Source organism: Oceaniferula marina, from assembly GCF_013391475.1.
GTDB classification, from domain to species: domain Bacteria; phylum Verrucomicrobiota; class Verrucomicrobiia; order Verrucomicrobiales; family Akkermansiaceae; genus Oceaniferula; species Oceaniferula marina.
Genome location: NZ_JACBAZ010000005.1, coordinates 1 through 57,671, shown reverse-complemented (window position 1 = coordinate 57,671; position 57,671 = coordinate 1). Strand labels below are relative to the sequence as shown.

The following is a 57,671-nucleotide window of genomic DNA, read 5'->3' as shown; positions in this document are numbered from 1 at the left end:
GATTCCGTGATCATCACAGGCCTTCACCAGGTCCCCAAAACTGGTGAATTCACCGTAAATGAGCACCCGTTCTTCCTGCACGTCCATTTCCTCCAAGCCAAAATCAATGAGCTCGAGCTCAAGTTCTTCGAGGTCGACACCGCCGGTGTTTTCAAACTCAATCACCGTCTTGCGGGTGAACATAAAATCGAGTGAGCCACTATTGACGACCTGGCCTCCGTTCTTATTAAAAACTGCTTTGACGTTGGCCACAGTGCGGGTGCTGTTATCCGTGGCGCATTCCACCCAGAGCAGGGCTCCATGTGGTCCCTTACCTTCGTAACTGATCTCATCGTAATTCGCTGCATCAGAAGCCGTGGCCCGTTTGATCGCTTTTTCGATGTTATCCTTGGGCATGTTCTGTGCCTTGGCATTACTAATCGCCGTTTTCAGCGCCGTATTGCTGTTCGGATCAGATCCCCCGGCTTTGGCAGCCATGGTAATGATTTTCCCCAATTTGGGGTACAAGCGGGACATTTCACCCCAGCGTTTTTCTTTTCCGGCACGTCGCGCTTCAAAGGCTCTTCCCATAATATCGTTCAGTTCATCGGCGCGGGCTCATCCACGCGCCGTGGTGAAACTAATCACTTCCATCACAGGCTCAAGTATTTTCCCCTTAAGCCCCCTATTTTTCCACCGCATCTGCAGCAGTGATTAGCGCTGCATCATAACCACCATCACCGAATAGACAAGAGCGATCGTCACCATCACGGCCCCTTCCCTGCGCCCAAGCCGCATATTGGTCCACATAAAAGGCATGATCAGCAAGGTCACCCCCATCATGACACCGAGATCGAGCCAAGCGATATGTTTTCCTTCGAGCTTTTCCACCCCCGCCGTCACACCCATCACCGCCATCAGGTTAAAAATGCAGGAACCGATCGCATTGCCTGTGATGATGTCGCCCTGTTTTTTAAGCGATGCCACCACGGTTGTCGCCAACTCAGGAAGTGAGGTCCCCAAGGCAAAAAGCGTGAGTGAAATGATCACTTCGGGCACCCCGAAGATCCTTGCCAGAGCCTCCCCGTGATCGACCAGCAAATGAGCTCCCAGAACCAGGGCCAGGATGCCGACCAAACACAGCGCCAGATTACACCACATTTTGGCCTTCCAGCCTACCAGATCACTCTCATCATACTCGGTTTCAAACTCCTTGGTGTTTTTCGCCCGCTTCGCCAGCAACACACTCGACACCACATAAAACAAAATCCCGGCAATCAGCACCCACCCTTCCCATTGTTGGATCACCATATCGGCCATCATCATGAGAAAAACAGCCGAACAAAGGATCAAAATCGGCATCTCCCGCCGAATCAATTGCGAGTGAATCACCACCGGACGAATCAAAGCCGCCACCCCGAGAATCAAAGCCACATTAAAAATGTTCGACCCCACAATATTGCCCAAGGCAATGTCCGAACTTCCTCCCTTCGTCACAAACTTCACTCCGAGCCACTCTGCCGGTTTCACCAACAATTCCGGTGAGTTTGCCTTCAAACAGACGAGAAGCTCCGGCATGCTGGTGCCAAAAGCCACCACAGTTAATCCCACCACCAGAGGGGAAATCCCCAATTTCAAGGCAATGCGCGACGCCCCGTCGACTAACCAATCTGCTCCATAGTAGAGCAAGGCAAGCCCACCGATCAACCAGAGAAAATGTATCACAACGTCCACGGCCAACACCATAGGCAGGCATTCCAGTGAAGGAAAGCAAAGATCACCCGCTATCCTTGTCAGTAAGCCTACCGTAATTAATCTTGCATGTTCTCCGATCCGGTTGAATGCTCCGCGGCATGTCAAAGACCCACCGCATCACCGTTCTCGCCGGCGACGGCATTGGCCCTGAAGTCATGGACGCCTCCATGCTCGTGCTTGACGCTGCCAGCAAAGCATTTTCCATCACCCTGGACAAAGACGTCCAACTCGTAGGCGGAGCCGCCATCGACGCCAAAGGCTGCCCACTCCCACAAGAAACCATCGATTCCTGTGAACAATCCGACGCCATTCTGTTTGGCTCTGTCGGCGGCCCCAAATGGGAAAACCTTCCCCCGGATGAACAACCTGAACGCGGTGCTCTGCTTCCCCTGCGTTCCCACTTCGGGCTTTTTGCCAACCTTCGCCCCGGTGTCTGCCTTCCCTCACTCACCCACGCATCTCCGGTAAAAAATGAACTCATCCCTAATGGATTCGATGTCCTCTGCGTGCGGGAACTCACGGGCGGCATCTATTTTGGCCAACCCAAAGGCCGCCACACCGGCGAAGACGGCGACATCACGGCCATCGACACCATGGTTTACAAAAAGAGCGAGATCGAGCGCATCGCACGTATTGCCTTTACCGCCGCCATGACCCGCGACAAACGCCTGACATCCGTGGACAAGGCCAATGTGCTGCAAAACTCCATCCTCTGGCGCGAAACCGTAATCGAAGTCGCCAAAGATTTCCCCGAGGTCGAACTCTCTCACCTCTACGTCGACAATGCCGCCATGCAGCTGGTCAAACAACCCGACGCATTTGATGTTCTGGTGACCGGCAACCTCTTCGGCGATATTCTTTCCGATGAAATGGCCATGATTTCAGGCTCCCTCGGCATGCTGCCCAGCGCCTCTCTCGGCAGCCAGAATGACAACGGCCTCTACTTCGGCATGTATGAACCCTCGGGCGGCTCCGCTCCTGACATCGCCGGCCAGGGCATCGCCAACCCAATTGCCCAGATCCTCTCTGCCGCCATGATGCTGCGCTACTCACTCGGAGAGAACGATGCCGCCAGTGCCATCGAAGCTGCCGTCAACCATGCGATTGACTCCGGCCTGCGCACAGGTGACCTGTTCACAGGAAAAGACGGCGAGAAAAAAGTCGGCACGGTGGAAATGGCCGAAGCCATTGCCGCGGCGATCTCGTGATAGCGCGAGCTCAGAAGCCAGGCGTATTAAAAAGCAAAGGTCAAAGCGGCATCAAGCTGCCGCACTCCAAATCAAAGCTCCGGCTAAAACGAGCAAGACCACTCCAAACGCCAGATCAAACCAATGCGCTACCTTCAGGTAGCGCATTTTTATTTGAGACCACTGCAAAGCGCTCGACCACAGGCACCACAAAACCACACCTTCGAGGACAACCGTCAACCATAAGATCAACGGCCAACCATGCGGAGCATGTGCAATCGATAAAAAAGGAGCCGTTACCCCCGCTAAAAACACCGCCACTTTCGGATTCAGTATATTACACAAAAATCCGCGTTTCCAACAACGCCAGCCATGCCCCTCCAAGGTCCGACCTCTCAGTTGCGCATCAACGTCCAAGGCCGAAGACCTCATTCCAGAGCGTATCAGCAACGTTCCCAAATAGATCAAATAGACGGCGGCCAAACCCAGCAAGCAGCGCATCAACCAACCACCCCGCTCCAACACCATCGCCACCCCGGTCACGGCCACCAAGGCATGCACCCCCAGACCACAGGCAATCCCTGAAGCCGTTGCCCAGCCGGCTTTTGCTCCGGAGGCCAAGGCCGTCCTCGTCAAAAGCACCATATCCGGCCCGGGGCTGAATTGACCAAGCGCAATCACCCCCACAAAAAACATCCACTGGTGAATCCACTCAGGCATCTCGCATCTTAATAATCCTTCCTGACAAAAAGAAAACAGGCCAAGCCCAATACACAGGCTTCAAAGACAAGCGATGACCCGATCACATAGGCATCCGAATGGCGGTTGGCATAATCTTCCTGAGCCCGGGCTTCACGTTTTTCGCGTTCCGATGCCCCGGCTTCTAAAAAGCGAGTCATCTCAGTTAAATTTCCACCATCAACGGTAATCTTCTTTTTCAGCATGTAGGTCGCCTCCCTCGTTTTCGGCAACGGCCAACCCATCGTTTTAACCGCCTGATAGAATTGCACCATTCCATCATCGGGATCATGCGCTTCAGGAGCCAAATCAGAGGTTCCCTTTTCCATGTCAATCGAAACCCCGACCGAGGGCAAGACATAGGTAAATTTATACAACATGCTCTCCCCCCACTGAACCCCCAAGGTCACCCCCCAAACAAGCAAAGCCATGAGTAAAGAAAACATCGTCGACCTAGTCCACACAGCGGTCAGCACCGCAATACAATAGATCAAACTAAAGACAAAAGTCAGCAAAGGAACCGCCCAGAAAATGCCATAGTTCCAAGAACCCATTCTCGTGCCATGCGCGAAAAAGACAATCACACAGAAAATCAACACTTGGATCGCGACAAACAACAAACAGCCAAGGTATTTAACCAAAAATAAAGTCACCCGACTGACAGGCTTGGAAACAGCTACATCCACAGACCCGCCTTTCAGAAAATCGGGAAACACCGACGACACCGAAATCAACGCCAGAACCAAAGCAAACAAACCTAACCAGAACGGAACCAACATATCCGTAAACACGGTCAAATACACATATTCCGCCACTGGACTATCCGCATTCAACAGCTCACTCTCAATAACATGCGCGCCAAACAGCACAGAAATGCCTTCGGGCACAAAGCCCACAGAAGCATAGGTTCCTGCGATCAACACAGAAATGGCCAAAACCACCCAAAACATCTTTTTTGCTACCAGAAGCCGGTACGACTCCCAGAGTATGGTCATCATTTGTCTCATTGAGGCATCGTCCTTCCTGGTTGAGCCGGGATAGTTGGCGGCAATTGCGCCCCTGCTCCGGTGTTGGTCACTGATTCCATAAATAACTCTTCGAGTGATTGACGGGCTTCCCGCATTTCAATGATCACCACCCCCTCAGCACGCAAAACATCAATCACCGGTTGCATCGCCGCAGGATCATTCTGATAAACCTCGATCGTTCCCGCATCAATCCGCGCCCCCTCCGATTTTAGCTTTGCCTGCAAGTCCAATGAGAGCTGACCATCAAAACGAATCTCATACCGGCAACTCTTTGCAGTCAATTCCTCGATCGTCCCGTGCCGGACAATCTGCCCGTTGTCCAGGATCGCAACCCGGTCACAAATCATCTCAAGCTCCCCCAACAAATGGCTGTTCACAAATACGGTCCTTCCCTCGTCCCGCATGGATTTAAGCATGTTGCGCATTTCCAACCTGCCAGTAGGGTCCACCCCATCGGTCGGCTCATCCAAAAAGACAATCTCCGGATCGTTCACCAGTGCTTGGGCCAGACCAATACGTTGTTTCATTCCCTTGGAATAGGTTCCCATCTTTCGCTCCCCCCACTCCTTCATCCCCACCATCTCCAGCAATCCTTCGGCCCGTTGCTTGGCAAGACCATGTGGCACGCCACAAAGCCCGGCCACATATCGAATAACCTCCCCACCTTTCAAGTACTCAGGAAAACGGGCGTGCTCCGGCAAGTAACCCACTTTTCCAAGTGTCGCCTTATGCCCGATCCTCTGCCCCAGCATCGTCCCCGAACACTGACTGGCACGTACGATACTCATCAAGATTTTCACCAAGGTGCTCTTGCCTGCACCATTGGGACCTAACAAACCAAAAATGCACCCCCTAGGGACCTGAAGGGACACTCCCCGCAAAGCCTCAACGCCTCCCCGGTAACGTTTTTTCGTTTCCTGAATATCAATCACCATCTCAGACACGCAAGCGATACAACACCAAGCCATCCAAAGAGCAAGCATGGATCATAGCCACCCACGCTGTTTTGCCTCACCCTTGCAGCCTAACGAGCTCGCTTCATTCGCCCAGAACTCTGCTCTCTTCTGGTCGGATGAGATTTATGGGCGCTAAAACGCTCCCCACAATAGGGGCAGCGGTAATGCCCTCTGAACGCGACCGATGTGGCAATCCCCAAGCGGTAGCTAACACCCAAGGCCGGCTTGACCCGGGAGTGCTTCTGACATTTTCTCGATGCCCACACCGGGTTCATGCATAAGGGGCACTTCAAACTCCCTCCTTTAACCATAAACAAACTCACCGAAATCAACCACAATGCACCAACACCCACACCACAGTAAACCAATTTTTGGTCGTAGGTATACGCGCCATACGCCAAGACGCCTATCGCGCTCATGGCAATAAGAATATTCATAAGGAAATGGCAAGCGCCAAACCTCAGGGCACGCTGCGCCCTCGGCGATCGTTGATGATGCATATTGTGTGTGTGTTGTGAACCAAAACAGACATGTATGCGTCACGCAGACAATATGCTTTAATTCCCTTCCCGGGAAAAGGGTGCCATCGCCTAGCTCCGATTGCACGTGGAAAATACATCTTTATCGACCACCTATATTACAGAAAACCCTTCATAATCATCACCTTAACTCGCAATTTATAAAAACAACCCCGCCTAAAAAAGGCCTTGAACCGAATCCTGTTTTGACTAGGTTTTCAATTCGAACTTTTCCATACACCCTCGTGCCTGTCATCACATGCATTCCCTCCTTTTATCTCTAACTCTGGTAAGTATTGCGGCCTCAAGCAATGTGCATGCCAATTCCTTTTTGAGTTTTAACGATCAGGGCCAAATCGTCACGCATCTAGAAGCCTCGGGAGATCTGACCGTCAATGACTATCCAAGCTTCGAACTGGATGCACAGCAGCAGAACCTGACGAACGGCTTTAATATCATCATCGATTACGGGACCTCCAATCCGACGCCTGAGGAACTCGCGGCCTTCAGTGCAGCAGAAGCGGCCTGGGAATCACGAATTATAGGCTATAAAGACACCATTCGAGGCAAAGACGCAAACGCAGTCACGATCTCCGTCACTTTGGAGCCCAACGACGGGCCCGGGGGAGTTCTTGGGTCTGCAGGCCCCACAACAGCAAAAACCGGGCAGGAAGAAAATTTTCTATACGCCGCATCTGGTAGTATGACCTTTGACACAGCGGACACGGCCAACCTCGTTGCCGCAGGAACATTCGACAAAGTCATCGAACATGAAATGGGCCACGTGCTCGGACTTGGAACCCTTTGGAGTAGCTCCGGTGCCGGCATTGCAGGATATCAGGAACTCTACGTCAACGGCAGCGGCGAATACACCGGAGCCTCGGCACTCGCCCAATGGCAAACCGAGTTTGGCCAGGGCGGAGCCAGCTTTATCCCCGTCGAACTAGGGGGAGGTTCTGGCACAGCCAACGGCCACTGGAACGAAGTTGACGGTGGTGCCGGCCCCACCGGTATCACTCAAGCCGGAACGGGAAGGGACATGAGGGACGAACTCATGACCGGGTGGCTAAACCCTGACTCCTTTATCAGCAACATGACCATCGCCCAATTCGAAGACTTGGGCTACACCGTCGTGCTCAACCCGGTTCCTGAACCGGCATCCGCTCTGTTTTCCCTTCTTGGATTTGGGGCTCTGGCCTCTTTGAGAAGACGCCGCTAGCCTCTCCCCACACACAAACATGGCTGGGAAGTTATCATCCGAAAAAGCATTCCGGCTGATCAACCCCGCGGGACAAAGCGAAGAGGCCGAACAACCGCATGCCGAACCAGGATTCGACGATCCGAGCCAACAAACTCCGACTCTGCCGTCGGCCCGCTGGAAACGCTACCTCCTGTTTTCAGTCGTTACACTCGTCGCCATCTCGTTTGCTGGAACCATCCTCTACGGCATCAGCCTGATCCTCAACAAAGAACCTCCCAGCCTGATCCTCACCCCAACCGAAGAAAAAATCAACCCGCTGAGTCAGGAAAAGGCGAGCAGCTTGGCCCGGCAGACCATGACCGGCTTCCTCAACAGCACCACGACCGAAGAACGCCTGCAGTATGTCATGCACCCGGACGAGTGCCGCGATGCATTAAACGATTACTATAAGACCCGCCACCACTTCGACTCCCCACTCTGGAAAATCGACCGGATCGAAGCAGCCCAATACGATGGCCAACCAATCTGGATGCTGGCTTACGTGTCACTGAACAAACAAAGGTCCCACGCCGTTCTCCAACAAGAAGGAGACGCATTGAAAATCCACTGGCAGGCCTCTTACGCTTACGGCGAAATATCATGGGAACAATTTGCTCTGACCCAACCAGAAAAGCCGGTTCAAATGAGAGCTTACGTCACCCCCCATCTCGGCCCCCTGCCTCCGGGAACAACGGAGAAGTCCCATATTGCACTGACCATTGAAAACAAACAAGGAGCCTTTACCGGACTGGCCATCATGGAAAAAGGTGCCGAGGGAGCCTCACTGATGAGCAAGATCCCGCCCGATGCACGGGTGCCCGTCAATCTGCGACTCTATTACCAGCATCAAGCGAATGGAATAAAACAACTCAGCATCCACTCATTACTTCATTTCCAGTGGATCCGCCCGCCACTCGGAGAAATGGGCACCCCCTTTCAGCTCCAGCGCTGATCGTACTCAGCGCCGCTGGACTTCACTCAGCACCGACCCCTGTGCAAGGCGGGTTTGCAACACATCACCAGCTTCAACGTCCTCCACCTTGCGGATCACATTGCCCTCCGCATCCATCGTGATCGAAAACCCACGGGCAAAGGTCGCATCCGGCCCCAGAGTTTTTACCAGAGATGACAAACGACGAAGTCGTTGCTCCATCTGCTGCACACCTGATTTCCCGGCCATTTCAAAAAGCACCTTGGCGTGATCCAAGCGCTCGCTCCGCCGCTGCATCACCTTCTCCGGATGATGCGCTGCATGGAGCAAGGTCAACTCCTTGACCCTTCCGCTCATCGACTGCATTTCTAATCCCGCGGCAGAGGCCAACTCCTGCCGCATCCGGTCAAGCTCCATTATGGGTTCACGCAATGCCCGCTCGGCATCGCGAGGCATCAGCGCTCTCTTCGCCGAACGCACAATCATCTCATCGTGCTTAAGCCGAGCATCTACCACCCTCTTCAACCCTTGAGACAATCGTTCTACCCTCGCACGTAAATCGACCGCATCCGGAACCACCAACTCGGCAGCCGCACTCGGCGTGGGAGCCCGCATGTCCGCAACAAAGTCCGCGATGGAAAAATCAATTTCATGACCAACGGCAGAAACAACAGGAACCGGACAAGCATAAATAGCTCTCGCCACCACCTCTTCGTTAAAATTCCACAAATCTTCGAGAGAACCCCCACCACGACCGACAATAAGAACATCGACCTCCGGCAGGCCATGCTTTTCCGGCTCACCCCACTGCTCCAAAGCACGGGCAATCCCATGTTCCGCACCCGCCCCCTGAACCTGCACAGGATACAGAACCGGCTGAACCCATGGAGCCCTGCGCGACAAAATATTGAGCATATCCTGGAGCGCCGCACTCGTCGGGGAGGTAATCAAGCCGACAGCTACTGGAAATTCCGGCAATGCCTTCTTGATCGAAGGATCAAATAAACCCTCCGCATCCAGCTTACGCTTCAGGGCCTCGAAACGAGCCTGCAAATCACCCAACCCGGCATCCTCCACCTGCTTGACAATCAATTGCATCTGTCCTCTGGCTTCATAAACCGACACCTCGCCAAAGACCCTCACCTGCATCCCATTCTCAGGTTGCGTCTTGGCCCGAGCCGCATGCCCGCGGAATAACACGCAAGACACCTGGGCCCCCTCGTCCTTGAGGGTAAAATAACAATGCCCGCTTGCTTGGCGGCGGAGGTTACTGACTTCACCCTCGACCCAGACCTCGCCAATCTCGATCTCGAGGAGGTTTTTCATCCGACGCACCAGGCGCGTTACGCTTAAACTTGCAGACACACAGACAAGCTGCCCAATCAAGTCACCACTGGCAACTCTGATCTTATACCATTTGATCCGTTAAATTGGCTGAATGGCACTGAAGGTTTTCGATTTTAACTAGGCGCAAGGAAGGCGCATAGCGGGCTATGCAACCGACGCGCAACAACGGTAAAATCTATAAGATTCAGTGCCCCCTTGCCATTCAGCTTGCTGACTGATTCATCATCTTAAACTCAAACCATTCTGCCAATTTAACTGGGAGAATGATATTACTTACTTCGCTCACTTTTCATGCCCCGATTTGTAAGACTACGACCCAATCGCTGCTTGACTCCTGACGATGGATTCCTAGTCTCCCTCCCGCTATGGCCGAACGTACACATACCGACCCCGAGAAAATGGAAAAAATCGTCTCCCTTTGCAAAGGCAAGGGGTTCATCTTCCAATCTGGTGAACTCTACGGTGGCCTGAACGGCTGCTGGGACTACGGCCCGCTCGGAGCCGAACTCAAACGCAACCTGAAAGAATACTGGTGGCGCAAAAATGTCCAAGAACGAGACGACATCGTCGGTATGGATGGCTCGATCCTCACCCACCAGGCGGTGCTTACCGCCTCCGGCCACGTCGGCGGGTTTTCCGACCCCATGTGTGACTGCAAAGTCTGCAAAAAACGTTACCGCGCAGATCAACTCGAAGAGGTTCCTCTTTGCGAAGCAAAAAAACAGCTCCCCAAAGGCGAAGACAAACGTTGTGAACTCACCGAACCCAAAGAGTTCAACCTGATGTTCGAAACCAAGATGGGTGCCTCCGCAGACGATGACGACCCTAACGCCGTCGCCTACCTCCGTCCGGAAACCGCTCAAACGATTTTTGTGCAGTACAAAAACGTGCTCGACTCCTCACGCTTGAAAATTCCATTCGGCATCGCTCAGATCGGTAAGGCATTCCGCAACGAAATCAACCCGCGCAACTTCACTTTCCGCTCACGCGAGTTCGAACAAATGGAAATCGAATACTTCTGCCACCCCGATGATGGCATGAAGCTCACCGACGAATGGCTCGAGAAACGCCTCAACTTCTACGAGGAAATCGGCGTACCTCGCGAAAAACTTCATATCCTCGATGTGCCGGACGGAGAACGCGCCCACTACTCGAAAAAAACCTACGACATCGAATACGAATTCCCCTTCGGAATCCAGGAACTCGAAGGCGTGGCTTACCGCACCGACTACGATCTCGGCAAACACCAGGAATGCTCCGGCAAAAGCCTCGAATACTTCAACCCCGAAACCAAGGAGCGCTTCATCCCTCATGTCGTTGAACCCTCCGCTGGTTGTGACCGCACCGTGCTCGCTGTAATCTGTGAAGCCTACGACGAAGAAGATCTCACCAAGGAAGGTGGCAAACCTGATATCCGAAAAGTGATGCGACTCAAACCCTGCATCGCCCCCATCAAGGCCGCCGTCCTACCACTGCTCAAAAACAAGCCGGAACTCGTCGCCAAAGCCAAGGAAGTCAAAGCTCTGCTGCAGCCTCATATGAACATCTTCTACGATGAAACCGCAGCCATCGGCCGCCGCTACCGCCGCCAGGACGAAGTCGGCACTCCATTCTGTATTGCCATCGACTTCGAAACCCTCGGCGAGGAAGGACCGAACGGCGAAGACCTATCCGACACCGTTACCGTGCGTCACCGCGACAGCATGGAGCAGGAGCGCATCGCCATCAGCGAGCTCCTACCATGGCTGCTGGCCAGAATGGTCTAAGTCCTATAATAAACGATAGGGCTCATGAAACATACGATTTTAGCCCCTGGAAAACCAGCTCTCGGCTACGCTAAAGACGGCACCACTGAATACCTCAAGCGTCTACGCCGCTACGGGAGCTACGAGCTCATCCACCCGAAAGACGGCAATAGCGAGGATGTATCCAAACGGCTGCACGATGCCAGCTCCGGCACTCTGCGCATCGTCATGGACGAACGCGGAGAACAACTCACCACTGCCCAGCTCACCAAAAAAATCAATCAATGGGAAATGCGTGGTGTCAAACGCGCCAGTTACCTGATCGGCGCCTCTGACGGCCACACCCAACAGCTGCGTGACGACGCCGACCTCATTTGGGCACTCTCCCCGCTCACCTTGCAGCACGAACTCGCACTGCTGGTCCTGCTGGAACAGCTCTACCGGGTGGCAACCATTCAACGAGGCGAACCTTACCACCGTTAAGTAAGGGGCGAGATTTCCATCTTACCTTTCAAACCGAGCTCAGCCCAGCAAACAGGTCGAATACACCAGCCCCTAACAGCCTGCGGCGCTGACAGGATTCACATGTTGGAGGGTGATGTACAGGATATTTTAGAAGTAATTGATAGGTTTTGGGCAAACCTTGATCTTTGAGAATTAAAAATCCTGTAAAACCTTAAAAAAATCCTGACAATCCTGTCAGCGCCGCAGGCACCACCGAGGTAATCTCCCTATTGTAGGGGCCCTGACAGCAAACCTGCTAATCTCATTGAGCTTCGAGGAATCCATTGATACAGTGGTCGGTATGAACCCGCTTTCCACCCTCCACCTTCACATGCCGATCTCCAAGTGGCTACGACTTCTAACGTGGGCATTTTTTCTTTTGCTCACCCCCGGCCATGCGGCACCTGACCAGACCAATGACCCAGCAAAGGAAAAAGCCACGCCTCCCACCCCTCTGATCGCCTTTGACACCCCGGTTGAACAATTCAATTCCCGCCTGCGCCCACTCAGTAAAAACGACCTCTCAAACGAACTCAAAGCCTGGATGCGGCACGCCCAGGAGGAAATCTCCCGGACCAGTGAGATCAATGTGCAAATGCAGGCCGAAGGCCTCGAACAACAAGCACTCGAGGAGCTCAAACAAAAGCGCACTGCGCAACACGATCGGGAGTATCATCTCTACAAAAAGGTCAAACGTATCATCGAGGCCTATGAGGCCAAAGGTGGGGATGCCAGTGCCGAAAAACAATATCTTGCCGCCGTGAGTCACTCCCGCTCAGGTGCCAATAATCAAGGGTTGCTCTCCACCATCCTCGAAGGGTTATCCTCATGGATCAACGACCCCGAGGGAGGCATCGCCTTTGTCAAAAAATTGATCCAAGCCGCAGCAATCCTCGTGCTCTTCTGGCTCATTGCCAAGCTGGCCAACCGCTTCATCAAAAAAATCCTGGAGCGACAGCGAGGCCTTTCCATGATGCTCAAACAGTTCATTGAGCGATCCGTCAAAAGCGTGGTTCTCGCCATCGGAGGCCTCTTTGCCATCGCCTCACTCGGAGCCAACATCGGTCCCATCATTGCCGCCATGGGAGCGGGGGGATTCATCATCGGCTTCGCGCTCAAAGAGACGCTCGGCAATTTTGCCAGCGGACTCATGGTCATGTTCTACCAACCCTTTGATGTCGACCACTTTGTCGAGGTGAACGGCAAATCCGGAACCGTTCAAAAAATGAGCCTGGTCTCCACCACCCTGCTCACCCCGGATAACAAGGAACTTATCATCCCCAACAACAGCGTCTGGGGAAACACGATCATCAATTACAGCAGTCAGGATCTGCGCCGAGTCGATCTGGTTTTCGGCATCAGCTACTCCGATGATATCCAAAAAGCCGTCTCCCTGCTGAATGAAACCACTCAATCCCACTCAAAAATCCTGCAAAACCCGGAACCGGAAATCGCCGTGGATGCTCTGGCGGATTCATCCGTCAACCTGATCTGCCGACCATGGGTTAAATCCAAGGATTACTGGGCAGTCTACCGCGAGCTTATGTGGAAGGTCAAAGATCGCTTCGATCAGGAAAACATCAGCATCCCATTCCCTCAACGGGATATACACATTCAGCCAAATGAGCCGGAATCAACCCAGGAATAAATGAGTGACCGGGGTTGATCAAAACCAGGGAACAAAGGAACCTCTTGGGATGCCAGCTCTCGCAGCTTACTGCTGACCCGCCATCACACCGAGTGCTCCAGCCCCCTCAGGTCCCATCGGACGGTTGTGAGGCATGCTGTTGGAATCAGATTGAGGACCCGCTGGAGAAAACTCCGAAGTCGACTGGTCAGCACAGGACACAAACAACAGCGAAACAAAAGCAAGCAAAGAGAAAAAAATCTTGGACATGGGCTGAATCTAGCGGCCAAGCCATCGCAAATCAAGTGCTATTTTTCCAGCTTTCTCGCCCAGAGCCACAAAATATCGGAGAGGCGGTTGAGGAAGCGGCAGGCCTCCTTGGATGCGCCATCACCCAGAGCCCAGGCACTCAATTCGGCACGACGGCAAACGGTTCTAGCCATATCCAACCAGGCGGCACCTGGATGTCCACTGGCGCCGGGCAAGACCCAACCTTCGAACTTGGTTGGCATTTCCACGGCAATACTCTCGAGCCAGTCGAGTTCTTCCTGGGTCAGGGACGGGTATCCGTCCGCCAAGTATTTTTCCCTTTTTTCCTCAGGCACGGAAAGCAAGCCCATCAAGGAGATCAAATGCTTCTGAATCGTGGCAATATGTTCGACCATTTCATCCGGCACTCCGGCCACGCGGACCATACCTAAAGCTGAGGTCAATTCGTCAACGCAGCCACAGGCGACAACGTTCGGAGAGTTTTTGGGCATCCGCCCACCATACATGGTATCGGTATGTCCGTCATCGCCACGGCGTGTAATGATGCTCATGACGAAAGAGGTAGCACAGCCTCCGTGAATTGGCTTGTGAAAAATGCGTCTGCTTATAACATTTCAATTATGCCTGTCACACGTCGAACCTTTCTCCGCACTGCCACGGCAACGGGAGCCGCCATCGCGGGAAGCTCCCTACCATCCACCGCAGTCCCCACCTCTCCAATGAAAGCGCGCTTTGATATTTCTCTCGCCCAGTGGTCCCTTCACCGAATGCTGGGTAAAAAGGAGCTCGACCACCTCGATTTCCCCAAGTTCAGCAAAGAAACCTTCGGCATCCATGCCGTCGAATACGTCAATTCGTTTTTCAAATCTCACGACGGGACCTACCTCAAGGAGCTGAAGACCCGCACGGGCAACGAAGGGATCCGCAACGTCCTGATCATGTGTGACGGAGAAGGCGCTCTCGGTGCAAAAACCAAAGAAGGCCGGGCCAAAACCGTCGCCAACCACCAAAAATGGCTCGAAGCGGCGGCCTTCCTCGGATGTCACTCGATCCGTGTCAATGCAGGAGGCCCTGGGTCGCGTGAAGAGTTGGCAAAACAAGTCACCGAAGGTCTGCATGCTTTGAGCACCGCCGCCAAGCCCTACAAGCTCAACGTCATCGTCGAAAACCACGGAGGGCTGTCATCGGACGGTGCATGGCTCGCCGGAGTTCTCAAATCCGTCAACCTGCCAAACTGCGGGGCCCTGCCCGACTTTGGTAATTTTGGCAGCTACGACCGCTACCAAGGCATCACCGACCTGATGCCCTATGCCAAAGGCGTCAGCGCGAAAAGCCATGGCTTTGATGACAAAGGAAACGAAACTTCGACCGATTTCCTCAAAGCCATGAAACTGGTCGCTGAATCCAAATACCAAGGCTACATCGGAGTGGAATACGAAGGCAATCAACTCTCCGAAGTCGATGGCATTCTGGCCACCAAAAAGCTCCTCCAGCGCTGTTTTGCCAGCCTGTAACCAGCGCGAGCATGAGCGAGACCACCCTCCAACTTGCCCGGCTCAACTCCGGACCGGAAATTTTTCATAGCATTCAAGGCGAAGGCGTCAGCCAAGGAGTCCCCTCTGTCTTTGTCAGGGCCTCCCTCTGCAACCTTCACTGCCATTGGTGTGACACCGACTACACCTGGAATTGGGAAGGAACACCCTGGCCTCATGAACGGGACAGCGATCCGGACTATCAAAAATTCAAACGGGACGATTACATCGTTCGCCTCCCGGTCAGCCAGGTCGCGGCACAGATTGCCAGCTACCGATGCCCGAATATCATTTTCACTGGAGGCGAACCCCTGCTGCAAGAACCCGCGTGGTGTGAGGTGATGCAGTTGCTCTCCTCCCAAAACCAAACGTATCGCTTCGAAGTCGAAACCAACGGAACCATTTGCCCAAGCGAGGGTTTCAACCGTATGGTCTCCCAGTATAATGTTTCCCCCAAACTGGAAAATTCCGGTAATAAACCATCTCTCAGAATTGTCGACGAGGCTCTGACGTTTTTTGCCACATCAGACAAAGCCTGGTTTAAATTTGTCGTGAGCCGAAGCCAGGACCTCGAAGAAATCGAACAGCTCATCGCCCGCTTCACCCTTCCGAAATCGCGTATCCTCCTGATGCCTGAAGGCCGTGATGAAACCAGTCTACAACAACGGCGACTCTGGCTCGTCGACCTCTGCCGAGACCGAGGGTTCCGCTACAGCGACCGACTCCACATTCAGCTCTGGGGCAGCAAACGGGGCGTCTGATCTTTTTCTTTTCTTTTTAAGCAAAATAACACAACTTTCCCCTGCCCTCGGGGTTAAATGGCCGCCATGAAACGCAATTCCTCCAATCAGAACCTGAACGACCGCTTGGCAGACCCATCTGCAACGCGCTCTCGAAAGGGCTCGGCAGCTCCGGATTCTTCCCATGATTGGGCATCCGGTGATCCCCTGTGGGATCTGCTCTCGGAGGCATCGGACCCAGAACCCGATCCCTTTTTCGCACGGAATGTCGTGCGCCATATCCGCTTGGAAAAACCCGAGCCCCTCAGGTCCAGACTGCTTCGACTGGTCCGCTCCCGCAACTTCGCTCTGGGAGCCTCAAGCGCCTGCCTCTGCGCCGCCATGGCCTACCAGTTCTGGCCCGCCACCCAATCTCCCCCCTCGTTGCCGACCGACAATACAATGGTCGAGGCTCCCATCGATAAAACTCAGGACCTCACCGAAAACCTGTCCGAAATCGTCCTCGAGGAGACACTACTCGCAGCTGCGGAAGACCCCAGCATGTTCACCCGCCATGAGGTGGTCAGCATGCTCGGACTTTAAGCCGTATCATACCTTCTGTTGCTTCTTGACTCTCCCCGGCAGCTTCCTACCCTGTCATTCATGTGGGTCTGGTCCAAATTATCGGGAGTTCAATGGGAAGATGCTTGGGAAGATCGCTTCCACGGCAATCCCAATGCCGTCATTTCCCGCCTGAAAACCAATAAAACCGTCCGCGTCGAAGTTTACACCGAGACCGAGGATGAGGCACAAGCGATCAAAAAGCAATTTGGGGGGAGCATTCGCAAACTTGTCCACAAAAACTGGGCCGCCGTCAGCGAACCGGTTCGCCCACCAATCAAAATCCGAAGCTCGGTTATCATCACCGGAGCGAGAGAGGATGATGCCCGGCAAAAGCTCGCCCAAGCCTTCCCCGGTCGCCACATCATTCAAATCCCGGCAGATATGGCCTTCGGAACCGGTGACCATGCCACCACCTCCACCTGCCTGCGCCTGCTCGTTGATGTCGCAAAAGAACGAAGCAAAAGCTCCTGGGACTTTCTCGACCTTGGCACTGGCAGCGGTGTGATCAGCATCGCCGCCCGCATGCTCGGCGCCGAACACGCCCACGGAATGGATTTTGACCCTCAAGCGGTTAAAGTTGCCCGAAGAAATGTCAAACGCAACGAGGTCAGCAAGGTCAAGATGAGTGAGCAGGATGTCCTCAAATGGTCACCAGACCGCCAATGGCCGGTGGTTGTTGCCAATATGTTCTCCACGATTCTCCAACAGGCATTCCCCACCATTGTCTCCTGCATGGAGCCCCATGCAGACCTCATCATCTCCGGCATCCTCCGTGAACAATGGCAGGAGACCAGCCTGGCGGGCAAGCAGCAGGGGCTCGAGTTTTTCCAAGTCATCCGCAAAGGCAAGTGGGTCACCGCCCGGGGTCGCCTGAGAGGCTGATGACAAAATTCTAAGCTGCAATCAGGCATTTGACTTGCATCAACTGCCGCATGGAGTAACTAATCGTCACCGCTCTGCTCTGAGGGGCTCATGGACACCGCCATTGCCCCGATCAAGGCAGCTGTGCGACCAACTTCAATTTGAACTCATTAGCTCCATGGACTCCATCTCATCACGAATCAACAAGGTATCCCCGTCACTCACCCTCTCTGTCACGAATCAGGCCAAGGCCTTGAAGGCCCAAGGTGAGGAAGTTTACGGCTTGGCCGGCGGAGAACCCGATCAGGACACTCCCGATTTCATCAAGGCCGCAGCCATTGAGGCCCTGAACCAAGGCAAAACCAAATACACCCCGGCAGCAGGCATCCCTGAACTGCGCGAAGGTATCGCCAAAAAGCTGAAAGAAGACAACGGTATCGACTACGACCCCCGTCAGGTCGTCGTCAATAGCGGGGCAAAACAATCCTGCTTCAACGCCATCCTCGCGGTGTGTGAGGAAGGAGACGAAGTCATCATCCCGTCACCCTACTGGGTGAGCTATCCGGAAATGGTGCGCCTCGCCGGAGCCGAGCCCGTCTTTGTCGAAACCACCGCTGAAAACGGCTGGAAAATCACCCCGGAGCAATTCGAGGAGAACATGACCGGCCGGACCAAGATGATCATCCTCAACACCCCGGGCAACCCGACCGGTTCGGTCTACTCCGCTGACGAACTCCGAGCTCTCGGTGAAGTCGCCCTCTACGAAGACATCATCATCCTGGCCGACGAAATCTACGAGCACCTGGTCTACGGCGATACCCGCCACACCAGCATCGCATCCCTGGGCAAAGACCTCTACGACCTGACCATCACCGTCAACGGCTTCTCCAAAGCCTACTCGATGACCGGTTGGAGGGTCGGCTACACCGCGGCACCGAAGCCACTTGCCGAGGCCATTTCAAAAATTCAAGGCCACACCACATCCAATGCCACCACCTTTGCCCAGTACGGAGCACTGGCAGCACTGGAAGGAGGCAAGGACTTTATCACCGACCTCAATGCTGAATACGACGTCCGTCGCCAGTTTGTTTACGGTCGCCTCAGCGCCATCCCAAACATCAAGGTGACTGAACCTCAGGGCGCATTCTACATGTTTCTCGACACCGAGCAACTCGGCCTCAAATCCGTCAACCTCTGTGACAAGCTTCTCACGCGCTACCGTGTCGCAGCCGTTCCCGGCATCGCCTTCGGCAACGACAACAGCATCCGGATCAGCTACTGCACCACTCTGGACGTGCTCAACGAAGGACTGACTCGCTTCGAGGAGTTCTGCCGGGCCCACTAGAGGGTTCCCAACGTTCTGTCCCAGAACTAAGAGCTCACGTATCAATCACCCAACGACCTGTCCACTCCGGGCAGGTCGTTTTTTGTTTCCCTCTCAATACGCTACATGATCCAAGGTCAACCCACCCGACGGTGCACAATACGGAGGTTTTCCATGGCTCAAGTCCTCAGGGGATTCAAACATCTCAGCCAAATCGCTGAGACGCAATCGCCCTTGCGAAACATTCACGGCCGAGCCTGTCAACAATCGGGCCATCTTGTATAAAAAGCCATTCCCCGTGTATGTGATCCGATACCCCAACTCGGTGGCCTCCAAACTCGCCCGGCTCAGACAGCGTACGTAATCGGTTTCAGAAGTTTCATTGCCACGACGTGCAGAGAACCTGCGAAAGTCATGCTCTCCACGCATCAGCTCCAATGCCTGACTCAAACTTTCCGGATCAAGCTGGCGCGGTAAATGCCAGGCCAAGCCCGCCATCAATGGAGGAAGAACCGGAGCCAAACACAAATCATAGGTATAGGTCTTTGATTTCGCTGAAAAGCGGGCATGAAAGTCCTCTGTGACCTCCTCACAATCCATGACCCGGATCGTGGCTGGGAGCTTGGTATTCACTGCGGGCATCCAGTTGAAGGGATTCATCGTCAGCCCCTCCGGGGCATCAAAATGCACCACTTGACCAATCGCGTGCACGCCTGTGTCCGTTCTCCCGGAGGCATAAATTCTGAGCTGTTTCTTTGCCACCTCAGCAATCGCGGCTTCCAGAATATCCTGAACCGTATTCCCACTGACTTGAGTCGCCCAACCCTTGTAAGGGCGGCCGTCATACGCCACTTTTAATTTCAATCGCACAAGCGAATTGATAACGAAACCGCCATAAATTGCACGGTATCTTTTTAATATCTTTTCTCTACCCGGCTGCCGATTGTCATGTCTTCACGATCTATCCTTGCCTATTTCACTCCGTCAGACCATCTTGAATGTCCGGGCGATCCTAGCCATGATTACCCGGATACCCAAATTTACCCAAATTCAAAATGGCAAAACATCACCACCGGATCTTGAATACCAAGTGGCTATTCTTGATCTCCCTATTCACGATTTTACGCTTGGTCGCGTTTGTCGCAGGCGTTTTATTTTTCGCTGTTGGCGCCTACCTCTACTACATTCCTTACCTCATCATTGCCGCGGTCAGCTTTGGCTTGCTGCTACTCTTACAAATGGTTCAAGCCATCGAAGGAAGCAAGGTCGTTTGCCCCAACTGTCGATCCATGATCGTCAAAAGCACACGCTGTGCAAAAGCACGCCGGGCCAAAAAACTATTCTGCAGTTACTCGTTGCGTGTTGCCTTTCAAGTTGTCTTCACCAACAGCTTCACTTGCCAATACTGCAACCACCGACAAATCTGGAGGGGAAAGGACAAACATGCCTCACGCAGACAGCATAAGCCGTAAACTCAGGCGCGCCTGAGCACCCGGCGACGCTCCCCGTCAATTTCGAACTCCAGACAAATGGAACCTTGCGGGATCAAGTCAGGAAATTTGTTCGGCCATTCGATGACCACCACCCCCTCCGAGTCAAGATACTCGTCCCAACCAATCCGGAGAACCTCCTCCACACTCTCCATCCGGTAGAAATCAAAATGGAAAATCGGCAGTCGCCCACCGGTGTATTCATGTGCAAGCGTAAAGGTAGGGCTGGTCACTGACTGATGGCATCCCAAGCCCAAGGCCAAACCTTTGGTGAAATGTGTCTTCCCTGCTCCAAGCCCTCCGGTTAACGCCAAGACGTTTCCGTCCGATAGCTCGGCAGCCACACGTTTCCCCAGATCAATCATCATTTCGGGCGTGTCCACCCACTCCGTCATCCCGGGCTCCATCATCAATTCAGATTACAATACTTCGACTACGCTGCTGGCTCCGGCTTTCCTCCAAATCCATAAAGAGCAAAATCAATCGACTCTTCCATCAAACGCTCACGGTCAACATTCTCGATGTCCACCGGAGAGCCTTTCAGCAAGTTGATCACAATCTGACCAACTCCGCTGCAGTAGAAGGCGGCCCCTTCGGCAAACACAATCTGCTGAACAATCTGACCATCCGTCAGATCGGGGAAGTGAATTTTAAAAGCTTGGATATACACCCGGTAAACTTCAGATAGAAGCCCCTTGGTCACCAAGGGCACGGTATAACTATGCTCAATCAGATAACGGGCAATCAGACGCAAAATCAAATCCGAGCGAACCCCACACTCTTCGGGCATAAACAAGGGCCGCAGCCAACACGCCATCAAATGGCGTAAGGGAATTTTTTCCATTCCACCATATTCTACGATGGCCTCATCCAAAAGCTTGATCCCATAGTCATACAACGGATTCAAACAACGCTTCACCGTTTCCTGAATCAGGCCATCCTTCCCTCCAAAATGATAACTCACGCTAGCCAGGTTCACCCCTGCAGCATTCGTCACATCACGCACGGAAACATCCTCAAATCCCTTATCGGCAAAGAGCTCCCAAGCTGCTTCCAGTATCTGTTCTCTCGTATCAGCCACGTGCCCCAATATGCCCGACATCACACTGCGGTCAACTCAAAAACAAACGTGTGTTAGAGCATGGCTGGAAATGATACCCGGTTTCCGAAGGCGAAACGAGCCCCCACCTTACCCACTCTGACGGTCGTACAGGTCACGATACAAGGCACTCGTCGGATAGATTTCTTCATGCGATCCATCAGCCACCAGACGTCCATGATTAAGCACCAGAATGCGGTCGGCAATCTTGATTGTACTGAATCGATGGGCGATGATGAAGGTCGTTCGACCTTCCACTAACTCTTCAAGTGCTTGTTGGATGGCCGCTTCACTTTCGCTATCCAATGCGGATGTTGCCTCATCGAGAATCAAGACCGGAGCATCCTTAAGGAACGCCCGGGCAATCGCAATCCGTTGACGCTGTCCGCCAGAGAGCAGGGTCCCGCGTTCGCCGACAGGGGTTTCATAGCCGAGCCCACCATCCAGCGTCTCAATGAATTCATGGGCATGGGCTTTTTGGGCAGCTTCAATCACATCCTCATCGGAGGCTTCCGGCTTCCCGATTCGTATATTTTCCATCACCGTTTCGTTAAACAGAACCGGGGATTGGGTCACAATGGCAATGGCCTCACGCAAATCATGTTTTTCAACCTCGCGGACATCGACGCCATCCACGGTAATCCTACCCTGAGTCACATCGTAAAAACGCGGGATCAACGAAGCAAAGGAACTCTTTCCAGCACCGCTCGGGCCAACAATGGCAACAACCTGACCAGCCGGAATCGACAAATTCAAATCCCGCAACACGCACTCTTTGTCATAGGCAAAGGATACCTGCTCGAGCTGAACCGCCCCCTTGACATCAGCAAATGGCTGTGGCTTATCCGGCTCCTGCAAATCATTTTCGTGATGTAACACATACTCAACACGATCCAAGGACGCCGTAGCACGCTGAATTTTGGTGTGAATTTTTCCAAGCCGCTTCAGCGGATCGTAACTCAGATACAGTGCCGTCAGTAAAGGAACCACATCCTTCTTAAACTCCATCCCTGAGTGTCCGGCATAAACGATGGCGGCCGCCGCACCACACACGGTGATAAAATCAATCACCGGGGTCATCGATTTATCGTATTTAACGACTTTCATTCGCGCCACCAACAAACGGTTCACCTGCTGCCTGAACCGGGAAACCACCGAATCCTGCATGTTATATGCCCGAATTTCCATCGGAGCTTGCAAGCCATCGGTCACGGACGCGGTCAAATCACCCGTCTGCGCTTGCACCACTTTGGCCTTACGGAACAATTTTTTACCTATCGCCCGAATCGGAAACACACAGGCCGGCACCGTAGCCAAACATACCAACAACACAAAAAACTCACTCTTCTGCATCGACATATACACCAAGGCTCCTACGGCCCCGATCAATTTCATCGGCTGCACGACTATGTCATTGGAAACGTCGACAATGGCCATGCGCATTTGCTGGGTATCCACAGTCAAACGACTCAGCAGGTCACCACTTTTATTTTTGTGGAAAAACGACAAGGGCAACTTCTGAACCCGGGAGAACACCTTGACCTGAATGCTCTCAACCACCCGGAAACCACAGTAGTTAATCAGGTAAGTATTGGTAAATTGGGCAACTCCCTGGACCAAATAAATCGCAGGAAGCAACAAAGCGGCAAAAATCAAATCGGCGAGCGGCCTCTGGTCGTGACTAAAGACCCCGGGCAGCACCTCCCTCATCACCAGCGGCAACCCAGCTCCAGCAACCGCGCCGTAGGCAATCCCCGCAGCAACAGCAATAGCAAACAGCCATTTGACCTCGAGAAGATACTTATAATATGGGAAAAAGCGTTTCATGAATGGTGAAGTCCCCGGCTGGGCAAACAGGCAGTATGCCCAACTGGGAAAGACCTACTTAGATGAGATACCCCCACGGTGCAAGCCCTTGATTCTAGTCACCAGCTCGGGCGGGGTAGGCTTCTACCAAATCATCAAGCAGGGAACTGGCCCCAAAGCGGAACCATTCCGGGGTCATCCAGCCTTCCCCAAGGATCTGCTCAAGCATTGAGAGGTATTGCATGGCCTGAGCGGCGGATCGAATCCCTCCGGCAGGTTTCATCCCCACCATCCGTCCCGTTTTCTGATGATAATCCAAAATAGCATTCAACATCACCAGCGTTGCAGGAAGGGTGGCTGCAGGAGATATTTTACCAGTCGAAGTTTTAATAAAATCAGCCCCTGCCGCCATCGCCAACTCACTGGCAATACGGATATGGTCATAGCTTTGCAGCTCCCCGGTTTCCAGAATCACTTTCAAATGTGCAGCTCCACAGGCTTCCTTGGATTGCGCAATTTCATCGAACACCTCTCGGTAATGACCATCAAGGAATTTGCCTCGCGAAATGACGATATCAATCTCATCCGCCCCCTCACTCACCGCATATCGTATTTCAGAAAGCTTCAGGTCGAGAGGCGCTTGACCACTCGGGAAGGCCCCGGCCACGCTGGCAACGCGCACCGGCGTGCCCTGAAGCGCTTTTGCAGCCACCCCAACCAAGGTAGGATACACGCAAACCGCGGCAACATGAGGAATGGATGCCCGCGACGGCGACGGACGCAGCGCCTTCTCACACATGGCCCTCACCTTATCCGGGGTATCCGCCCCCTCCAGAGTGGTGAGATCAACCATACTCACCGCAAGCTGAAGCCGCTCACGATGACTGACGGCCACATCACCCGCTTCAAACGAAGCGGCGCAGGCATCAATTCCAGCTTTATCCTGAACTGGAACGCTATCCAAATCAGGAAACTTCAACGTATCTTCCCTCTGCTCTTGCATCGCAGCGAACCCTAGCGAAGAGAGCCACCTCCACCAAGCACGAAGATTGACCAATCCTGCCAGGCAGGGTTATCCGCCCTATCCCCCTACTGCTGCTTTTGAAGAAGCTCCTGAAACTTAGCTTCCGGCAGGGTTGTCACTGATCCGTCGATACGCAGCATCGTTCGCTTGCCATCCACAGGCCCAGGGGTATGGAGCAAAATCAAATCCGAACGACTAGCCGTACTCAATCCGGAGACGTAAACCAACTTCCTGTTTTTGTTGTCAGACGGAGCCCCAATCAGAGCTTCAAATTCGGCCTGCTCGATGTACTCCTCTTTGACAAGAGCCTCCAGCTTGTCGGGAAATTGCCCGTGATCCATATCGTGTTCGAACAATAATAAGTGCAACTGCTTCATATGGTGAACTCCCGTCACCACCTTGGCCTTTTTCTGCTGTTTCAAAACGAGAGGAGTGGCGAACCCGGCCATGGCGGCAACAGAGGCCACGCTGCTCGTCAGGCTCCCCCCTTTGGCCGGCATGGGAGAGTTCCCTGAAATGAGCACCCCATCCTCCGTATTCGAAAGCGCCCAGGCATACCCACAAGACGAAGGCAACCAGGAGTCCCCCAATAATGAGCTCACTAAAGACAGAGCCATTTGCTCTTCAGACTCCTCAGGAGCCGACTGCTCCAACCCTTTAACCGCGGTCATCACTTCCTGACAAAATTCATTGGAAACATAAAACAGCGCATTTCCTTCGTCGGGAATACCAGCCATCGCCTTTTTAAAATCTGCCGATCCCCCCAATGCGCCAGTTCCTGTCCGGCAGCGCTCCACATACGACTCCCTCATCCCGAACCAAACCTGGTCCTTGTCCGGGTCAATGATAAACAAGGGGCGGATTTCACCAAGCGGGGTATCCATCGATTCCGGAACCCGAACATACTTCAAGCCATTCTGCTCGCTGACTTCCAAGTCTGCTTCAACCATTTCACCAAACTGCCCCCAAAACCAAAGCCCACGATCAATACATAAGGCAAGATCCACTCCTGGCAATTCCACATCAATTCCGGGATCCCATCGTTTTTTACCATCAAGAGTCATGATCAAAGTAGCATGCACATTGGTTTTCCCCAGAAGATCCGCCAGACTCAAGGCCCCGGCCCCCACCTTCTGAGCCATCAGCTCCGCCACCCCTCGCTCGGGTTCTTCACCGAAGGCTGCGGCTACAGGCTCCACCGTTTGCTGCAAGGTTGACAAATTCAATTCAAACTCAAGCACCAGATCCGCATCCTCAGGGGCAAGAGTGGCTGCACGCCACGGCTTAGCATCCCGCCCCAGCAACGACAACACCCCCTTCCGGCTCCCCCCGGTATGCAAAAACATGCGGTTATGCCAGCCATCATCCGTCTGGCGAGAACTCCTACCGATCGCCGAGACCTTGCTCAAACCCAAATCTTCCACCACATCCCGGATATCAAGCCCCGCGGGCACCGCCTCCCCGCTATCCCGCATCACATCCAGAAACTGATTCAGACCTTCCGCGATTTTTACCAAATCCTGATCATACTGCGTGACGGAAAAATGCACGCCATTCGTTTCCAAGCGGGAAACCACAGGTTGCAACTCCTCGACAAAACCACCAACGGCGGTACCAGACGTTGAAGCCGAACCACCGTTGGGCGTATCCAACTCTTCTTTTTTACCACAAGAAACAAAAACAAGGCAAACAGCCTGCAACACTCCGATCCATTTCAATGATTTCATGCCAGAAAAATGGCAGAGCAATCAACCGATGTTAAGCATAAAAAAAGAGGACCATGGCTCGAAAGCCATCGTCCTCTACGAAATGAATCTTTGTTTTACCCCACTGCTTCCAATCGGAAACAAAGTGGCGTAAAAGCGAAAAAAGGGACCTTAGATCAGGCCAGCTTTCTTCAAAGTCACATAGGCGCCATTTTTGTTGATCGTTTTGATCGCCTTGGCACTGAGCTTCACCTTCACGTGACGGCCCAACTCAGGAACATAAATGCGCTTCGTGTGAAGGTTGGGAGAAACAGAACGTTTCACCACCTTGGTCACGTGACGACCAATACCTCCTTTTTTCTTCGCTAATCCGGAACGGTGAATCTTACCACCCATACGGACTCGGGAACCTCTGATACTACATACTCTGGCCATGAATTTGAAAATTTGATTGCTTGCGGGCGGCGAGAGATACACCCTGCCAGCTGTCAGTCAAGTGAATTTGCAACAATTTGCGATTTTCGAGGCTTATCCGAGTCGCGCTTGCGCCGTTCCAGCCCGGGCAAAAGAACCATCACCATCACCGAGGCACCAAATAAACCGCCAAGGCTATCCGCAATCCAGTCCCCCGTATCATTGCCACTTCTCCCCGGCGTAAACGTCTGATGATACTCGTCCAAGCGCCCAATCACGGAGGACAGTAAAAAAACAACCATCACCATGCGGAGACGGAAACGCCGCCATAAGGGCCAACGATAATAGGCGTAGGCCATCATCAGCCCCCCTCCGATCGCAAAATAAACAAAATGAGCCACCTTATCCACATGGGGGATCTCTGGACCATTCTTTGGCGCAGGGTTTCCGGCAGACAAAAACCACAACGTCACCAACCAGGAGACAAAGAAAAACAAATAAACCACGGGCCTCCTGGGAAGCCACGTGGTTATCAAATCGACGATTCCAGATCCGCTGATCATCGCTCCAGAATCCTAGTCTTGATTTTGCCGACAAGGCAAAACCACCGCTTTAGGCGAGGCCTTCGAGGGTCGACTTCAATTGATCCAAGGTCACATTCGCACCTGTGATGGTCTCGACCACTTCTCCATTTTTGAAGAAAAGAAGACATGGGATCGAGCGCACACCATACTTGGCAGCGAGCGACTGATTGGTATCAACCTCCACCTTACCAACATCCGCCGTGTCCGCCACAGCATCCGCCAGTTGATCAATGAGAGGTGAAATCATCTTACACGGACCACACCATTCGGCCCAAAAATCTACCAATACCGGCTTATCCGAGCTCAATACCTCGGCATCAAAGTTGCTTTCGTTATACGTCTTAGCCATGGACGAAATATGCCTGTTCCAGTCGGTACGTCAAGAGCCGCCCATGAATAATTCCATGAACGGCTCGTTTAATCTGTCATCAGCCGGAACGGTCAATTCCATCCGACCAATCGATCTGTAATAGATCTTGTAAAGGGCTCTCCGAGAGAGCTCGTCTTGGGCTCGTTAAACTGGCAAAGGCAGGGCGCTCGTCGCAAATGCGAGATAAGCCACCAAACCTCCAAGAACCAGTAGAATAATTTGCATTACCATGGTGATAGAATAGTGATTGATTACTAAAATGATTTTCCTCGTAGCCCCCCTTATTCAAAAAGGCGACCCCACTCTCCGTCAACCCAGATGCTGGCTGTAGCCAATTGCACCCCGAGCACAATCAAGGCTGCCACCAGAGAGACAACCGAAAGAGCTGCAGCCGCGCCTTCACCTTCCTCGGAAGAAGCGTCATCATCATCCGCAGTTCGGATGGTGGCCGCTTGGGACGGAGTGGCAGGAGCATCCATCGGCTGGGTTTGAGTCAACTGAACGGTCGCCTTAGGCAATTGCTGGCTGGCAGCCCCCGTAGCAGGACCACCGGTCAAAGGAACGGTTCCCGGACCAGATCCTCCCGGAGTGTTCAATCTCACCGTCGGTGCAGGCGTGGCAAGTTTGGTTGCCGGACCGGTAGCTCCGCCGGTTTGCAATTTGACTGTCGGTGCAGGTGCGGGAGGCACGGCTGTCGCCGGGCCGGAAGTCTTCAAAGGAATCGTGGGCGCGGGCGCCGGAGGCTTGGGGCTGGTAGGCACCGCACCTGTCGGAGGGGTCAGAGGAGCCGGAGGGGCGGTCGGTCCTTTTGCTCCCTGAGGTGGAGCTTTCAAGGTCACGCGCACGGTTTCCTTACGGATAGGCACCGCAGAGGTCTTGGTCATTGGCGCGGAATCGCCGGTTATTGTCTTCGGCTTGTTATCTTCGTTCTCACTCATAAATCTGATCGTTGGTGTCGTTGATGGTAGGTGTTTGAGGTTGCTCCAAAGGTATTTCCGGCAAATACGGCAATCCTTTCAGCAGTCCCGCAACCGAAAACCTCCGAGCATCCATAGATAAAAAGAGGTATTCTTTTCTTTAGTAAAGACGTTTTCACCCCCCCATGTCAAACCCGCAGGTCACTTTTTTTGACTCCCGTCCAACAGACCCGACCCAACGCAGACCGCCGCCTACCCCCTGTATTCACAAGCAGGCATCAAGTTTAACCCTTGATCGTCATATTTCCCAATTCTTACGAATCTTGAATAATCCTTTGCACGACCTGCGTTTAAGGGCTAATTCACTCATATGCCTATGGACACACAAAGCAATTCAAGACGTCATTTTCTTAAAAAAATCGGAGGCGCTGGTGCCGGCCTCGCCGCAGCCAGCGTTGTAGCCAAAGCTGCAGACTCCACACCATCCCGCCCAAGCGGTGCGAAGTACATGGGGGATTTTATCGCACCCAAACTCGACACAATCAAAGTAGCCATCATCGGTTGTGGTGCCCGTGGAGGAACCCACTTCAACCACGTGTCCGCCTTCGAAGGGACTGAATTTGTCGGCATCTGCGACCTCCACCAGGACCTTTGCGAACGCGCCAAGAAAAAAGTTCTGGCCAATGGCAAAGGCAAACGCCACCAAAATGTCAAACTCTACCACGGAGACAAGCACGCCTACAAAAAGATGCTCAAGGAAACCAAGCCCGACCTCGTCTACGTGGTCACTCCTTGGGAATGGCACGCCCCCATGGCCATCGACGCCATGAATGCAGGTGCCCACGTCGCCGTCGAGGTCCCACTGACCACCACCATCAAAGAAACCTGGGAACTGATCGACACCTCGGAAAAAACCCAAAAACACTGCATGATGCTCGAAAACGTCAACTACGGACGCGACGAGTTGATGTATCTCAACATGTGCAGACTGGGAATCTTTGGCGATATCCTCCACGGTGAAGCCGCCTACATCCACGAACTTCGCGGACAAATGAGACATGTCGAAAACGGACGTGGCACCGGTAGCTGGCGCACATACCACTGGGCCAAAAAGAGTGGCAACCTCTACCCGACCCACGGACTCGGCCCCGTCGCCCAGTATATGAACCTCGCACGTGGCGACGACAACTTCCGCAGGATTGTCTCCTTCTCATCTCCGGCAAAAAACCACGCGCTCTACGCCAAGAAACACTTCAAACCTGACAGCGAGCTCAACAAAATCACCTACGAAGGTGGTGACATGAGTACCTCCATCATCAAGACCACCCTCGGTCGCACCGTGATGGTCCAGTGGGATGAAAGCAGTCCGCGCCCTTACTCCCGCCACAACCTGATCCAAGGAACCAAGGGAACCGGAGCCGGCTTCCCAACCCGCATCGCCCTCGACTACGGCAAGGACGAAGGTCTGCCAGAAAAGCTTTTCAAGGCACTGGCGGGCGACAGAAAGCACACCAACTACCACGGATGGGCCCAGGGAGACAAAATCAAGGCCTTCTACGAAGCCTTCGACCACCCGCTCTACAAGCGTATGGCCGACGTCGCCAAGAAGATGGGCGGCCACGGTGGCATGGATGCCATCATGAACTTCCGGGTGATCGAATGTCTGCGTAAAGGTCAACCGCTTGACCAAAACGTCTACGAAGGAGCCTTCTGGTCCGCGGTTACCCCTCTGTCCATGAAGTCCGTCGCCGAAGACGGCATGCCTCAGGACTTCCCCGACTTCACTCGAGGTCAGTGGAAAAACACCAAGCCCCTGCCCATCGTCCAGTAAGGTGGACGGTTCAGGAAATTGAGATTTCCAACACTGAAGTTTCCAACACTGAAACCTCCCATACGTAATTTAATCATGGCGGCCTCATCCGAGGTCGCCATTTTTTTGTAGGGTCTATCGGCCCGAATAGACCAATAATACCATTTGAGTGGTTAGTTTGTCGGAATGGCGGTGTTCATTTGGCCTTGAGTTCAAGGCGTGACAAAGGAATGTAGCGAGCTACATGACTGAGGAAAAACGCCGAAATCAAGCCAAAGAAATACCGCTTTTCATTCCATCAGCTCCGCTGGCTAGCTTCCATATCAAGCTCTTAACTATTTGTCCATTCCGTTAAAATAACCGGGAGAATGGTATAAACCGAATGCCACCCTGCTAAACAAGAAGGCCGCCCATCGGAGTGCGGCGGCTTGACGCCGCTTTTTATCCAGAACATCTCCACCAACGATCCAGCATAGCACCCTTACCACCCAAGGGTGAGTTCATCTTTTATTACATAGGGGCACCTCTAAGTTGAGAAAACAAAAAAACGAACCGAGGGAGCGATCTGAGCCCACGCAGCCCACACAGCCTACGCTTAAGTTAAGGCAAAGCGGCGTCAAGCCGCCGCACTCCAACAGCCCCGCCATCTCCAATCCTTCACCGGGAGCCACTCAGCTTAGCGTTGCCCACACTCACCCGCGGGTCACCTTGGTCACCTTACCGGCCACAACCGTAAAATTGAGACGTTCCGGCAAATAATCCATCGTTACCATACGCTGCTTACCATCAACGCTCACCACGCGATACTTTCGCTTTTCTTTGACAGCTAACGCTTTGGCATCCGCCAAATCCATACCGATGTAGCGATCGTCACCTTCGGTTTTCTTTGCATCCTTCTTCATTGGTTCTTTCTTTGAGGCATCTTCCACCTTCTCAGCAGGCAATTCAGTCCGGTCAGGAGCCTTGGCTTGCTCCGTCCCCTTCGCAACTTCTTCTTGTGCTCCTGGCTCCGCAAGCTCAACCTGGTCTGCTGGTTTGCAAGCATAGAGGCTCGCTCCCAGAGCAATCATCATTGTCATCTTTGTCATAGCGACACCCTATCCCACATTGAAAAAAAGACAAAAGAAAAGCCGACCCCCATCGGAAGGCCGGCTAATCATTAAATGGGTTCGCTGTGGCGAATGATCGCTAATCGATCTACCACTATCTATCCAGATTAGGGTGCAAGCACCTTCATGGTTGGAATCAAGCCAATCTGTGGCTCTCCTGTTCCACCTTGGGCAGTGGCACGGGCAAGCACACCCTCTCCAACAATACCGCAGCAGGACTTAGGGCAAAAGCTCGATCCGCACTTGCGGCAGGACTGCTTCACCGTCTCCTTGTGTGTCGTTGGAACACGGTCAGTCACAACATAGGAAGTCTTGCCACTGTATACAGTGCGCTGCACCTCTTGATAGGTTGTCACTTCTTTTTCAGCCGTCAACTTGCCCGGGCAAAGCGATAAAATGCCACAGCAGGATGACAGCGTTAGGGAAAGAACAGCAAGGGCGAGAAGTTGGAACGTAGTTTTCATGATGTGCCCACGATTCTAGGAAACTATCGCCACAGCGCAATAAAAAAGCACGGTTAATTTAGGAATCTTCTCCACGAGCTTACGCACTCCACTCTGATGGGTCTCGCAGACGTAGCTCTGATCCCAGTCCAAAGGAAATAAACATTCCCGCTTCATCGAGCCAAGCCCTGCTCCTCCAACCGAGTGATCAGGGTATTTTTGATGCCGCTTCTTGCCCATTGGAATCGGGTATCGAAGAAATGGGCCAACAATAATGAAAGATTCATATTGCAAACTTCGTTTTATGTTTTAAATAGAAAACGTCGTTTCAATTTAATCAAGTCTCTCGAGACGATATCAACCACCACACGTATCATCATGTTTGAATTTGACTGGATCTGGCTTGTCATGGCCTTCTGCGGCGGCGTCTTTGGTGCGGCGGTGGGAGCCCTTCCCTCTTTTGTTCTCTGCGGAGTCGGAGCCTTACTGGGAGGGCTCTACAGCATGTCCACCGGATCTGATGTCAACCTGGTAGACACCTGGGTGACCTGGGGGCCACTGGTCGGTCCCCAAACAGCCTTTGGGGGTGGAGCGGTTGCCGCCATTTACGCCAAACGCCGGGGAGTGCTGGAAAACGGGAGGGATATCTGCACGCCTCTGATGGGATGCAATGCTCCCGATGTCCTGTTGGTCGGGGGTGTGTTTGGTGCCATCGGGGCCTTACTCACTCTGGCCTGCGCCAACATTCCAACGATCGGGGGGCACGCCTCCAACAATGCGATCGCCACGGCGATTGTCCTGACCATGATGCTCGGCCGGCTTATCTTCGGAGAAAGCGGACTATTCGGCAAAGTCGCTCAGGGAACCAACCGCTGGGAGGGCTCGGACGCCGGCTGCTGGCTCACTTGGCAACACGACTGGCCTCAAATTCTAATCATCTCCTGTGCCGTAGGAATTCCGGCGTCACATCTCGCCCTGACGGTCCCCGCCAGCGGCCTGATCCTTTTTGGGCTCGGGTGCATCATTTTCACCTTCATGATTTTTGGAGCCAAAGTCCCAGTGTTTCATAACATTGCACTGGCATCGCTGTTAGCCGTAGGAGCCACGCAAAACCTGTGGTGGGGCCTGGCCATGGCCATCCTGGTCGCCTTTCTCTGCGAACTGGCTGCGATGCTGTTCTGTGCACATGGCGATTCCCACATCGATCCGCCCACGGTCAGCCTGATGCTCACGGGCATCTTACAGCCGATCTTTCTTGCCACCGGACTCATGAAGCCTGCAGGAGCATCCTGGGATGCCACCCCCGTCATCATGGTCTGTCTGTTTGCCATTGGTTTCCCCATTCTGCTCACAGCCCTTCGATCGATCAAACCCAAGAGGGCGAGTGTTTCCAGCGAACTCGACGAAGCTTTTTAAACCAATCTAACACAATCCATTCAATACACCAATCTCATGAATTCATTTGAATACTATAATCCTGTCCGCGTGGTCTTTGGCCCGGGAACACTGCAACGAGTCGGCGAGGAAGCTGCCAAACTCGGCACATCTGCCATGATCGTTTCCTACGCCGATCACAAACTACTCAAGCCCGTACTGACTCAAGCAGAATCTTTGATGAAAGCAGCGGGGGTCTCATCCATCACCTTTCTTGAAGTCGAGCCCAACCCGGAAATTGGAACAGTCGAACGCGGAGTTCAAATTGCCAAGGAGAGTGGCGTCGACATGGTGGTCGGCATCGGAGGAGGCAGTGCGATGGACGCAGCCAAAGCTATCGCTGCTGGATTTTACTACTCGGGAGACCTCTGGAATATGGTTTACAGCCGACACGACAACGTCGACGCCATTCCACCGGAAAAAGCCCTCCCCATGCTGATGGTATCCACCCTGCCAGCCACGGCATCCGAGATGAACCAGTGTGCAGTGGTCAGCAATCCGGCACTAAAGGAGAAATCCTACATCTGGGGCGAGTGTCTGTTTCCCAAGACGGCCATCCTCGATCCCGAACTGACCACCACCCTACCGACCTTCCAAACCGCATGTGGAGCTGCCGACACCATTTCACACGTGCTCGAAATCTACTTCAACGGCCAGGACAAGTCGGATCTCCTGCACCGATGGCAGGAAGGCGTCATGCGCAATGTCATCGAAAACCTTCCCAAGGTGCTCGCTAACGAGGCGGACATCGACGCCCGCACCGAACTGCAATGGACTGCCACCTGTGCCCTCAACGGATGGGCATCTCCCGGTGACGCCTGGACTCCGATGCACCAGGTAGGCCACGTCCTGACATCCCGTCATGGCATCAACCATGGATCCACCTTGTCCATCATCATGCCCGCATGGATGGAATACTACAAATCGACCAAACCCGAGCGTTGCTTCACCTTTGCGACCAGAGTCATGGGCATCGATCCCGAAGGCAAGTCACAAAGCGAAGTCATCGACGAAGGACTCTGCGCCTTCCGCAGGTTTCTAAAAACATCCGGAGTCCCGATCACAATGAGTGAAAAAGGAGTCACCAAAGCCGACATTCCAGCCATCGTGGAAGGAGTCAAAACCGTCAGCTTCGGATCCGACGGCATGCTGTCCTGCAACCCCCCCGTCTCCGCCGAGGACATTTCCAATATTCTGCTCAAGGCACTCTAACAAACAACCATAATCCGATGAAATACTCCGCCGAGGAAGTTGCCCGAATGATCGATCTGAGTTGTGTCCGAGCGGACAGCACTCTCGATGAGATCCGCGAAATGGCAGAAACAGCCAAACAATACGGCTGCATTTGCACCTTCGCCCTACCGGCACACACCCCGATGCTGATCGATCTGGTCGTGGACTGCGAGGATGTCCTCGTGGGTGGCACGGTTGGATTTCCGGACGGTGGAGCGACTACGGCAAGCAAGGTATCCGAAGCCACCGAGCTCCGCGAGATGGGCTGCGACGAACTCGACATGGTGATGAACATCGCCTGGCTCAAGGCCGGTCAAGACGAACGGGTGAAACGAGACATCCAGGCCGTGATCACGGCCGCCTGTGGGCTGCCTGTGAAAGTCATTCTGGAGTGCCACCACCTCAGCGATGAAGAAATCGTGCGGGCCTGTGAGATTGCCTCCGAAGCGGGGGTTCAATTTGTCAAAACCGGAACGGGCTGGGCTCCGAGTGGAGCCACCCTTGCCAACACCTCACTGATGAAACAAACCGTCGGAGATCGTTGCGAAGTCAAGGCCGCCGGGGGAGTGCGCGATTTGGAGACCTTGCTCGCCATGGTCGATGTCGGCGTCACCCGCTTCGGTATCGGTGTCCGCACCGCGGTCGCCATCCTCGAAGAAATCAACAAGGGGCAAAAGCCGGCCGGCCCTGTTGAGTCGGCATATTAACATTTACACCCCCGTATCAACCACAGCCACCATGGAAGCAACGATCCTCGCCTACGACTTCGGAACCGGAGGAACCAAGGCCTCCCTCTATGATGCTGCAGGCCAGTGCCTCGCCAGTGATTTTGCGTCGTATGAAACCTACTATCCACAAGATGGTTGGCATGAACAACGACCTGAAGACTGGTGGCAATCGGTGATCGACAGTACCCGTAGGTTATTTGAACAATCCTCGGAGGACCCAGGCAAGGTTCGGGCTATCGGCATTTCCGGCCATAGCCTGGGATTGGTTCCGATGGACGAGGATGGCCAATTGTTACGCGATCAGGTGCCTATCTGGTCGGACTCCCGACCGGACACCCAGATGGATTCCTTTTTTAAGCACATCAGCGAAGAGGATTGGTATCAACTGACAGGCAACGGATTCCCCCCCGCTCTCTACACGGTCTTTAAAATGATGTGGCTGCGCGATCACGAGCCGGAAACCTTCGAGCACATCCACCAGGTGATCGGAACCAAGGACTATGTGAATTACAAAATGACCGGAGTCATGGCCACCGACTACTCCTATGCCTCGGGTAGCGGAGTTTATGATCTTAAGGCCTGGAACTATTCCGACACCCTGATCAATGCCAGTGGCCTGCCTGCCGGGATTTTTCCGAAAATTGTTCCCTCCACTGAAATTCTGGGGACATTGACTGCGGAAGCAGCCGAAGCACTCGGATTGCCTGAGTCCGTGCAAGTCGTAGCCGGAGGAGTCGACAACTCCTGCATGGCTCTGGGGGCTCTTGCCTACAAAGAAGGTGCCTGCTACAACTCGATGGGATCCTCGAGCTGGATCGCCGTTTCGTCCAGCAAGCCGCTCGTCGACCTCTCCACCCGCCCCTACGTCTTCACCCATGTCGTGCCCGGCATGTTCAACTCCGCCACTGCCATCTTTTCGGCAGGCTCCTCGTTCCGCTGGATGCGGGAACAAGTCTGCACCAACCTTGATCAGGAAGGAAAAAACACCTACGAGGCAATGATCGAGCTTGCCGAATCCTCGGCACCCGGAGCCAACGGAGTCAGCTTTGTCCCCCACCTCGCCGGAGGATCTTCACTGGATGAAACCCCGGACGTCCGTGGAGCGTTCCTCAATATCAATCTGGGCACCACCCAGGCCGATTTGATCAGAGCCACGATGGAAGGTATCTGTTTCGGGCTTAAACAGGCTCTCGATGCCTTACAGTCCATTACCCCGATCAGCGACTCCATTCTTGCCGTTGGAGGAGGCAGTCGCAGTGATTTCTGGGTGCAGATGTATGCCGACATCTACGGCAAAACCATCACCCGGACCAATGTCGACCAGCAGGCGGCGGCACTGGGGGCAGCCGCACTCGCCGCCGTCGGATGTGGCATCTGGGAAGATTTTTCCACTCTGGACTCGGTTCATCAGGTAACCGATCAGCAACAACCCTCTGAGAAACAAAACTTTATCGGTGCTTACAGTCGCTTTTTACAAGCTAGTCATGTATGTTGCGCGTTCGCAAACCATGAAAACGACTAACGAAAGATATCACGTTCCGGCACTCGTCCGGTCACTCGAAGTTATCGACTGCCTCACCAAGCAAGGTCGGGAGGGAGCCACATTGACTGAAATTATGAACACCCTCGGGTATCCGAAAAACTCGATTTTCCGGATCACCACCACCCTGCTCGACCTTGGTTACCTGTCCCGCCACCCGGAATCCCAAAAATTCACCCTGACCAAAAAGTTCCTAGCCTTCGGACTGCACGCCATTTCAGACGAGAACATCATCGAACAATCGATGGATATCATGCGCAAACTGCGCGACAGCACTCGGGCAGCGGCCTTCATCGGTGTGATGAACGAGGGCAAGGGCGTCATGCTGGAGCAAGCCCCCGGCGGCTACCCGTTCAAACTTTCGATCGAACCCGGCTCCCAATTCCGTATGCACTGCAGTGCTCCGGGCAAAGCCATGCTCGCCTTCATGCGTGATGATGAAGCCGAACCCATCCTGAAAAAAATGCAATTCCCGGGATTTACCGACACCACCATCACCACACTGCGGGCCTACCGGAAGGAACTCGCGGAGGTCAAAGAGTTGGGATACGCCCTAGATCGAGCCGAAGAGTTCGAAGGTATCCACTGTGTTGGGGCCCCGATTTTCGACCACACCCAACGCGTCATCGCCACTCTCTGGATCAGCGGATCCAGCAGTAACCTACCGAGCGACACCTTCCCCGAACTGGGAGAAAAAGTCAAAGATGCCGCAGCCCGCATCTCGGTCCGGCTCGGCTATGAAACCTCACCTTGATACGTATCGTATTGATCAACACTCATAACCCACATCAAACCATCCATGAAGACACCGTTATTCATCTGCGCTGCTGCCACTCTGGGCTTACTCCTGACCAGTCCTGTTCACGCCAAAGGGAAAAACTCCCCAACAAGCCTGCGTGCTGCCATCGAGGATCTGCAGATGAAATACGGTGATCGCTACCCACAGGCCAAGGCCTACCTCAAAGAGCTGGATCAAAAAGCAAACCAAAGCGGAGAAAACTTCCAGAAGCTCCAGCAACGCGCACTCCGCGCCCACCCCCTGCTGACCAACACTCCCGTGCTGTTTGTTGAACGGGCCCAGTACCTGAGCGACCACCACAACACGGAAACCATCTTCCAAACCGACGAAGTCTGCACCCACAAATACCGCCCGAGCGGACCGATGAAGCTGCTCGATGTGGCAACGGGTAAAACCAAGGTGCTACTCGACCCCGGCAAGGATGGCTCGATCCGAGACCCCGAAGTCCACCCTGATGGCACACGAGTCATTTTCTCAATGCGTAAAAACATTCAGGACGACTACCACATCTACGAAATCAGCTCCAAGGGCTCGGGCTTGAAGCAGCTGACATCCGCCAAAGGCGTGGCCGATTTCGACCCATGCTACCTTCCCGACGGCTCGATTGTTTTTTCCTCCACCCGGGAGCCGAAGTTCTGCGGATGCAACCGCCACATCATGGCCAACCTGTTTCGCATGGAAGCCGATGGGGCCAATATCCACCAAATCGGTAAAAGCACCCTGTTCGAGGGGCAAAGCTCGGTCATGCCCGATGGCCGCATCCTCTACAACCGCTGGGAGTATGTCGACCGTAACTTCGGTGACGCCCAAGGACTCTGGACCGTCAACCCAGACGGCACGAACCACGCCGTCTACTGGGGTAATAACACTGCCAGCCCGGGAGGCGTGCTTGATGCCCGCATGATCCCCGGCACCAACCTCACCCTCTGCACCTTTTCCTCCTGCCACGACGTCCCATGGGGCGCCATGGCCATCATCGACCGCAACCTCGGCGTGGACGGCCGTAAGTCCGTCGTCCGCACCTGGCCGGCCGATGCCATCAATCTGGTAGACAAAGGAAACTTCGACACCTTCAAACGGGTCAACCCGAAATATGAAGACCCGTTCCCACTCAGTGAAACCACGTTTCTCGTGTCACGCATGACCCAAACAAAAGGGAAAAAGGGACGCCCGATGGGGATCTTTCTGGTCGACACCTTCGGCAACGAAATCCTGCTGCACAGCGAAGGACGCGGATGTTACGAGCCGATGCCCGTCACCACCAGCAAGCCCGCCCCGGTCAAACCCATCACCCGTGACTACAAACCCAACGGCACCGGCACGTTTTACGTGCAAAACGTCTACATTGGCACCCACATGCAAGGGGTGGCTCCGGGAGAAATCAAATACCTGCGTGTTGTCGAAGCTCCTGAGAAACGCACCTGGATCAACAACCCATGGAGTGGTCAAGGGACCCAGTGGCCCGCCATGAACTGGCACAACTTCCAGAATAAACGCATCCTCGGCACCGTCCCTGTCGAGGAAGACGGCTCGGTTCATTTCGAATGCCCGGCCGATACCTTTGTCTTTTTCCAGCTACTCGATAAAGACAAAATGATGATCCACTCGATGCGCAGTGGCACCAGCATCCAGTCCGGAGAAACCCAGGGCTGCGTCGGCTGCCACGAAGACCGCAACAGTGCGGTTCCCCTCAACACCCAGAAACAACCACTCGCCATGAAGCGGGCAGCTTCCAAGCTGAGCGGTTGGAAAGGAAAGCCAAGGGAGTTCAGCTACCAAGGTGAGGTGCAACCGGTATTCGACCAGCATTGCGTTTCCTGCCACGATTATGGCAAACCCGCCGGACAAAAACTCAACCTCGCCAGCGACCGAACGCTGGTCTTCAATGCCTCCTACATTGACCTTTGGAGCAAAGGATACGTCAATGCGATTGGAGCCGGCCCCGCCGCCATCCAGCAGGCACGCAGCTGGGGCGCTGCCAACAGCCGCTTGGTCAAAGCCCTCACGGTGGACCACCAAAACATCCCGGAGCACAAGGACGTCCGCCTCAAGCGTGATGAGCTTGAAAAGATTACCACCTGGCTCGATCTCAATGCTCCCTACTACCCAACATTCCAATCCGCCCACCCCGAAGGTTTGGCCGGACGCTCACCACTCACCCCTGCGGAAGTGGGCAAACTAGGGAAACTGACCAAGACCCGTTTTGTCACCGGGCACAATCACCGCCAAGGAGCCCAGATCAGTTTCGAGCGCCCTGAACTCAGCCCCTGCCTGAGTAAACTCGATCCGAAGTCCAAGGAATATCGCGTAGCCCTCGCTCTGATCAACGAAGGTAAAAAGCGCCTCACCCAAACCCCACGAGGTGACATGCCTGGCTTCAAACCCAGTGACCGGGACCTGAAGCGTTTGAAGAAATACACCGACCGGAAAAAAATCGAGGAGGCCAACCGCAAGGCCATCCAGGAAGGAAACAAACGATACGACCGGGACTTCCAGTAAGTGCTAAGCAAGCACCACATCCTCATCATTCCACATGCGCAATGCCCCTCGGTATTGCGCATTTTTTTGTTCAAGCCGGGCACCATATTATACCATTTGATCAGTTAAATTGGCTGAATGGCACTGAAGGTTTTCGATTTTAACTAGGCGCAAGGAAGGCGCATAGCGGGCTATGCAACCGACGCGCAACAACGGTAAAATCTAAAAGATTCAGTGCCCCCTTGCCATTCAGCTTGCTGACTGACTCATCATCTTAAACTCAAACCATTCTGCCAATTTAACTGGGAGAATGGTATTAACCGTGACAAATCTTCGGAGCTTCTCCACGTTCCCCGCCGTTCACATCGAGCCATCCGATCATGCCTACCATCACCCGACACCTCCTCCTCTTCAGCCTCCTCCTGCCCCTCACCAGTTCCGCCCACGACGAAAAGTCATCGCCTCCTGCGGATGGGCAATGGCACAGCAACCTTGACCTCGGCCTCACCATCGCCAAAGGCAACACCGACTCCCTGATGGTAGCCGCCGGTATTCAAACACAGAAAAAACAAGGGCCCAACGCCCTGTTTGGTAGCCTCAGTTATAGTTACGGAGAGGAAGACGAAAACAAAACCACCGACGAAACACTCGCAAAGGCCACATGGAAACACCAGTACGCTGGAGAAAATTTCTACGGACTCCGCTTTGACGGCCGCAGAGACACCTTCGCCAAAATCGATTACCGGATGTCTCTCACCGGCAGCCTGGGTCATTACCTTCTCAACAGCGACACCCACCTCCTGTCACTGGAATTCGGTCTCGGAGGAACCTTCGAAGAAAAAGACAGCACCGAAGACAACTACGCCCACGCCTTGGTCGCCCAGCACTTCGAATACCTGATCAGTCAGGACACCAAATTCTACCAAAACTTTTCCTGGTTCCCACGACTGGATGATGGGCAGGATTATAAAATCATCTTTGAAGCCGGCCTCGAAACCGACCTTACCGATACGATCGCCCTCAAAGTTTTTCTCTCGGACCAATACGAAAATGCTCCTGCCGAAGACAAAGAGAAAAATGACATCAAACTCATCACCGGTATCGCCTACAAGTTTTAGGCCAAAGAAAGGCCTACAAAAAGTGAAGGAGCCGCTACGGCCAAATACACAACCCGTAGCGACTCCATGCAGATGGATGCAGCTTCACATCTACAAACGAATCATCTGCCCCAACCCACACGAACCCATAAGCATCGTGTAGAAAACATGGCACATGAAACCATACGGGATTTTATATAGGCCTAGACCCACTGATGCGCCAGAGGAATCAGGTCCCAGTTTTCGCCACCAACTCAGCCTCAAGATGACGGATGCTTAAACATCAGCAACCGTTTTTTAATCGCAGCGTATAGCTCGTCTTCCCAATCGATTCCTACAATCGACGGACTGTCGACACCCGCCCGGTAGTCCACTGGAGAAATCAGCACCCCGGTCTTGCTGGCTCCGACACGAACCACCCAGACAAACAATTCTTCAATCGCTTCGTCACCCACGGGAATACATCCGATCGTCGCCGACCTCCCGTGAATCATGATATCATCACCGAGACGACGTCGTCCGTCCGACTCTCCCTTCTCCCGATCGAAATCATTGGGATAGCTCACCTTCATGGAGAGATGAAATGAGCTGTTAGGATTCAGATATTCAATCCCATACTCACCTTCGGGAATCTGCCCATCCCCTTGCTCTAACTTCGGGCCCAACTCCCCCGAGTAACCGGTAAACGGATACTCTTTGATGAGAACATACGAGTCTTCGTATTGCCCCCACATCTCCAGGATTTGTTTCTCCTTGATCGCGATCAGCATCAAACGGTCGGGGTAAGCGTCACGACCGATCCGTGAGAGTGCCGGAGCCATCCGATCACGCACTGGTTCCTCATACCGAGCCATGATGTCCTCGACGCTATCTTTCCCGGCTAACTTCAAATAATATGGCCCCCACAGCGGGCGGCCATAATGATAGAATGCGATTATCGCCAGAACCGAGCCCAACAATAGAAACAAGAACGTCCTGCGCTTCATTGTCGGCAGTCTATCGGCAAGCCTCATCCGTTGTCGAGTGGATTCAGTCTATTGGGAAATCGACCGCCAGGTCAGGGCTTCGGCAAATGCTTGTTCATCAAGATCGGATTCCACATCCATAACGACCGACTCACCGGGAAGCAAATCAAAGTAATTGTCCGGGAACTTCGCATCTCCCGGGCTCAATGACAGATACAGATTTTTGATCAGCATATCTGCCTCCAATTCCAGTCGCATCACACCATCACCAGGGCTCATTTTCCAACCCAGATCCGGACGCGGTAATGCGAGCTCCTTGACCTTCGCAAAGTAGAACACGCACTTCGCCTGTTCGGATCCCGCAACATTCAATCTTGCGACAAGCGCCGATTGTTTAACCGGGTAGTTTTCCACGACATCGGGAACATCACTTTCAAAATACACACCACTCGAGTTGGCCGGCACCGTTACCAGCATATTCCGCTCTGCCAGAACCTGACCATGAAAGTCGATCAGCTCCAGCGACAACTCCCCATCAAGCTCATGTAAATGATCATTGATTACATGCAGGGTGAAACGATCCCCCTCGACGAAACTCGACAACAAAACCGGCTGGTAAGCTTTTTTTACAAAAAATTGTTGGGCCTTCCAGCGCAATGAGGAATCCATGGAGCTCCAGGAAGCCACCGGCCAGCAATCGTTCAACTGCCAATACAAGGTCCCCATGCAATAGGGCATCGCCCGGCGGTGCGCCTCAATCGCATATTTAATCAATTCAGCCTGCAATACCTGACCGACATAGAGAAACTCCTCGAAGTCCTTCGGTTCGTTATAGCTTTGCAACATGTAATGCCGGATCGCCTCATTCCCGACCGGGGAACGTTGATGCGCTTTCATGACATCCGTCAGCAGGCCATAGTCTTCGGGCAGGGCATATTCATTGACCGTCTTCAGCTCGGGAAACGATTGGAAACCATACTCGCTCATGAACCGGCCGACATGGGTCGAATACGTTTCGTATGGCAATTTCTTATGCCACACACCCCAGTAATGTTCGTCGCCATGGGTGAGTTCGGAAGGAACGCCAGGCTCCACGGATGGGCTCGACGACCAGTAATCCGTTCCCGGGTCATACTCATCAACAACCTCGGCCAAGAGTTCATGGAAAAGCACTTCATAATGCCGCCACAAGCGATCAACATGCTCTTGGCCCAACTCCATCTCTCGCTCTTTCCACCCCCAGCGTTCCCATGCGACGACAATTTCGTTATTCCCGCACCACAACGCCAGACAGGCGTGGTTACGCAATCGCTTGATGTTATCGATGGCCTCCTGGCGAACACTCTCAAGAAAAGCATCGTGCCCGGGGAACATCGCACAGGCAAACATGAAGTCCTGCCAGACGAGAATCCCCGCCTCGTCACAGAGGTCGTAAAAAAGATCTTCCTCGTAATAGCCACCACCCCATACACGCAGCATGTTGAAGTTCGATGCCTTTGCCGTGTCGATCACCTCACGGTATTTGTCCTCATCAACCCTCGTCGGATAGATATCATTCGGGATATAGTTCGCCCCTTTCATAAACACCGGCACGCCATTGAGCCGGAAGAAAAACGAACGCCCAACCTGATCATCCTCCTGGACCAGTTCAATGGTACGAATCCCCACACGCTCGCGGACCACTTGTTCGCTCTGGCCACAAACGAGTATGCAATCCAAGTCATACAAATGAGCCTCACCCAGACCGTTACACCACCAGAGCTTCGGGTTCTCGATGGAAAACTCCAACCGATGACAGCTTTCACCGGGCGAAAGCTCAAGCTGCTCACTGGCCAGAACATCACCCGCACACCTGAGTTCAAGACGGGCCGAACAAGCGACTCCAACCTCCAATTCATAAACCGCGGCCAAACTGGCACACTCGTCGTTCACTTGTTGCTGCAGTACCTGAACGTCGGCGATACGGGCATCATCCCAGGCTTTCAGCACGATCGGCCGCCATATGCCGCTGGATACCAAGCGAGGCCCCCAATCCCATCCATAGTGATACCCGGGTTTTCGCGTATGGACCGACACCCGCTTTCCTCCTTCGACCTGCCCATGTTCTGCCTGATCGGTAAACTGAGCCGGAACCACATAGTCCAGATCATCATACAGTTTGACCCCTTCGTTAATCGGCGACTTAAAATAAATGCGCAGGGAGTTTTTTCCTACCTTCAGAACCTCTTTAACATCCACCCACCATTCGCGAAACATGTTATCCGCGGAAAGAACCTCCACACCATTCACCTGTACCGAGGCATAGGTATCCAATCCATAAAAGTGCAGGGCAACCTTCTGCTTGCTCAGAGTGGCTTCATCGACATCAAATGACATCCTGTATTCCCAGTCTTCTTTATCGATCCACTGCAAGTCTGCCTCATTCAATCGCCAAAATGGATCCTCGATCATTCCATGGGACAACAAATCCGTATGGTTACAGCCCGGCACTTCGGCCGGCAACCAGCCATCGTCTCCCACTTTACGAAACTCCCAGTCGCGATCCAACATTTGTTCAGTCATCATCTTCATCATCAGCTCCTCCCTTTTAACCTCCCACTCCAATTTTCCAACTGCATTTCCCTCCCCCACCGGGCTTTAGACCAAGAAACCCGCAGTCTGTGCCGATTCGTGCGCCTTCACTCTTCATCGAGCAAAGCCCTGAATACTCAGCCACCCATCCAACAATCTTGATTCATCGAATTTCTCCTTCATTCCTCTGGAATAAAATGTAATCTGCGGCGCGCATGAGCAACAGTCACCCGCGATCATCCCGACAGCTCCTTCCCGGAGCGGTTCCGCTGCGGGTCGCTGTTATCATGCTCCTTATCCTCCTGAGCGTTCTCGCCTTGTGGACCCACCACAACACGCGGAACGGACCGACAAGCGATGGCAGAACCGAGATCGTGTTCTGGGGCAACCCGATGCTCACCGACCAAATCACACCGGTGCTCAAAGCCTTCGAAAAAAAGCACCCCGAATACAAGGTCATTTACAGCGTGCCCGTCACCAAAGACCTGACAGGTGATGCCCAGCGACTACTCTGTGCCATCGCCGGAGGAGTCCCCCCTGATGTCGTCTATTTCGATCGCTTCGCCATCGGTGAATGGGCATCCAAAGGTGCTTTCGAAAACCTCAGCCCGTGGATCGAACAACAAAAAGGTGATGATCCACTGCGCATCGAACTCGACGATTTCTACGCATTCTCCCTCTCAGAAGCCAGCTACGCTCGCCCCGGAAGCGAGGAAAGCGAACAACTCTACGGCCTGCCCACCAGCGTCGATTTCCGCATGCTCTATCTCAACTGCGACCTCCTACGCCAGCAAGGTTACCAGGACGACAACGGCCAAATCGTCCCGCCACGCAACTGGACAGAACTACGCAATTACGCCAAAACACTGAGCCGCTACCAGAATCCACAAAACCCCGGGGAAGGCCTGCGCCGGATCGGCTTCGCTCCCAATATCGGCAACTCATGGCTCTACCTCTACGCATGGCAAGCCGGCGGTGAATTTCTCGACCCCACACGCACCCGCGTCACCATGGACAGCCCGGAAGTCACCCGGGCACTCAAGTTCATGACCGATGTCTACGACGACCTCGGAGGATTCAAACAAGTCGAAGCCTACCGGTCGAGTTTTCAATACCAGGGCGCAATGGACCCCTTCCTCACCGGACAGGTGGCGATGAAAATCGATGGCAACTGGTCACTCGATTTGATCGCAGCCCACCAGAGCGATATGGACTTTATGCTGGTTGCCCCGCCGATGCCCCAAGACCAGCTGGACATGGGTAAACAGCCACTGACCTGGTCCGGAGGCTATGCCTACGTCATGCCCACCTCATCACGGCAAAAAGAAGGAGCCTTCAAACTCATCCAATTTCTCAATAGTGATAAAAGCCTGCGTTTCATGGAGCAGGAGTTCAAAGACATCCAGGAAAGCGCTGGCAAACTGTACCTGCCGCGTGGCTCTGCTAAGCGCCGCTTGTTTGAGCAAATCATCCAAGAGGAAGTCTACGACAACCCGGACATGCCCCGGACGTTCAAACAAGCCTATCGGGCAATCGAAACCATTGCTCCTAACACCTACATCCGCCCCGTCACCCCGGTCGGACAATTACTCTGGAACAAACACATCGAAGGCTACGAACACGCAGTGCAACACAACCCTGAGCGGGTTGCCCAACCAGCCAGAGCACAACTCGAAAGAGAGTTCCCCAAGCTCACAGGTGAAGAACAAAAAAACAAACTTGGCGAACTCGAAGCCCGCATCGCCATGCAGGATGTTCAGCAAGAAGTCCAAACCCGACTTGACGCCGTGCTCCAACCACCCCGTGGTGAGAAAGTTGATTGGACACCCTACCTGATCGCTTACGGCCTCATCTGCCTGATTCCCTTTCTGGCCATCTATCTGAGGTTCCGACAACAAAAGCAACACAACAGCTACCGGCCGGGTGAAGTTGGCTGGGCGATGTTTTTTGCCAGCCCCTGGTTCATTGCCATGATTCTCTTCATCGCCGGCCCCATCCTCTTCTCGATCATCATCAGCTTCACCCACTACGATGTCATCGGGGAGGCTCACTACGCCGGACTCGAAAACTACCGCAGTCTGCCTGACGACCCCCTGTTCTCCAAAAGCCTAGGCAACACACTCTACATGCTGCTGCGCGTGCCGCTGTCCATGGCATTGGGCTTGGGCATCGCCATGCTGCTGAAAAACAGCTTCCGTGGCGTCGGTAGTTTCCGTACGATCTTTTACCTACCCGCCATCATGCCCGTGGTCGCCAGTTCCTTCCTCTGGCTCTGGTTCCTCAACCCGCAAAACGGAATCGTCAACCAAAGCCTCGACTGGTGTTTTGACACCCGGCCGTTCTCTTGGATCGAACAACATCTTATCGGCTCGGAAGTCGTGGCTCCCCATTGGTTCCAAGAAACCAGTTGGGCCAAACCCGCCATGATCATCATGCACCTCTGGACAGCCGGTGGAGCCATGATCATCTGGCTCGCAGGCCTACAGGCAATTCCGAACCATCTCTATGAGGCAGCACGCATCGACGGCGCCGGGCCATGGAAACAGTTCAGGCACATCACCCTGCCCATGCTCACACCCTACATTCTATTCAACCTGATCATGGGCACCATCGGCACCCTTCAAATTTTCAGTGAAGCCTTTATCATGACCCAAGGGGGGCCTGAAAATGCCACACTGTTCTACGCCTACTATCTATTCAAACAATCCTTCCAGTACTTCCGTATGGGCTACGCAAGCGCCATGGCCTGGGTGCTTTTTGTGATCGTCCTGCTTCTCACCCTGCTCAAGCTCTGGTCCTCCAAAAAGTGGGTTCACTACCAAAGCCAATAACCTTCTCTCAGCATCTCCAATGCCAAAGCTCCGACATCCCGCATGGTCACGCCTCGCCCAAAAAGCCTGGCTATGGGCCCTGCTACTCGGAGGGGCCGCCATCTTTTTGTTCCCCTTTCTCTGGATGATCGTCTCCAGCGTTAAAACCGGAGAAGAAGTCAACCAACAAACATTCTGGCCTGAGCTTCCTGAATTTCGCAATCAAAGCCCGTATGTCATCGAGTCGCCACTCCCCCCACGACCTAACGGATGCGATGAACTCCGCTGGCAAATCATCCAACCCGAACTCACCACTCACTGTTCCGAGCTCATCGCCGCTGACCCGGCCCGCCCTCGCTTGCTCAAATCCAGTGAAGAAAAAGAAAACTTCATCCAACAGGCAAGCCAATACCTGCTCCAACGTGGGTTGAAAAAGATGCCTGAACACTTGTGGCAACACTCCTCCGATAGCGAAATCCAGCAAGCATTTATCACCGCTCTGGCCGCTGGCAACGGACAGGATGCTGAGTTACAAAAAGCCTACGCCAACACCTACGCCAGACTGATCATCCACGGCCTCAAAGTCCGGGCCGAAGGTGCCGGCGTCATCTATCAATCCTCCTTTAAAAAACAACCGACCACGGACGAGCTCCCCACGGGACTCAGCCTTGATGAAAGCACATCAGGGAATCTGGCTTACGACAGTGATGGCCAACTCGTCTTGCAAAGCCATTTTTCCTCCAGCAGTGATTCTTCCATTGTCCTTCACTATCAATTCACCATTCCGAAAAAAGCCGGTGACATCCACCGCATTATCATCCCCATGACCTACGATGCCTCATGGCATCAACTACACGCCCAACTCAAAATCAACGGAACCAGCTACCAGGGGACCCGGAGCACCTGGCTGGCAGAAAGCAAGGCATCCTCCCTCACCTTGCAGCTTGGCAAACCCGACAGCGAGGATTGGGGGAAACGCCCGTGGATCCCAATGCAAGCAATCGGCGATCCCCAAGAAGGGTCAGGAGCTTTGAACCACATCACCCTGACCCTCACCCTCGACCCCAGCTCAACCACCGTTGCCCGGGCTGGAAAAATCCAAAGAAATTACCAACGCGTATTTCTTTCGATGCCCTTCTGGAAATACATCATCAACAGCATCCTGATCACGACGCTCTCGATTCTCGGTGCCGTGCTGAGTTCCAGCTTCGTCGCCTACGCCTTCGCCCGACTCCGCTGGCCCGGGCGCTCGATCGCCTTTGTCATTCTCCTCTCCACCATGATGCTGCCCCCCCAGGTCACCATGATTCCCCAGTTCCTGATCTGGCGTGAAATCGGATGGTACAACACCCTCAACCCGATCTGGGTGCCCACTTGGTTCGGTATTGCCTTTTTCATCTTCCTTATGGTGCAACAAATGAAATCCATCCCTCGCGACCTCGAGGAAGCGGCCGAAATCGATGGGATGAATCCACTCCAAACCTGGTACTACGTGATCGTTCCTTTGGTCAAACCCGCCATGGCCGCCATCGCCATCATGTCCTTCATGGCATCCTGGAATGAGTTTATGGCACCTCTGGTTTACCTCCGGGACATGGGTCGTTTCCCCCTCTCCGTCGGCATCTACGCCATGGCTGCAGACGAAACCATGACCCATGACATGCCGCTCATCCTAGCCGGCAACCTCTTGATGACCCTACCGGTCATCATCATCTTTTTCTTCTGCCAACGCTACTTCATCCAAGGGGTGAGCAGCGCCGGAGTCAAAGGTTAGAACTATCCTAAACCGATTTTTCACAGAGTCATCTAGATGGCCCTGCGATTTTGCCGCCGATTTTGACCTTTTCACAAGGCCTCGGATCAGGCACGCTGATGGTAATGCTCAGTATTCTCATCATCATTACCTGCTTGGCGCTCACCGGCTATCTCGCTTTCTCCAAACGCCTGAGCCAATCATCCGACTGGAAAGCCATGGTCACACCCCTGGCATCCATCATGGGTAGTGGTTTTTTGGTCAGTGCCCCCCTTCTGGGTGGTTTGGTCGGCAGCATGGCCTTACCGTGCATGGCCTTGCTACTGCTCCTTGCCTACGGGGTTGGCAGTGCCATCCGCTTCAATATCGAATACTTCGAGCCCATCGAAAACGAACGTGGCCTGGCACAATCAATGGCATTTCTTTCACGAATTGTTCTCGCTGCAGCCTACTTTATCTCGGTCACCTATTACCTTCAGCTGCTCGCAGCCTTTATCCTGCATGCGACTGGTGTCGATCACCCCATTGCGGCCCCCATCATCACCACCAGCTTGCTGTGTTTGATTGGAGGCATTGGCATGTGGAAAGGGTTGGACATGCTTGAGGGACTGGAAAAATACGCCATTTCGATCAATCTTGGAATGATTGGCTCCCTGATCCTCGGGCTGATCATCTACAACGTCAACCTTCTGTTAGGAGGCGATTGGAAATTGCCGAATGTCTCATCAGAGGTCAATTTCGATGATCTGCGTGTCTTGCTAGGGCTCTTGATTGTGGTTCAGGGCTTTGAAACCTCACGTTACCTCGGAGCCAACCACCCGTCGAAACAGCGCATTCAAACCATGCGCAGAGCCCAGATTCTATCAGGCATCATCTATCTCAGTTTCATCGCCCTGACCACCGTCCTCTTCCATGATGGTATCGGGGCTGATGTCACCGCAATCATCACCATGACGGCCCCGGTCGCCATCGTATTGCCGGTCCTGCTTTCCATCGCCGCCATTGGCAGCCAGTTCAGCGCTGCCGTTGCCGACAACGAAGGAGCCGGAGGACTGATTCAGGATATTTCGCACGGCAAAACCACCGCCAAACACGCCTACCTCCTGATCCTGATTTGCACCGTCATTCTGACTTGGGAAACCAATGTCAATGAGATCATTGCCTACGCATCCAGGTCCTTTGCCTTGTTTTACATGCTGCAATGCATGACAGCTCTCATCACAGCCCACAACACCCACAAGCTGGATCACCGAAACACAAAACTCGCACTTTTCGCCATCCTTACCTTGCTCTGTTTCTTCGTTTTCGCCCTCGGTATTCCATCCGAATAAAAAACAGATCAGCAGGATCACCGAATCGATTCCTAACCGCCATCAAAACAATTGGACCTGAGCCAAGGCCAGCACATCCTGATAGGGAAGCCGGCTCAAGGATCCCCACTCACGCCTTTGATACAGTCGATAGCGCATCATCGCCGGACTGTAGATACCACACAAAAACCGGGCCAGACGCTCCGGGCTCGCCAAAGCAGGTTTCCGCTCATGCATCAGCGACTGAATCATCGCCAATTCCTCATCGCTGATCTCATCAGGTGCGGCACAGGGTAGTTCTCCCGCCACGTCACCCTGACAAACCGAACACCGTCCGCAGGGTTGAGGCATAATCTCTCCAAAATAATCCAACAAAGCCATGGGAATACACCTATCCCCCGTAGCAATCGATACCACTTCCTCCACCCGATCCAGCCCGTTTTGAATATGTTGTTCAAACACATCAAACAGATCATCCACCAGCTGGTTCACATCCTCCGGCTGTTTCCTCACCTTGAAGTGATCAAGGCTGTGACTAAAGTTCATTCGCACATCACCCGATGCATTTAACTCAGCCAGCCTCTTCATCCATTGTTTCTGCCCTGCTGCAGTGCCACCACTGAGTTCCATCAACGACACCCGCTTACCAGCCTCTAGCAGCGGCTTGAGTTTGACCTGCTGAGCCTTGGAAAACCCATCCAACACCTTCGCAAGCGAAACCAATGGATAGGCCCGACACCACAACCACGACCCCGTATCCGCCGCAATCCAACCTCCAAGTTCCAGGCGAGCTAACAAAACATCCAGCATCTCCCGTGAGAGATCATTCAAGGTCGTTGCATCATAACGCGAAAACACCGCGACCTTCCCCTGCGAAAACAACGAACGAAGCACATTGGCAACCGCCTGCTTGCTTGGCCGGCGAGCTAACAAAAAACCTTCCAGTAGAGAGCGGTCCTGTCCACTCATCATCACCTCACAACGACTCGGCAAGCCGTCCCTCCCAGCCCGACCACTTTCCTGCATCCAGCCTTCCGGCGAGCTCGGCGGTTGGTAGTGAATCACTGATCGTATATTGGGCATATCCACCCCCATCCCGAAAGCAATCGTTGCACACATCACCGGAATCTCCCCACGCATAAACCCCTCAAGCACCTCCGTCCGCGCCTCCGCACTCATACCTGCATGATAGGCCCGGGCATGGATTCCGTGACCTCGAAGCATCGTCGACAACGATTCCACCGTTTCCCGACGAATTGCATACACCACAGCTGGAAAATACTTACCGCCCCCAAGCAACCCTAGCAACTTTTCTGCCTTTTCTTCGTCAGCAAGCGCCGTAACGCCAAAATGCAGGTTCCTGCGGAAGAAGCTCGTCTGCACCTGATCCCGCTTTAAAATCCGGAATGTCTTGCAAATTTCCCGGGCTACCTCCGGGCTGGCGGTTGCCGTCAACGCCAGAACAACCTGAGGCTTTAACCTCCTCACCAACTTGACCAAAGTCAGGTATGCCGGACGAAACCGGTGCCCCCACTCAGACACGCAGTGTGCTTCATCAATCGCCACAAGTTCCACCTGCGCCTGCTTCAAGGCGTTCCACAACAACACCGCGCCCATCGCCTCAGGGGAGACATAAAGAATCTTCACCCCCCCGCCAACGATTTCGTCCGCCAATTGTTCTTGATCCGTCTCATCCAACGAAGGGTCCCAACGAGCCGCAGCAATCCCCATGGATTGCAAGGTATTGACTTGATCACACATCAGGGCGATCAAAGGTGAGACCACCAGCGTCAAGCCATCAAAGACCATCGCCGGCAGCTGGTAACAGAGCGACTTCCCACCCCCGGTAGGCAACACCGCCAGAGTGTTGGTCCGGGCCAGCACCTTTTCAATCACCTGCTGCTGGCCTGGCCTCAGGGCGTCATGCCCAAAATAGCGCTTCAGCAAGCTTATGGTTTCATCCTTACTCACACCGGTTTTTCGGCTACCATCTCGCAGGCAAGTTGAATCGCATGGATCATGGAACTGGCACTGGCGGATCCACTGCCGGCAATGTCGTAGGCCGTGCCGTGGTCAGGGCTGGTTCGAGGCATGGGCAGCCCAAGCGTCACATTCACCCCGGTATCGAAATCAAGTAATTTCAATGGAATCAGCCCCTGATCATGGTACATGCATAAAACAGCATCATAATGCCCGTCTACCGCTGGCCTGAAGATCGTATCCGGTGGATGCGGACCGCTAAACTCACATTCAGCATACTCCTGCTGGAGTTGGCAAACGGCTGGCGCTACCATTTCCTCATCCTCATTTCCAAAGGCTCCATTTTCTCCGGCGTGTGGGTTCAACCCACACACAGCAATCCTCGGACGGGCAATCCCGCGTTGATGACAAAAATCCGCCAACAGTTTCCCCACCCGGACAATCTCCTCTTGGCGAAGAAGCCCGGGAACCTCGGCCAAAGCCACATGAATGGTCACCAAAGCTACCGTCAACTGCCGCCCGGTTAAACACATGGCATGGTTGCCACATCCGAGACGCTCGGCAAAAAATTCCGTCTGGCCTGGAAAATGAAACCCCAACTCGTGCAACCCGTCCTTGGCCACCGGAGCTGTCACCACGGCATCAATCTCACCGGATTGCAATAACACCACCGACTCCTCAAGTGCCTCAAGGGCTGCACGGGCCGATTCCAGCGTCGGCTTTCCCGGTTTCACATCCACCCGCTGACCGATCACCGTGAAATCCACGCCCTCGGGCAGCATACCCGACGCCAGGGCTTTTTCCACAATTTCAGGGCCCACCCCGGCCTGCTCTCCCAAGGTAATTCCAATTCTCCTTCTCTCTTTCGCTCTCGTCGTCGACATCTCCCCGAAAGCATCCGCTGGGCGCAGCCGAAAATCAACGAGAATAAAACAGGGGTTGCAAGATTCCCAGAGCAACGCATATTTAAAACAATCATCAACTCCATGCCTTGGGAATCATCAAAATCACCTAACTCCAACACCCGCAAAGACTACGCCGGCATCCTGCCAAAAAAAGGATGGCCCCGGCGCAATTACCACTTTCTCAGGCACCGCCTGCTTCCCCAGGCATTCCAAAAACGCAACGGCTCGCGTAAGGCCCCAATCCTACACCCGCCGGAAGCCGGAAAAATCCGGGTCACCTGGATCGGTCACGCATCCTTCCTCGTCCAGTTTCCAGACCATTCCGTGATCATCGACCCAAACTGGGCGGAATGGCACGGCATCGTCAAACGCCAACGCGAGCCAGGGCTCGAACTCGAGCTCATGCCTCTGGTGGATCTCGTCATGGTCACCCATGCCCATTTCGATCACCTCCATAAAAGAAGCCTCAAGGTCCTGGAAGCCCATGAAGGCATCGTTGTCCCCCGTGGCAGCGGCTCACTCGTCCACCGCCTTGGATTCCACCAAGTCCACGAAATGGCGGTCTGGGACACCCTTCAGTTTGATAACCTCACCGTGACCCACACCCCCAGCCACCACTGGGGCGCCCGCTACTTACACGATACCCACCGGGACTACGGCGGCTACATGGTGCACTCAGGCGATTGCAAAGTCTTCCACTGCGGCGACAGTTCCTACTTCGAAGGCTTCAAGGAAATTGGAAAACATCACACGCCCGACGTCGCCCTCATGCCCATCGGAGCCTACGATGCACCCAGCGGACGCGATGTCCACATGAACCCGGAAGAAGCCGTGCGCGCATTCATCGAAATGGAAGCCGGCATCCTCATCCCCATGCACTACAAAACCTTCCCACTCGGAAACGAACCCTTCCTCGAACCCGTCGAACGACTCATCGCCGAAGCCGAGCGACTCGGCGTCGCCGACCGACTCCTCATCCTCGAAGAAGGCGTCGGAGTCGAAGTCGAATGCCTCGCTGAAACCAAACGCTAGCCCAAACCTTCAATGGGCCGTAGTACCTGTATGTGTCACTAGCATAGCAGAAGCGAAACTGTGGGGCTGTGAATCACGGATCTCATTCGGGGAGATTCTTCGATTGTGATTCACAACGGAAAGGGAGGAAAGGAACGAGTTGTGCCGCTGGAAGGTCTGGCCCAATATTGGCTGAAGCGCTATCTTGCTGAGGTGCCCCCTTGTTTCTACTCCCGGATGCCCCAGTGATGCAATATTCCTCATCTCATATGGCGAGGGTTTCTCAGCTGAAGCTTGGGGGCACGCAGTACATAGCTATCTTACTCAATCGGATGTGGCCGCAAGGGGTGAATCGCACCTTCTGCGCCATGCTTGTGCGACACATATGCTGGAACATGGCGCTGATTTGCGAACGATTCAGACACTACTCGGACACTACTCGGACACTACTCGGACACTACTCGGACACTACTCGGACACTACTCGGACACTCACGAGTGGATACCACGGAAATCTATACCCATGTTTCCACAGGGAGGCTGTCCGATGTCCACCACAGCACGCATCCCCGGGGGTGATGAAATAGCTGGCAGGCACCTGTCAAAGGGGCATTCTGATATTTACCGCTCCTGAATGAGGTCTCAGTCCTTCGCAAGATCCGGCTGCTTGGGAGCATCCCAAGGGTAAAATAGTCAACATTCATGAGGATCCTGGCATCAGGCCGCCTGGAAGACCGCCTCATCGGCATCTGTCTAGCGGAGAAAATAGACTCGCATAAAAACGACAATGAGTTACCTTCGGGACATGAATACGGCATTCGAACTTATGGAGGATGTGCTGAAGCTGCCCCGCCAGGACCGCTCATATCTTGCTGCCAAGATCATAGAGAGCCTTGATCAGAATGAAGACCTCAGCCCGGAGTGGATGGAGGAACTTGACAGGCGAGTTGAAAGCTGGAAATCGGGAAAAAGCCCTTCCGTCAGCAGTGAAGACTTGCACAAGGAAATGAGAGATCGCCTCGCCATCTAATGCGTATTGAATACACAGCCCAAGCCCGCCTTGATTTACTGGAGGGGCTCAGCTACTACGAGGAGCATCAGCCAGGACTGGCTGCGGACTTCTACAGAGAATTTGCACACGCAGAACTGGAGATATTGGAAGCTCCTGAATTTTGGCACCCGATTGCAGGAGGTTATCGCCGCAACACTTGAAGCGTTCCCCTTATAGTCTTGTCTATCGTATCGAGGGTGAAAGCCTCTTGCTTGTCGTTGCCGTAGCTCATAGTAGTAGACAGCCCAATTACTGGGAGAAGAAGTAGCCGTAATTTTCTTCTTTAGCCGCTACCATATAGCTGATAAATGCTTTAGTAATCCGTGGGTTTTGCAGCTACATACCCGTCTTCCGTCAACCTCCCGGGCGGAGAAAGTCCAGCCAGACGGGCCGGACTCTACTACTGCGTAGTAGTGGAGTCCGGTTCGAGGAGGGTCTCCCCGGAGACTACCTAAGGCTGGATATGTCGCTAAGTAACCCATTGATGAAGCTGATGGTTTCTAGCAAACTACAGAACCTCTATAAAGGCTAAAAGCCACGTGACATCTTGTTCCCACCCCTTCCGTAGTATGTACCACTCATGACAATTCTACGGAGCCACCATGTAGCGTACCGACCTTCCCTTGCCCTCGGTCATGAGAAGGCGTTTTTCGACCAGGGAAGAGAGGGTTCTCTTCAGGGTGTTTCTGTTGGAGCCCGTCAAGGCAACCATTTCGCGGTTACTCAGGCTACTGTGCTGCTCAAAGAGTGTCAGCACCTCAAGCGCCAGGGGAGACAGGCCACTCGCCTGAATGACCCGGTGGTCCTCCACCTTCCGGGCCAGCACCTCGCATTGCCTTGCCAGTGTCCGCAGAAAGAAAACGAGCCAAGGGTTCCAGTCCGGTGTGGTATTGAACGAGGTTTGCGTTGCCCGCAACGCCCTGTAGTAGCCGTCCTTGTTCGCCTCGATGATCCTCTCAATCGAGGCAAAGGGCACATACTCGTATCCCGACTGAAGCAGGAAAAGCGTGGTGAGTGCCCGTGACAGCCTGCCGTTTCCATCCTGGAAGGGGTGGATGGCCAGAAAGCGGACGATGAACACGCCGATCCGCAGCAGGGCATGCATCTCGCTGGACTGCCGGGAATCCCGCTCCCATTCGAGGAGGGCCTTCATGTGGGCAGGTGTGTCGAAGGGGCTGGAGGTCTCGAAGACAATACCGATTTGTTTACCTTGTTCATCGAACGCAGCCACGTGGTTATCCAGTGTTTTGTAGGCTCCCCGATGACGTTCGTCCTTGGTGGAGTGGTGTAACAAGGTCGAATGTAGTTGCAGCAGGTGATTCTCGTCCACATTGAGGAACTCCCAGGAGTCAAAGATCAGGTCCATGAGCCTGGCATAGCCGGCGACTTCCTGTTCATCCCGGGAAGAGAACTTCTCGATCTCTATGTTGGCAAGCAGGGTTTCCACCTGGGCATCGGACATTCTGGAGCCTTCGATCCTTGTTGATGAGCCCACGCTTTCAATGGTGGCCGTCCTTCTGAGTTGCGTCAGCCGGTCACGGTCAATGGCACCCAAGGCTTGCCAGCGCCCCTTGAACTCGTCAATCGAGGCGATGAGCTGGAGAATTTCTGCTGTAATGTTGACTGAGACTTCCATGGTGAACCATTTATTGACCCGATAATACCCAATTAAAGTGTGAGGTCAAGTCCGGGAAGGTTGTCACCCGTGCATACTGGGGAGCTAAGTGGCAGACTCTGAATGTATGCGATGAACACCTGGGTTTTCCTGCGTGACACAAGAGCCGGGAAGAGTCTAGATTAGGCTACTTTCGAATGCTGAGATGATCTCCTATTGTCCTCCTGCAACTGCCCCCCTGATAAACAGAGGGATGCCCCGGATAATGGGTTCAACTACTACGCATACAGATACTACGATCCGGTTACAGGGAGGTGGAAATCGAGAGATCCAATTGAAGAGCAAGGCGGAATTAATGTGTATGGAATGATTGATAACGATAGCATCAATTACTACGACGTGAAAGGGCTTGAAAGGCGTCCTAGATTTATTCCTCTTCCTCAGCCTCCTGGAGGTGGTAACGCAAACGTAAGGCCAGCTCCTCCCCAAAAAGTTCCCGGACCACCTAATCCTCCTTTCAATCCTAACGCAGGTATGATGTGGATTGCTTTAGAAGAGGCCATGATTGAGGTTGAGATTAATAAATGCTGTATGGAGATGCTTCCAGATGGAGTTGCTCCCTTGCTGAGATATTTATTAGGCCCTTTACCGATTATAGAAGTCGCAGAAGGAAGCTCCACTGGTGGTGGAATGAACGGTGCGCGTGCAGCTGAGCAAAAAGCGGAGACTAAAGCG

55 protein-coding genes (1 of these 55 running past the window's edge) are annotated in these 57,671 nt (G+C 53.7%); 29 read left to right on the top strand and 26 right to left on the bottom strand.

Annotation, left to right across the window (positions count from 1 at the left end; genetic code table 11):
• Nucleotides 1-570: the 5' portion of a YebC/PmpR family DNA-binding transcriptional regulator gene (locus HW115_RS13535; protein WP_178933440.1), read on the bottom strand. The gene continues 141 nt to the left of window position 1, outside the view; only the first 570 of its 711 coding nucleotides appear in the window; its start codon is at nt 568-570; the stop codon falls past the left edge of the window.
• Nucleotides 571-693: 123 nt separating this feature from the next.
• Nucleotides 694-1,713 (bottom strand): sodium:calcium antiporter, encoded by a 1,020-nt coding sequence (locus HW115_RS13530; RefSeq protein WP_319609311.1) that lies wholly within the window; start codon nt 1,711-1,713, stop codon nt 694-696.
• A gap of 119 nt (nt 1,714-1,832) precedes the next feature.
• On the opposite strand from HW115_RS13530, the gene leuB reads away from it, so the two are divergent.
• Entirely contained in the window at nt 1,833-2,942 is a 1,110-nt protein-coding gene (gene leuB, locus HW115_RS13525) for a 3-isopropylmalate dehydrogenase (RefSeq protein ID WP_178933438.1), read from the top strand.
• 51 nt (nt 2,943-2,993) lie between these two features.
• Here the strand turns inward: leuB and HW115_RS13520 are convergent, their stop codons facing one another.
• The 4 genes from HW115_RS13520 to HW115_RS13505 are packed head-to-tail and all read right to left on the bottom strand — an operon-like array spanning nt 2,994 to nt 6,080.
• Nucleotides 2,994-3,641 (bottom strand): LysE family translocator, encoded by a 648-nt coding sequence (locus HW115_RS13520; protein ID WP_178933437.1) that lies wholly within the window; start codon nt 3,639-3,641, stop codon nt 2,994-2,996.
• 8 nt (nt 3,642-3,649) lie between these two features.
• Nucleotides 3,650-4,657 (bottom strand): ABC transporter permease, encoded by a 1,008-nt coding sequence (locus tag HW115_RS13515; RefSeq protein ID WP_178933436.1) that lies wholly within the window; start codon nt 4,655-4,657, stop codon nt 3,650-3,652.
• Between the two features lie 5 nt (nt 4,658-4,662).
• Nucleotides 4,663-5,670 carry an ABC transporter ATP-binding protein gene (locus HW115_RS13510; protein ID WP_178933435.1) on the bottom strand — a complete coding sequence of 336 codons (1,008 nt, stop codon included), beginning with the start codon at nt 5,668-5,670 and terminating at the stop codon, nt 4,663-4,665.
• Nucleotides 5,671-5,711: 41 nt separating this feature from the next.
• On the bottom strand, nt 5,712-6,080 hold the full coding sequence (locus HW115_RS13505; RefSeq protein ID WP_178933434.1) for a hypothetical protein: 369 nt from the start codon (nt 6,078-6,080) through the stop codon (nt 5,712-5,714).
• A gap of 340 nt (nt 6,081-6,420) precedes the next feature.
• Here HW115_RS13505 and HW115_RS13500 point away from each other — a divergent pair, with 340 nt between their 5' ends.
• Together HW115_RS13500 and HW115_RS13495 are read left to right on the top strand one after the other, a co-directional pair.
• Nucleotides 6,421-7,380: a VPLPA-CTERM sorting domain-containing protein gene (locus tag HW115_RS13500; RefSeq protein ID WP_178933433.1), complete on the top strand. Its 960-nt coding sequence runs from the start codon at nt 6,421-6,423 to the stop codon at nt 7,378-7,380.
• Nucleotides 7,381-7,399: 19 nt separating this feature from the next.
• Nucleotides 7,400-8,353: a hypothetical protein gene (locus HW115_RS13495; protein WP_178933432.1), complete on the top strand. Its 954-nt coding sequence runs from the start codon at nt 7,400-7,402 to the stop codon at nt 8,351-8,353.
• A 6-nt stretch (nt 8,354-8,359) separates the two neighbouring features.
• Here the strand turns inward: HW115_RS13495 and xseA are convergent, their stop codons facing one another.
• Nucleotides 8,360-9,697 carry an exodeoxyribonuclease VII large subunit gene (gene xseA / locus HW115_RS13490; RefSeq protein ID WP_319609310.1) on the bottom strand — a complete coding sequence of 446 codons (1,338 nt, stop codon included), beginning with the start codon at nt 9,695-9,697 and terminating at the stop codon, nt 8,360-8,362.
• 347 nt (nt 9,698-10,044) lie between these two features.
• Between xseA and HW115_RS13485 the strand changes: the two genes are divergently transcribed.
• The 3 genes from HW115_RS13485 (at nt 10,045) to HW115_RS13475 (ending at nt 13,576) form a co-directional block, all read left to right on the top strand.
• A complete protein-coding gene (locus HW115_RS13485) occupies nt 10,045-11,445 on the top strand; it encodes a glycine--tRNA ligase (protein WP_178933430.1) in 1,401 nt (466 codons plus the stop codon).
• Between the two features lie 24 nt (nt 11,446-11,469).
• The gene (locus HW115_RS13480) at nt 11,470-11,907 is read left to right on the top strand and encodes a 23S rRNA (pseudouridine(1915)-N(3))-methyltransferase RlmH (protein WP_178933429.1); all 438 of its coding nucleotides are present in this window, start codon (nt 11,470-11,472) and stop codon (nt 11,905-11,907) included.
• Nucleotides 11,908-12,229: 322 nt separating this feature from the next.
• On the top strand, nt 12,230-13,576 hold the full coding sequence (locus HW115_RS13475; protein WP_178933428.1) for a mechanosensitive ion channel family protein: 1,347 nt from the start codon (nt 12,230-12,232) through the stop codon (nt 13,574-13,576).
• Between the two features lie 66 nt (nt 13,577-13,642).
• Here HW115_RS13475 and HW115_RS13470 read toward each other — a convergent pair whose 3' ends face one another.
• Both HW115_RS13470 and HW115_RS13465 read right to left on the bottom strand, forming a co-directional pair.
• Nucleotides 13,643-13,825: a hypothetical protein gene (locus HW115_RS13470; RefSeq protein ID WP_178933427.1), complete on the bottom strand. Its 183-nt coding sequence runs from the start codon at nt 13,823-13,825 to the stop codon at nt 13,643-13,645.
• Between the two features lie 38 nt (nt 13,826-13,863).
• The gene (locus HW115_RS13465; protein WP_178933426.1) at nt 13,864-14,376 is read right to left on the bottom strand and encodes a cob(I)yrinic acid a,c-diamide adenosyltransferase; all 513 of its coding nucleotides are present in this window, start codon (nt 14,374-14,376) and stop codon (nt 13,864-13,866) included.
• Nucleotides 14,377-14,445: 69 nt separating this feature from the next.
• Here HW115_RS13465 and HW115_RS13460 point away from each other — a divergent pair, with 69 nt between their 5' ends.
• The 5 genes from HW115_RS13460 to HW115_RS13440 all read left to right on the top strand — a co-directional run bounded on the left by HW115_RS13460 (nt 14,446) and on the right by HW115_RS13440 (nt 18,906).
• Complete coding sequence (locus HW115_RS13460) at nt 14,446-15,339, top strand: sugar phosphate isomerase/epimerase family protein (RefSeq protein ID WP_178933425.1); 894 nt, start codon at nt 14,446-14,448, stop codon at nt 15,337-15,339.
• Between the two features lie 11 nt (nt 15,340-15,350).
• Entirely contained in the window at nt 15,351-16,118 is a 768-nt protein-coding gene (locus HW115_RS13455; protein ID WP_178933424.1) for a 7-carboxy-7-deazaguanine synthase QueE, read from the top strand.
• A 66-nt stretch (nt 16,119-16,184) separates the two neighbouring features.
• A complete protein-coding gene (locus HW115_RS13450) occupies nt 16,185-16,679 on the top strand; it encodes a hypothetical protein (protein WP_178933423.1) in 495 nt (164 codons plus the stop codon).
• Nucleotides 16,680-16,739: 60 nt separating this feature from the next.
• A complete protein-coding gene (locus HW115_RS13445; protein WP_178933422.1) occupies nt 16,740-17,582 on the top strand; it encodes a 50S ribosomal protein L11 methyltransferase in 843 nt (280 codons plus the stop codon).
• 157 nt (nt 17,583-17,739) lie between these two features.
• On the top strand, nt 17,740-18,906 hold the full coding sequence (locus HW115_RS13440) for a pyridoxal phosphate-dependent aminotransferase (RefSeq protein WP_178933421.1): 1,167 nt from the start codon (nt 17,740-17,742) through the stop codon (nt 18,904-18,906).
• Nucleotides 18,907-18,999: 93 nt separating this feature from the next.
• On the opposite strand, the gene truA is transcribed toward HW115_RS13440, so the two are convergent.
• Complete coding sequence (truA, locus tag HW115_RS13435) at nt 19,000-19,755, bottom strand: tRNA pseudouridine(38-40) synthase TruA (protein WP_178933420.1); 756 nt, start codon at nt 19,753-19,755, stop codon at nt 19,000-19,002.
• Between the two features lie 185 nt (nt 19,756-19,940).
• On the opposite strand from truA, the gene HW115_RS13430 reads away from it, so the two are divergent.
• Nucleotides 19,941-20,357: a hypothetical protein gene (locus HW115_RS13430; protein WP_178933419.1), complete on the top strand. Its 417-nt coding sequence runs from the start codon at nt 19,941-19,943 to the stop codon at nt 20,355-20,357.
• Between the two features lie 2 nt (nt 20,358-20,359).
• On the opposite strand, the gene tsaE is transcribed toward HW115_RS13430, so the two are convergent.
• The 9 genes from tsaE to HW115_RS13385 all read right to left on the bottom strand — a co-directional run bounded on the left by tsaE (nt 20,360) and on the right by HW115_RS13385 (nt 28,316).
• Nucleotides 20,360-20,770 carry a tRNA (adenosine(37)-N6)-threonylcarbamoyltransferase complex ATPase subunit type 1 TsaE gene (tsaE, locus tag HW115_RS13425; protein ID WP_178933541.1) on the bottom strand — a complete coding sequence of 137 codons (411 nt, stop codon included), beginning with the start codon at nt 20,768-20,770 and terminating at the stop codon, nt 20,360-20,362.
• Nucleotides 20,771-20,808: 38 nt separating this feature from the next.
• Nucleotides 20,809-21,456, bottom strand: a complete 648-nt coding sequence (locus tag HW115_RS13420; RefSeq protein ID WP_178933418.1) for a TetR/AcrR family transcriptional regulator — start codon at nt 21,454-21,456, stop codon at nt 20,809-20,811.
• 108 nt (nt 21,457-21,564) lie between these two features.
• On the bottom strand, nt 21,565-23,301 hold the full coding sequence (locus HW115_RS13415; RefSeq protein ID WP_178933417.1) for an ABC transporter ATP-binding protein: 1,737 nt from the start codon (nt 23,299-23,301) through the stop codon (nt 21,565-21,567).
• Between the two features lie 94 nt (nt 23,302-23,395).
• A complete protein-coding gene (gene deoC / locus HW115_RS13410; RefSeq protein ID WP_178933416.1) occupies nt 23,396-24,283 on the bottom strand; it encodes a deoxyribose-phosphate aldolase in 888 nt (295 codons plus the stop codon).
• A gap of 86 nt (nt 24,284-24,369) precedes the next feature.
• Entirely contained in the window at nt 24,370-26,031 is a 1,662-nt protein-coding gene (locus tag HW115_RS13405; protein ID WP_178933415.1) for a hypothetical protein, read from the bottom strand.
• A gap of 150 nt (nt 26,032-26,181) precedes the next feature.
• Nucleotides 26,182-26,445, bottom strand: coding sequence for a 50S ribosomal protein L28 (gene rpmB / locus HW115_RS13400; protein ID WP_178933414.1), 264 nt, complete (start codon nt 26,443-26,445; stop codon nt 26,182-26,184).
• Nucleotides 26,446-26,498: 53 nt separating this feature from the next.
• On the bottom strand, nt 26,499-26,960 hold the full coding sequence (locus HW115_RS13395; protein WP_227021520.1) for a VanZ family protein: 462 nt from the start codon (nt 26,958-26,960) through the stop codon (nt 26,499-26,501).
• Nucleotides 26,961-27,036: 76 nt separating this feature from the next.
• Nucleotides 27,037-27,357 (bottom strand): thioredoxin, encoded by a 321-nt coding sequence (trxA, locus tag HW115_RS13390; protein WP_178933412.1) that lies wholly within the window; start codon nt 27,355-27,357, stop codon nt 27,037-27,039.
• A 302-nt stretch (nt 27,358-27,659) separates the two neighbouring features.
• Nucleotides 27,660-28,316, bottom strand: coding sequence for a hypothetical protein (locus HW115_RS13385; RefSeq protein ID WP_178933411.1), 657 nt, complete (start codon nt 28,314-28,316; stop codon nt 27,660-27,662).
• A gap of 355 nt (nt 28,317-28,671) precedes the next feature.
• Here HW115_RS13385 and HW115_RS13380 point away from each other — a divergent pair, with 355 nt between their 5' ends.
• Entirely contained in the window at nt 28,672-30,126 is a 1,455-nt protein-coding gene (locus HW115_RS13380) for a Gfo/Idh/MocA family protein (RefSeq protein WP_178933410.1), read from the top strand.
• A 671-nt stretch (nt 30,127-30,797) separates the two neighbouring features.
• Here HW115_RS13380 and HW115_RS13375 read toward each other — a convergent pair.
• Together HW115_RS13375 and HW115_RS13370 are read right to left on the bottom strand one after the other, a co-directional pair.
• The gene (locus tag HW115_RS13375; RefSeq protein ID WP_178933409.1) at nt 30,798-31,193 is read right to left on the bottom strand and encodes a hypothetical protein; all 396 of its coding nucleotides are present in this window, start codon (nt 31,191-31,193) and stop codon (nt 30,798-30,800) included.
• Between the two features lie 128 nt (nt 31,194-31,321).
• Nucleotides 31,322-31,678, bottom strand: a complete 357-nt coding sequence (locus HW115_RS13370) for a hypothetical protein (protein ID WP_178933408.1) — start codon at nt 31,676-31,678, stop codon at nt 31,322-31,324.
• Between the two features lie 357 nt (nt 31,679-32,035).
• Between HW115_RS13370 and HW115_RS13365 the strand changes: the two genes are divergently transcribed.
• The 7 genes from HW115_RS13365 to HW115_RS13335 all read left to right on the top strand — a co-directional run bounded on the left by HW115_RS13365 (nt 32,036) and on the right by HW115_RS13335 (nt 40,987).
• Nucleotides 32,036-33,073, top strand: a complete 1,038-nt coding sequence (locus HW115_RS13365) for a DUF7973 family transport facilitator (protein ID WP_178933407.1) — start codon at nt 32,036-32,038, stop codon at nt 33,071-33,073.
• A 36-nt stretch (nt 33,074-33,109) separates the two neighbouring features.
• Nucleotides 33,110-34,303, top strand: coding sequence for an iron-containing alcohol dehydrogenase (locus HW115_RS13360; RefSeq protein WP_178933406.1), 1,194 nt, complete (start codon nt 33,110-33,112; stop codon nt 34,301-34,303).
• A 17-nt stretch (nt 34,304-34,320) separates the two neighbouring features.
• Entirely contained in the window at nt 34,321-35,031 is a 711-nt protein-coding gene (gene deoC / locus HW115_RS13355; RefSeq protein WP_178933405.1) for a deoxyribose-phosphate aldolase, read from the top strand.
• A 31-nt stretch (nt 35,032-35,062) separates the two neighbouring features.
• Nucleotides 35,063-36,574, top strand: a complete 1,512-nt coding sequence (locus HW115_RS13350; RefSeq protein ID WP_178933404.1) for a xylulokinase — start codon at nt 35,063-35,065, stop codon at nt 36,572-36,574.
• Nucleotides 36,561-37,346 carry an IclR family transcriptional regulator gene (locus HW115_RS13345; RefSeq protein WP_178933403.1) on the top strand — a complete coding sequence of 262 codons (786 nt, stop codon included), beginning with the start codon at nt 36,561-36,563 and terminating at the stop codon, nt 37,344-37,346. Before HW115_RS13350 ends, HW115_RS13345 begins: the two co-directional genes overlap by 14 nt.
• Nucleotides 37,347-37,391: 45 nt before the next feature.
• Complete coding sequence (locus HW115_RS13340; RefSeq protein WP_178933402.1) at nt 37,392-39,890, top strand: HzsA-related protein; 2,499 nt, start codon at nt 37,392-37,394, stop codon at nt 39,888-39,890.
• 359 nt (nt 39,891-40,249) lie between these two features.
• The gene (locus HW115_RS13335) at nt 40,250-40,987 is read left to right on the top strand and encodes a DUF481 domain-containing protein (RefSeq protein ID WP_178933401.1); all 738 of its coding nucleotides are present in this window, start codon (nt 40,250-40,252) and stop codon (nt 40,985-40,987) included.
• A 239-nt stretch (nt 40,988-41,226) separates the two neighbouring features.
• Here HW115_RS13335 and HW115_RS13330 read toward each other — a convergent pair whose 3' ends face one another.
• Nucleotides 41,227-41,952, bottom strand: a complete 726-nt coding sequence (locus HW115_RS13330; protein ID WP_178933400.1) for a L,D-transpeptidase family protein — start codon at nt 41,950-41,952, stop codon at nt 41,227-41,229.
• A gap of 48 nt (nt 41,953-42,000) precedes the next feature.
• A complete protein-coding gene (locus HW115_RS13325) occupies nt 42,001-44,496 on the bottom strand; it encodes a beta-mannosidase (RefSeq protein WP_178933399.1) in 2,496 nt (831 codons plus the stop codon).
• 293 nt (nt 44,497-44,789) lie between these two features.
• Here HW115_RS13325 and HW115_RS13320 point away from each other — a divergent pair, with 293 nt between their 5' ends.
• The 3 genes from HW115_RS13320 to HW115_RS13310 all read left to right on the top strand — a co-directional run bounded on the left by HW115_RS13320 (nt 44,790) and on the right by HW115_RS13310 (nt 50,396).
• The gene (locus HW115_RS13320) at nt 44,790-47,333 is read left to right on the top strand and encodes an extracellular solute-binding protein (protein WP_178933398.1); all 2,544 of its coding nucleotides are present in this window, start codon (nt 44,790-44,792) and stop codon (nt 47,331-47,333) included.
• A 19-nt stretch (nt 47,334-47,352) separates the two neighbouring features.
• A complete protein-coding gene (locus tag HW115_RS13315; RefSeq protein ID WP_178933397.1) occupies nt 47,353-49,086 on the top strand; it encodes an ABC transporter permease subunit in 1,734 nt (577 codons plus the stop codon).
• 62 nt (nt 49,087-49,148) lie between these two features.
• A complete protein-coding gene (locus HW115_RS13310) occupies nt 49,149-50,396 on the top strand; it encodes an Aq_097 family APC-type transporter (protein ID WP_227021519.1) in 1,248 nt (415 codons plus the stop codon).
• Between the two features lie 42 nt (nt 50,397-50,438).
• Here the strand turns inward: HW115_RS13310 and HW115_RS13305 are convergent, their stop codons facing one another.
• Together HW115_RS13305 and pdxA are read right to left on the bottom strand one after the other, a co-directional pair.
• Nucleotides 50,439-52,346, bottom strand: a complete 1,908-nt coding sequence (locus HW115_RS13305) for a RecQ family ATP-dependent DNA helicase (protein WP_178933396.1) — start codon at nt 52,344-52,346, stop codon at nt 50,439-50,441.
• Nucleotides 52,343-53,239 (bottom strand): 4-hydroxythreonine-4-phosphate dehydrogenase PdxA, encoded by an 897-nt coding sequence (gene pdxA / locus HW115_RS13300; protein ID WP_178933395.1) that lies wholly within the window; start codon nt 53,237-53,239, stop codon nt 52,343-52,345. The genes HW115_RS13305 and pdxA overlap by 4 nt, the downstream gene beginning before the upstream one ends.
• 102 nt (nt 53,240-53,341) lie before the next feature.
• Between pdxA and HW115_RS13295 the strand changes: the two genes are divergently transcribed.
• The 5 genes from HW115_RS13295 (at nt 53,342) to HW115_RS20185 (ending at nt 55,589) form a co-directional block, all read left to right on the top strand.
• On the top strand, nt 53,342-54,292 hold the full coding sequence (locus tag HW115_RS13295) for an MBL fold metallo-hydrolase (RefSeq protein ID WP_178933394.1): 951 nt from the start codon (nt 53,342-53,344) through the stop codon (nt 54,290-54,292).
• A gap of 184 nt (nt 54,293-54,476) precedes the next feature.
• Entirely contained in the window at nt 54,477-54,857 is a 381-nt protein-coding gene (locus HW115_RS20190) for a tyrosine-type recombinase/integrase (RefSeq protein WP_178933393.1), read from the top strand.
• Nucleotides 54,858-55,075: 218 nt separating this feature from the next.
• Nucleotides 55,076-55,300, top strand: a complete 225-nt coding sequence (locus HW115_RS13285; RefSeq protein WP_178933392.1) for an addiction module protein — start codon at nt 55,076-55,078, stop codon at nt 55,298-55,300.
• Nucleotides 55,300-55,482 carry a hypothetical protein gene (locus HW115_RS13280; protein ID WP_178933391.1) on the top strand — a complete coding sequence of 61 codons (183 nt, stop codon included), beginning with the start codon at nt 55,300-55,302 and terminating at the stop codon, nt 55,480-55,482. Before HW115_RS13285 ends, HW115_RS13280 begins: the two co-directional genes overlap by 1 nt.
• The gene (locus HW115_RS20185; protein ID WP_227021518.1) at nt 55,443-55,589 is read left to right on the top strand and encodes a type II toxin-antitoxin system RelE/ParE family toxin; all 147 of its coding nucleotides are present in this window, start codon (nt 55,443-55,445) and stop codon (nt 55,587-55,589) included. The genes HW115_RS13280 and HW115_RS20185 overlap by 40 nt, the downstream gene beginning before the upstream one ends.
• 321 nt (nt 55,590-55,910) lie before the next feature.
• On the opposite strand, the gene HW115_RS13270 is transcribed toward HW115_RS20185, so the two are convergent.
• On the bottom strand, nt 55,911-56,957 hold the full coding sequence (locus HW115_RS13270) for a Fic family protein (protein ID WP_178933390.1): 1,047 nt from the start codon (nt 56,955-56,957) through the stop codon (nt 55,911-55,913).
• A gap of 195 nt (nt 56,958-57,152) precedes the next feature.
• On the opposite strand from HW115_RS13270, the gene HW115_RS13265 reads away from it, so the two are divergent.
• The coding region (locus tag HW115_RS13265) for an RHS repeat-associated core domain-containing protein (RefSeq protein ID WP_178933389.1) at nt 57,153-57,671 on the top strand (519 nt) is incomplete at its 3' end.

Bases quoted from the DNA above. Each gene is read 5' to 3' on its own strand.
- HW115_RS13350 (WP_178933404.1), top strand. From the start codon at position 35,063: ATGGAAGCAACGATCCTCGCCTACGACTTCGGAACCGGAGGAACCAAG.
- trxA (WP_178933412.1), bottom strand. From the start codon at position 27,357: ATGGCTAAGACGTATAACGAAAGCAACTTTGATGCCGAGGTATTGAGC.
- HW115_RS13330 (WP_178933400.1), bottom strand. From the start codon at position 41,952: ATGAAGCGCAGGACGTTCTTGTTTCTATTGTTGGGCTCGGTTCTGGCG.
- HW115_RS13415 (WP_178933417.1), bottom strand. From the start codon at position 23,301: ATGAAACGCTTTTTCCCATATTATAAGTATCTTCTCGAGGTCAAATGG.
- HW115_RS13335 (WP_178933401.1), top strand. From the start codon at position 40,250: ATGCCTACCATCACCCGACACCTCCTCCTCTTCAGCCTCCTCCTGCCC.
- leuB (WP_178933438.1), top strand. From the start codon at position 1,833: ATGTCAAAGACCCACCGCATCACCGTTCTCGCCGGCGACGGCATTGGC.
- HW115_RS13370 (WP_178933408.1), bottom strand. From the start codon at position 31,678: ATGAAAACTACGTTCCAACTTCTCGCCCTTGCTGTTCTTTCCCTAACG.
- HW115_RS13405 (WP_178933415.1), bottom strand. From the start codon at position 26,031: ATGAAATCATTGAAATGGATCGGAGTGTTGCAGGCTGTTTGCCTTGTT.
- HW115_RS13380 (WP_178933410.1), top strand. From the start codon at position 28,672: ATGGACACACAAAGCAATTCAAGACGTCATTTTCTTAAAAAAATCGGA.
- HW115_RS13340 (WP_178933402.1), top strand. From the start codon at position 37,392: ATGAAGACACCGTTATTCATCTGCGCTGCTGCCACTCTGGGCTTACTC.
- HW115_RS13510 (WP_178933435.1), bottom strand. From the start codon at position 5,670: ATGCTTGCTCTTTGGATGGCTTGGTGTTGTATCGCTTGCGTGTCTGAG.
- HW115_RS13475 (WP_178933428.1), top strand. From the start codon at position 12,230: ATGAACCCGCTTTCCACCCTCCACCTTCACATGCCGATCTCCAAGTGG.
- HW115_RS13365 (WP_178933407.1), top strand. From the start codon at position 32,036: ATGTTTGAATTTGACTGGATCTGGCTTGTCATGGCCTTCTGCGGCGGC.
- HW115_RS13450 (WP_178933423.1), top strand. From the start codon at position 16,185: ATGAAACGCAATTCCTCCAATCAGAACCTGAACGACCGCTTGGCAGAC.
- HW115_RS13460 (WP_178933425.1), top strand. From the start codon at position 14,446: ATGCCTGTCACACGTCGAACCTTTCTCCGCACTGCCACGGCAACGGGA.
- HW115_RS13440 (WP_178933421.1), top strand. From the start codon at position 17,740: ATGGACTCCATCTCATCACGAATCAACAAGGTATCCCCGTCACTCACC.
- deoC (WP_178933416.1), bottom strand. From the start codon at position 24,283: ATGCAAGAGCAGAGGGAAGATACGTTGAAGTTTCCTGATTTGGATAGC.
- HW115_RS13500 (WP_178933433.1), top strand. From the start codon at position 6,421: ATGCATTCCCTCCTTTTATCTCTAACTCTGGTAAGTATTGCGGCCTCA.
- HW115_RS13270 (WP_178933390.1), bottom strand. From the start codon at position 56,957: ATGGAAGTCTCAGTCAACATTACAGCAGAAATTCTCCAGCTCATCGCC.
- HW115_RS13295 (WP_178933394.1), top strand. From the start codon at position 53,342: ATGCCTTGGGAATCATCAAAATCACCTAACTCCAACACCCGCAAAGAC.
- HW115_RS13505 (WP_178933434.1), bottom strand. From the start codon at position 6,080: ATGAATATTCTTATTGCCATGAGCGCGATAGGCGTCTTGGCGTATGGC.
- HW115_RS13465 (WP_178933426.1), bottom strand. From the start codon at position 14,376: ATGAGCATCATTACACGCCGTGGCGATGACGGACATACCGATACCATG.
- HW115_RS13385 (WP_178933411.1), bottom strand. From the start codon at position 28,316: ATGAGTGAGAACGAAGATAACAAGCCGAAGACAATAACCGGCGATTCC.
- HW115_RS13280 (WP_178933391.1), top strand. From the start codon at position 55,300: ATGCGTATTGAATACACAGCCCAAGCCCGCCTTGATTTACTGGAGGGG.
- HW115_RS13315 (WP_178933397.1), top strand. From the start codon at position 47,353: ATGCCAAAGCTCCGACATCCCGCATGGTCACGCCTCGCCCAAAAAGCC.
- pdxA (WP_178933395.1), bottom strand. From the start codon at position 53,239: ATGTCGACGACGAGAGCGAAAGAGAGAAGGAGAATTGGAATTACCTTG.
- tsaE (WP_178933541.1), bottom strand. From the start codon at position 20,770: ATGACGGAGTGGGTGGACACGCCCGAAATGATGATTGATCTGGGGAAA.
- HW115_RS13345 (WP_178933403.1), top strand. From the start codon at position 36,561: ATGAAAACGACTAACGAAAGATATCACGTTCCGGCACTCGTCCGGTCA.
- HW115_RS13485 (WP_178933430.1), top strand. From the start codon at position 10,045: ATGGCCGAACGTACACATACCGACCCCGAGAAAATGGAAAAAATCGTC.
- HW115_RS13320 (WP_178933398.1), top strand. From the start codon at position 44,790: ATGCTCCTTATCCTCCTGAGCGTTCTCGCCTTGTGGACCCACCACAAC.
- HW115_RS13455 (WP_178933424.1), top strand. From the start codon at position 15,351: ATGAGCGAGACCACCCTCCAACTTGCCCGGCTCAACTCCGGACCGGAA.
- HW115_RS13480 (WP_178933429.1), top strand. From the start codon at position 11,470: ATGAAACATACGATTTTAGCCCCTGGAAAACCAGCTCTCGGCTACGCT.
- HW115_RS13445 (WP_178933422.1), top strand. From the start codon at position 16,740: ATGTGGGTCTGGTCCAAATTATCGGGAGTTCAATGGGAAGATGCTTGG.
- HW115_RS13375 (WP_178933409.1), bottom strand. From the start codon at position 31,193: ATGACAAAGATGACAATGATGATTGCTCTGGGAGCGAGCCTCTATGCT.
- HW115_RS13360 (WP_178933406.1), top strand. From the start codon at position 33,110: ATGAATTCATTTGAATACTATAATCCTGTCCGCGTGGTCTTTGGCCCG.
- HW115_RS13470 (WP_178933427.1), bottom strand. From the start codon at position 13,825: ATGTCCAAGATTTTTTTCTCTTTGCTTGCTTTTGTTTCGCTGTTGTTT.
- HW115_RS13520 (WP_178933437.1), bottom strand. From the start codon at position 3,641: ATGCCTGAGTGGATTCACCAGTGGATGTTTTTTGTGGGGGTGATTGCG.
- deoC (WP_178933405.1), top strand. From the start codon at position 34,321: ATGAAATACTCCGCCGAGGAAGTTGCCCGAATGATCGATCTGAGTTGT.
- HW115_RS13495 (WP_178933432.1), top strand. From the start codon at position 7,400: ATGGCTGGGAAGTTATCATCCGAAAAAGCATTCCGGCTGATCAACCCC.
- HW115_RS13515 (WP_178933436.1), bottom strand. From the start codon at position 4,657: ATGATGACCATACTCTGGGAGTCGTACCGGCTTCTGGTAGCAAAAAAG.
- HW115_RS13285 (WP_178933392.1), top strand. From the start codon at position 55,076: ATGAATACGGCATTCGAACTTATGGAGGATGTGCTGAAGCTGCCCCGC.
- HW115_RS13430 (WP_178933419.1), top strand. From the start codon at position 19,941: ATGGCAAAACATCACCACCGGATCTTGAATACCAAGTGGCTATTCTTG.
- HW115_RS13325 (WP_178933399.1), bottom strand. From the start codon at position 44,496: ATGATGACTGAACAAATGTTGGATCGCGACTGGGAGTTTCGTAAAGTG.
- rpmB (WP_178933414.1), bottom strand. From the start codon at position 26,445: ATGGCCAGAGTATGTAGTATCAGAGGTTCCCGAGTCCGTATGGGTGGT.